Below are 56,659 nucleotides of genomic sequence, written 5' to 3' on the forward strand. Positions count from 1 at the left end.
GTCGCAGGCCAGGTGGTGACCCGCCTGATCAACGCCGGCAAGGTGAAGTCCGAGGGCGCCGAGCTGGACTTCAGCTACCAGGCCACCCGCCAGCTGAAGGTCTCCGGTGCCGTTGCCTACACCAAGGCGCGCATCGACAGCTTCGCCTGCCCGGCGGGCGCCGCGGCGGCCTGCAACGTCGACGGCAAACCGCTGCCCTTCTCACCGGACTGGAAGAGCTACGTGCGCGCCGACTACAGCATCCCGCTGGACAACGGCCTGGATGTGGAACTCGGCACGGACTACAGCTGGCAGGACAAGGTGCAGTACGACCTCAGCCAGAACCCCGACACCATCCAGGGCGCCTACGGCCTGTGGGGCGCCAGCATCGCCCTGGCCGACTACAACGACGGCTGGCGCGTCGCCCTGCTGGGCAAGAACCTCACCGACAAGTCCTATTCGCCCCTGCTGGCCACGGGCGGCAGCTACGTCTACCGCATGGTGCCGCGCGACGACGGCCGCTATTTCGGCGTCGAGTTGCGCAAGGATTTCTGATCGCTACCCAGGCTGAGCAATTCGCGGCGCCGGCTCGCCCCGGCGCCGTCGACAACAACACCCACGCCGCCTTGCGTCCCTCCCGACGGACACACAGGAAAACCTCACATGACACGCACCCTTTCCCTTGGCGCCTTTCTCATGGCCACCGGTCACCACGTTTCGGCGTGGCGCCACCCGGACGTGCCGGCCAACGGCGGCCTCGACTTCCGCCTCTACAAGCGCCTGGCGCAGGTGGCCGAAGCGGCGAAGTTCGACGCCGTCTTCGTTGCCGACAGCGTGGCCGCGCCCACCGGCGACATCGCCAGCCGCATGGCGCGTTCCGACCACTTCGAGCCACTGACGCTGCTTTCGGCGCTGGCGGTGGTGACCGAGCGCATCGGCGTGATCGGCACCGTGACCACCAGCTACAACGAGCCGTACCACGTGGCACGCAAGTTCGCCTCGCTCGACCACATTTCCGCAGGCCGCGCCGGCTGGAACCTGGTGACCTCCGATGCTGCCGCCGAGGCGCTGAACTTCAACCGCCAGGAACACTTCGGCCACGCCGAGCGCTATGCCCGCGCGCGGGAGTTCCATGAAGTAGTCACCGGCCTGTGGGACAGCTGGGAAGACGACGCTTTCACCCGCGACAAGGCCAGCGGCCAGTACTACGACCCGGCCAAGCTGCATGTGCTGAACCATGAGGGCGAACACTTCCGCGTGCAGGGGCCGCTGAACGTCGCGCGTTCGCCCCAGGGTCGCCCGGTGATCGTCCAGGCCGGCAGTTCCGAGACCGGACGCGAGCTGGCCGCGCAGACCGCCGAAGTGGTGTTCACCGCGCAGACCTCACTGGCCGCCGCCCGCGATTTCTACAACGACCTCAAGGGTCGCCTGCCACGTTTCGGTCGCAGCGCGGATGACCTGCGCATCATGCCCGGCGTGTTCGTGGTGGTCGGCCAGAGCCAGGCCGAGGCGCAGGAGAAGTTCGAGGCATTCCAGGAGCTGGTGGAGCCGCAGGTCGGCGTCGCGCTGCTGTCACGCATGCTTGGCAACTTCGACCTCTCCGCCTACCCGCTGGACGGCCCGCTGCCTGAGCTACCGCTCACCGACAGCGGCCAGCGCAGCCGCCAGCTGCTGCTCACCGAACTGGCCGGGCGCGAGAATCTAACGCTCGCCCAGCTGGGCCGGCGCATCGCCGGCGGACGCGGGCACTACAGCCTGATCGGCACGCCGGCGCAGATCGCCGACGAGCTCCAGGCCTGGTTCGAAGGTGGCGCCGCCGACGGCTTCAACGTCCTGGTGCCGCACCTGCCCGGCGGGCTGGAAGACGTGGCCAACCATGTCGTCCCGGAACTGCAGCGACGCGGGCTGTTCCGCCGCGAGTACAGCGGCAGCACCCTGCGCGAGCATCTCGGGCTCAAGCGCCCGGCCAACCGCTACACCCTCTGACGATCCACGGGCCGCACTGGCTGCGGCCCGTTCCCACAGGAGTCCCCATGACCTATCTCGCCCACCCCGACCGCTACCAGCGCGTCCCTTACCGCCGTGTCGGCCGCAGCGGCCTGGTGCTGCCCGCTCTTTCCCTGGGCCTGTGGCACAACTTCGGCGACAGCGTGCCGCTGGACCGCCAGCGCGCCCTGCTGCGCACCGCCTTCGACCTGGGCATCAACCACTTCGACCTGGCCAACAACTACGGCCCGCCCTACGGCAGCGCCGAGATCAACTTCGGCCGCCTGTTGCGCGAAGACTTCGCCGCCTACCGCGACGAACTGGTGATCTCCACCAAGGCCGGCTGGGACATGTGGCCCGGCCCCTATGGCCAGGGCGGCAGCTCGCGCAAGTACCTGCTCTCCAGCCTCGACCAGAGCCTCAAGCGCCTGGGTGTGGACTACGTGGACATCTTCTACTCGCACCGCTTCGACCCGGACACGCCGCTGGAGGAAACCGCCGGTGCCCTGGCCACTGCCGTGCAGCAAGGCAAGGCGCAGTACGTGGGCATCTCGTCCTATTCCGCCGGCAAGACCGCCGAACTCGCCGCGCTGCTGAAGGAATGGAAAGTACCGCTGCTGATCCACCAGCCGGCCTACAACCTGTTCAACCGCTGGGTGGAGAAAGACCTGCTGGCCACCACCGACGAGCTGGGTGCGGGCGTCATCGCCTTCACCCCGCTGGCCCAGGGGCTACTCACCTACCGCTACCTGAACGGCGTGCCGGGCGATGCGCGGGTCAACCAGCCGGGCGGCGCCTCGCTGCGCCCTGAGCACCTGTCCGAGGACAACCTGCGCCGCGCCCGCGCGCTGAACGAAATCGCCCGGCGCCGCGGCCAGAGCCTGGCGCAACTGGCGCTGGCGTGGGTGCTGCGCGATGCCCGCGTAACCTCTGCGCTGATTGGTGCGAGCCGGCCGGAGCAGATCGTCGAGAACGTCGCCGCGCTGGATAACCTCGTGTTCAGCCGCGAGGAGTTGGCGGAGATCGATCGTCACGCCGTGGAAGGCGGGATCAACCTCTGGGAAAAACCCTCCCACGACTGGAAGGAATAAGGCTGTGAGACTGCTCAATCGACTGCTCGCCGGATTGCTGCTGCTCGTGGCTGGCACCGCCCAGGCGCAGGACCCGGCGCAGCTGCGCATCGGCTACCAGAAGGCCTCGGTCAGCCTGGTGCTGGCGAAGGAACACGGCTTGCTGGAGAAGCGTTTCGCGCAGACTCAGGTCCAGTGGATCGAATTCCCCGCCGGGCCGCAGATGCTCGAAGCGCTGAACGTCGGCAGCCTCGATATCGGCTCCACTGGCGACATCCCGCCGATCTTCGCCCAAGCCGCCGGCGCCGACCTGCTCTACGTCGGCGTCGAGCCACCCAAGCCGCAGGCTGAAACCGTGGTGGTGCCCAGGGACAGCCCGATCCACAGCGTCGCCGAGCTGAAGGGCAAGCGCGTGGCATTCCAGAAAGGCTCCAGCTCGCACAACCTGCTGCTGCGCCTGCTGCAGAAGGAAGGCCTGAGCCTGAAAGACATCCAGCCGCTGTACCTGACGCCGGCCGATGCCCGCGCCGCGTTCGAGAGCGGCCGGGTGGATGCCTGGGCGATCTGGGACCCGTGGTATTCGGCGCTGCTGCTGGACGGCCATGCGCGCTTGCTGGCGGACGGTTCGGCGGTTGGCCTGACCGGGCCGTTCTACCTGTCCAGCCGGGAATACGCGGGCGCCAACCCGGCGTTCATTCACCAGGTACTGGAAGCCCTCAACGAGGCCGAAGCCCTGACCCGCAGCGACGAAGCCGGCAGCGTGGCGATCATGGCGCGCGTGACCGGGCTGGCGCCGGCGGTGATAGAGGAAACCTTCAGGCACCGTCCGCCCTCGCCCATTCAACCCGTGGGTGATGCGGATATTGCCGCGCAACAGCGCACCGCCGACCTGTTCCTCGCCGAGCGTATCCTGCCGCGCGCCGTGGATATCAGCGCGGCGCGCTGGAAGCCCTGACCCATGATGCCGATGCACGCTGGCACACGCGGACTTTGTCCGCGCTCGCGGGCATGGCCCGCTCCTACAGTGAGAGTCCGCCGCTGGCCGGTGTAGGAGCGAGCCATGCTCGCGACCCGTAAGCAGGGCTTACGGCGCCGATGCACACCGGAGCTGCGCGGACTCCGTCCGCGGTTCGCGGGCATGGCCAGCTCCTATAGGGAAAGTCCGCCGATACCCTCAATACTCGTCGTGCCGACGCCACCAGACGCCCTGCTCGTTACGCCCCAGCGGCGCACGGTCGAGCCACTGGAACAGGCCCCAGAGCGAGTCCAGGCCACGGGCATATGTGGAGTAACAGTGATAGATGTTGTCGCCTTCACGCACGAAGCTGCTCATCCCCGGCAGATCGCGGGTGAAGGTCGCCACGTCGGTGCCGCAGCAGGCGGCGGTTTCCACCACGGGCGCCGGCGCCGGACCCGCGGCGGGGCCTTCGCGGCGGAAGTTGTAGTCGACTTCCCCGCCTCGCTGCTGCGCTTCGGTGAACGACACGTTGAAGTCGTAGTTGAAGCCGCTGCCGTGGGATGACGCCCAGGGGAAGCTCCAGCCCATGCGCCGGCGGTACGCCAGCAACTTCTCCAGCGGCGCGCGGGAGACCGCCAGCAGGCTCACATCGTGGTTCGCCAGGTGGGTGGCGTAGCCATCGAAGCCATCGGCGATGTTCGAACAGGACGGGCAGCCGGCGCGGTAGTCCGGGCCGAACATGAAGTGGTAGACCAGCAACTGCGAGCGGCCGGCGAACAGGTCGGCAAGGCTCGCCGGGCCGTGCTCGGTGTCGAAGCGGTAGTCCTTGTCGACCAGCACCCAGGGCAGCGCCTGGCGCTTGCGCGCCAGTTCGTCACTGCGCCGGGTCAGGGCCTTCTCCTCGGCCAACAGGTCCAGGCGTGCGGCCAGCCATTCTTCGCGGGTAGCGGTGGGATGGGCAGTCATGACAGTTCTCCTCCGCCAGCGGCGGCTCGGTGGGCATGGCTTAGACTAGGCAGCGGGCCGTGCTCGACGGGAGTGACAAAGTTGGCAGGATTTCCATGGACTCGCTGATCACGGCGGCAGCCTGTGCCCTCGCGGCCGGCGATCCGCTGGGCGCGCTGAACCGCGTGGCGCTGCGCGAAGACGCGCCGGCGCTGGCCCTGCGCGGTATTGCCATGGCCCAGCTGGGTGATTTTCCTCGCGCACGTACCCTGCTGCGCCGCGCCGCCCGCACCTTCGGTGCCCATGAGCCGATGGCGCGCGCCCGCTGCTACGTGGCCGAGGCGGAAGTCGCGCTGGCCAGCCGCGAGCTGAACTGGCCGACGGTACCGCTGGAGCAGGCGGCGCGGGTGCTGCAGCTCCATGGCGACAGGATCAACGCTGCCCACGCCCATTACCTGCTGATCCGCCGCGCGCTGCTGATCGGCCAGCTTGATCAGGCCCATGCAGCACTTGCCGAACTGGAACCGGAATCACTACCGGCGCCGCTGCGCGCGGTGCATTGGCTGATTGCTTCCGGCATCGCTGTGCGCCGGCTGCAGGCCGGTCAAGCACGCACGGCGCTTCGCAGGGCCGCCGAGGCAGCCGCCGCGTCGGGTATTCCCGCGCTGCGCGCGGAGATCGACCAGGCGGCGCGCACGCTCGCAGCGCCGGCCGTCAGGCAGATCGACAAGCAGCAGACCCGCCTGCTGTCGCTGGATGAAGTGGAAAGCCTGCTGCATTCCGACGTCCTGGTGGTGGACGCCTGCCGCAACCGCATCGGCGACCTGTCGCTGAGCAGCCGCCCGGTGCTGTTTGCCCTGGCCCGTGTGCTGGCCGAAGCCTGGCCCGGCGATGTGACGCGCACCGAGCTGATCGGCCGGGTGTTCCGCACCCGCCACCCGGACGAAACCCACCGGGCACGCCTGCGCGTGGAAATCGGCCGCCTGCGGCGCCTGCTGCAGCCCGTGGCCAGCATCGAGTCGACTCCTCGCGGTTATCGGCTGGTTGCCGCCAATCCGGTGGTCCTTGCGCCTCCGCTGGAGGACGCCAACGCTGAAGTGCTGGCGCTGCTCAGTGACGGCCAGGCCTGGTCCAGCTCGGCACTTGCCCTGGCGCTGGATACCAGCCAGCGCAGCGTGCAGCGCGCCCTCGAAACCCTGGCCGAAGCCGGCCGGGTACAGGCGCTCGGGCAAGGGCGCGCCCGTCGCTGGACGCTGCCGCCAGCGCCGGGATTCGCGACGACCTTGTTACTCCCCGCGCCCTTCGGTGTCTGAATAGGCTGAAGGCTCCCACCCACAACGTGCAGGGCTACACCATGACCACCCACTACAAGCAATCTCCGGCGCAGGTACTGCAGGAGTACGGTCCCTTCCCCGGCGTCAGCACCGTCCACGGCCTGACCTTCGACGGCCAGCGCGTCTGGTTCGCTGTCGGCGAGCGCCTGCAAAGCCTCGATCCGAAAGACGGCCACCTGGAACGTGCCATCGAAGTGCCCGCCCACGCCGGCACCGCGTTCGACGGCACGCACCTCTACCAGATCGCCGAAAGCCGCATCCAGAAGATCGACCCGGCCAGCGGCAAGGTCCTCTCGACCATTCCCGCGCCGGGCAACGGCGGCGATTCCGGCATGGCCTGGGCGGAAGGTTCGCTCTGGGTCGGCGAGTACCGCGCACGGAAGATTCATCAGATCGACCCGGAAACCGGCGAAGTCCTCCGTACGATTGATTCAAATCGTTTCGTCACCGGGGTGACTTGGGTCGAGGGCCAACTCTGGCATGGCACCTGGGAACCGGAATCGACCTACAGCGAGCTACGCCGTATCGACCCGCAGTCCGGCGCTGTTCTGGAGCAGCTGGACATGCCCGAAGGCGTGCATGTTTCCGGACTGGAGGCCGATGGCGACGAGCGTTTCTACTGCGGCGGCGGCAACAGCGGCAGGGTTCGCGCAGTACGCCGGCCGCGCTAAGGGCATCGATCTGGGCTAGTGTGGGCACCTCACTGGAGATGGCCGCACCGGCCCGGAGACCGAGCATGGATTGGCTGGAACACCGTATTCCCCCACCCCTGGTGGCAATCATCACCGCCGTACTGATGTGGCTGGCGGTGCGCCCGATCGATCCGCTGGGCAACCGGCTGTGGCTGGCCCTGCTGGTGGCGCTGGCCGGGATCGCAGTCTGCCTGGCGGGCGTTGCGTCGTTTCGCCGCGCGCGCACCACGGTCAACCCGTTGAAGCCGGAGTCCGCCTCTTCGCTGGTGGTCGCCGGTATCTACCGGCATACGCGCAATCCCATGTACCTGGGCTTCGCCATCGTCCTGCTGGGCTGGTGCGTGTTCCTCGGTTCGGCGCTGGCGGTGCTCGGTGTCGCGGTCTTCGTGCTGTACATCGGGCGCTTTCAGATTCGCCCGGAAGAGCGGGCGCTGCGCGAACTGTTCGGTGCGGAGTTCGAGGCTTTCTGCAGCCGGGTGCGGCGCTGGGTCTGAGGCTGTTTCTGACAGATGCCAGGCAAATCGCCATTGCCTTCTGACAGAAAGGGGTGAGATATTTGCAAATGGTAAATATTCGCATCAAGGCCTGCTGTGTCCCCTTCGCTCTTGCTGGTGGAAGACGATTCCCGTCTTCGCCTGGACCTCGAACGTCATTTCTGTCAGCGCGGCTTTGCCGTCACTACTTGCGCGAACGGTGATCAGGGGCTGGTGGCCGTCCACCAGAACGACTTCGACCTGGTCCTGCTGGACATCATGTTGCCCGGCGTCGATGGCCTGTCCCTGCTGGATACGCTGCGCAGCGCGCGCACCACGCCGGTGATGCTGATGTCCGCCCTGGGCGCGGAACAGGATCGCATCACCGGCTTCACCCGCGGTGCCGATGACTACCTGCCCAAACCCTTCAGCCTGGCGGAACTGGATGCGCGCATCGATGCGCTGCTGCGCCGGGTCAATCTGGATCGCTCCCGCGAAGTACCACGCCCGCAGGGCTCAGTGCAGTTCGACGATGAATTGCAGGACGTTTCCCGCAACGGTGAACACGCGGGTCTTACGCATTCCGAGTACCGCCTGCTGGTGACGCTGAACGCCCATGCTGGCGAAGCGCTGAGCAAGAGCTTCCTCTACCAGAGCGTGCTGCACCGTGCCTACACGCGGCTCGACCGAGGTCTGGACGTGCATGTCTGCAACCTGCGCCGCAAGCTGGCGGTCATCGGTGCGCAAGAGGTGCAGATCCAGGCCGTGCGCGGCCAGGGGTACATCCTGGTAGACGCGGAACGTCACTGATGCGTCGTCACCCGCTGCTGTGGAAGATCGCCGCGCTGCAGGTCGGTTTCTGCCTGCTGCTGACCTGGCTTATCTGGACCTGGGGCCTGTCGCTGGAGCGCAGCACCTACTTCCTCGGCACCGAGGATCGCGACTACCTGGCACGCTATGCCGAGCAGGCCGAAAGGGTCTGGGAGCAGCAGGGCGCCGAGGGCGTGGAGCAATTCCGCCGAGAGCTTTCCGCTGCCGAGGACACCTGGGTTGCGGTGATCGGCGAGCACTTGCAGAGCCTGGGCACCACGCCGCTGACGGCGGAGGAATCCAGCCACCTGACCTTCATGCGCATGCTGCACTGGCCGATGAGCCGGCGCCTGCAGGACGAGCTGCCCTATGTCAGCATCGAATTCCCCCGGCATCCCGAGCGCGGCCGGCTGGTCATGCAGTTGCCCGAGCGCCTGCTGCCGGGCGGCCTGACACCCTGGACGCACCTGTTCAGCCACGGCGTAGTGCCGACCCTGCTGGCCGCCCTCCTCGGTCTGCTGATCTATCGCCACCTGGTGTTGCCGCTCAATCGCCTGCGCGCCCGCGCCGATGCCCTGCGCGCCGACGACCTGGACAGCGAGGGCCCCGGCACACCACTGGCCCATCGCCGCGATGAGCTGGGCGAACTGGCGCTGGCCTTCGATCACATGGCCGACCGCCTGCGGCACAGCCTGGCGCAGCAACGCTTGCTGCTGCGCACGCTATCCCACGAGCTGCGCACGCCGCTGGCGCGCCTGCGCATCGCCCATGACAGCGACCTGCCGGCGGACCAGCTGCGGCAACGCCTGGACCGCGAGATCCAGGACATGCAGCGCCTGCTGGAAGACACCCTCGACCTCGCCTGGATGGACACCGAGCGTCCGCAGCTCGAGCGCGAGCCGGTACTGGTGTTGTCGGTCTGGGAGGCGCTGCGCGAGGACGCCTGCTTCGAAAGCGGCTGGGAGCCCGAGCGACTGCCCTGCTCGCTGGGCACCGAGTGCGTGGTGCAGGTGCACCTGGACAGCTTCGCCCAGGCCATCGAAAACCTGCTGCGCAACGGCATCCGCCATTCCCCGCGCGGTGGCAGCGTGCGCCTGGACGGCTGGCGCGAGGGCGCGTTCTGGCACCTGCGCGTCAGCGACGACGGCCCCGGTGTGGCCGAAGCAGACCTCGAACGCATCTTCCAGCCCTACCAGCGGCTGCAGCCGTCGGAGTCCAGCGGATTCGGCCTCGGCCTGGCTATCGCCCGGCGCGGCGTCGAGCTGGCGGATGGGCGGCTCTGGGCGGAAAACGGCACTGCCCATGGCAAGTCGGGGCTTTGCCTGCACCTGCTGCTGCCCGCCGCACTCCCGCCAACGAGCAAACTGGGCCAACAAAGCGCCGCAAGTGTTTAGAAAGTTAATGCGCTTTACTAGCAAATAGCAGTCATTATCATTTGGCGATCTTTCAGTTGCCGGAGATCACCGATGTCGTCCCGTCCGATGCAGTTCCTTCCGCCCTTCCTGCTGCTGTCCAGCTGCCTGCTGTCCTTCGCCGTGCAGGCCGCCAGCGCCGATTCCGATGTCGTCGAGTTCGACAGCGAGACCATCGTCGCCACCGCCGCCGAGGAAGCCAAGCAGATGCCGGGCGTGTCGATCATCACCGCCGAGGACATCAAGAAGCGCCCGCCGGCGAGCGACCTGTCGCAGATCATCCGCACCATGCCGGGCGTGAACCTGACCGGTAACTCCACCAGCGGCCAGCGCGGCAACAACCGCCAGATCGACATCCGCGGCATGGGCCCGGAAAACACCATGATCCTGGTCGACGGCAAGCCGGTCTCCAGCCGCAACGCGGTGCGCTACGGCTGGCGCGGCGAGCGTGATTCGCGCGGCGACACCAACTGGGTGCCGGCCGACCAGGTGGAGCGCATCGAAGTCCTCCGTGGCCCGGCGGCGGCGCGCTACGGCAACGGCGCGGCGGGTGGCGTGGTGAACATCATCACCAAGCAGGCCGGCAAGGAAACCCACGGCGACGTCACCGTCTACAGCAACTTCCCGCAGCACAGTGACGAAGGCGCCACCCAGCGCATGACCTTCGGCCTCAACGGCCCGCTGACCGACACCCTGAGCTACCGCGTGTACGGCAACGTCGCCAAGACCGACTCGGACGACTGGGATATCAACGCCGGCCACGAATCCAACCGCACCGGCAACCAGGCCGGAACCCTCCCCGCCGGCCGCGAAGGCGTGCGCAACAAGGACGTCAACGGCCTGCTCAGCTGGCACCTGACGCCCGAGCAGACGCTGGACTTCGAGGCCGGCTTCAGCCGCCAGGGCAACATCTACACCGGCGATACGCAGAACACCAACAGCAACGCCAACGTGAAGTCCATGCTCGGCCACGAGACCAACCGCATGTACCGCGAGAACTACTCGATCACCCATCGCGGCGAGTGGGACTTCGGCAGCTCCATGGCCTACCTGCAGTACGAGAAGACCCGCAACAGCCGCATCAATGAAGGCCTGGCCGGCGGCACCGAGGGCATCTTCAGCAACACCGATTTCTACACCGCCACCCTGCGCGACCTGACCGCCCACGGCGAAGTGAACCTGCCGCTGCACGCCTGGCGCGACCAGACCCTGACCCTGGGCAGCGAATGGGTGCAGCAGAAGCTCGACGACCCCAGCGCCAACACCCAGACCACCAGCGAAGGCGGTTCGGTGCCGGGGTTGACCAGTAGCAACCGTGACACCACCTCGCAGGCGCAGATCTTCTCGCTGTTCGCCGAAGACAACATCGAGCTGATGCCCGGCACCATGCTCACTCCCGGCCTGCGCTGGGACCACCACAGCATCGTCGGTGACAACTTCAGCCCGTCGCTGAACCTGTCCCACGCGCTGACCGATACCGTCACCCTGAAGGCCGGCATCGCCCGCGCCTACAAGGCGCCGAACCTCTACCAGCTCAACCCCGACTACCTGCTCTACAGCCGTGGCCAGGGCTGCTACGGCCAGAGCACCAGCTGCTACCTGCAGGGCAACGAGGACCTCAAGGCGGAAACCAGCGTCAACAAGGAGCTGGGCATCGAGTTCCAGAAGGACGGCCTGATCGCCGGCCTGACCTACTTCCGCAATGACTACAAGAACAAGATCGAGTCGGGCCTGTCGCCCATCGATCAGGCCAGCGGCGGCACCGGCAGCTACGCCAACGCGGCGATCTACCAGTGGGAGAACGTGCCCAAGGCGCTGGTCGAGGGCCTGGAAGGCACCCTGACCATCCCGCTGATGGAGCAGCTGAAGTGGAGCAACAACTTCACCTACATGCTGCAATCGAAGAACAAGGAAACCGGCGACGTGCTCTCGGTAACGCCGAAGTACACCCTGAACTCCATGCTCGACTGGCAGGCCACCGACGCGCTGTCGCTGCAGGCCAGCGTTGCCTGGTACGGCAAGCAGACGCCGAAGAAGTACGACTACCACGGCGACCGCGTCACCGGCAGCGCCAACAACCAGCTCGCGCCGTACGCCATCGCCGGACTGAGCGGCACCTACGTGTTCACCAAGAACCTGAGCTTCACCGCCGGGGTGGACAACGTCTTCGACAAGCGCCTGTTCCGCGAGGGTAACGCCCAGGGCGTAAATGGCATCGAAGGTGCCGGTGCCGCCACCTACAACGAACCGGGCCGCACGCTGTACACCAGCCTCACCGCGTCGTTCTGATTAGAGAAAAAGCCTGATGAGCATTCGCCTCCTGGCCCTGGCACTGGCGTTCGCCGTGCCGGGGCTGGCAGCGCACGCAGCGCCTGCCCCCGACCAGAAAATGGACACCCACCTGCTGCAACGCAACGACCTGGCGTACCGCTTCAGCGAGCTGAAGCTGGACTCCGCCGACGGCCAGCGTCACTACCAGCTGTGGATCGCCCGCCCGAACCATCCCGCCCCCGCTACCGGCTACCCGGTGGTGTGGATGCTCGACGGCAACGCCGCCATCGGCGCGCTGGACGAGAAACTGCTGATCGACCTGAACAGTGGCAAGGCACCGCTGCTGGTCGCCGTCGGCTACCAGACGCCCCTGCGCATCGACCGCAGTGGCCGTACCCGCGACTACACCCCGACGCGCCCGCAGCTTGCCGAGCAGAAAGACCCGCTCACCGGTGATCCCAGCGGCGGCGCCGACGCCTTCCTCGATCTGATGCGCGACCGGATGCTCCCGGCGGTAGCCGCCCAGGCGCCCATCGACCGCTCGCAACAGACGCTCTGGGGCCATTCCTACGGCGGCCTGCTGACGCTCCACGCGCTGCTCACCCGACCGCAGCAGTTCAGCTTCTACGCTCCGGCGAGCCCTTCGCTGTGGTGGGGCGACGGTGCCATCCTCAAGGAACAGGACGGCTTCGCTCAGCGGCTGGCCGGCCACTCTGCGCAACTGCTGCTGATGCGCGGCGGTGAAGAACCCTTCCGCCCGCGCGAGGACATCACCCCCAGCGCGCCCCGCGCCGCCCAGCAACTGGTGGAAGATGTCGCCAGGGCTCCCGGCATGCAGGCGCAGTTCCATGCCTTCGACGGCCTGAGCCATGGGCAGACGCTGGCCGCTTCGCTGAAGTATCTGTTACGGCTGCGCTTCGTGGACTGATACGCCAGGACGCACTTGTCCTGCGTACTTGCTCGCGAACCCACCCAGAACGCCGAAGCCTCTTGTAGGAGCTTGTAGGAGCGCGCCATGCGCGCGATCGCGGGCATGGCCCGCTCCTACAGGTGTGTTCCGTTGTTAGACCGATGCGGCAATCCGCTCGCGCAACCACCGATGCGCCGGATCGCGGTGCGAGCGCTCATCCCAGAGCATCGACATCTCATAGCCCGGCACCGCCACCGGCGCTTCCACCACCCGCAACGCCGGGTTATCCCGCACTAGCCGCGCCGGCACCATGGCCACCAGGTCGCTGCTGGCCAGCGCCGAGATGACGAACAGGAAATGCGGCACCGACAGCGTCACTCGTCGGCTCAAGCCAACCTCCGCCAGCGTCTCGTCGGTCACGCCGCTGAAGCCGCCGCCATCAGGCGACACCATCACATGCTCCAGCTGGCAGAACTGCGCCAGGCTCGGCTTGCGCTTGAGCTTCGGGTGCCCGGCGCGGCCGGCCAGCACATAGCGCTCGCTGAACAGCGTACGGCGGCGCATGCCTGGCGGGCTGCCTTCGGTGGTATGGAAGGCCAGGTCGATATCGCCCTGCTCCGCCTGCCGGGCGATGCGCGGCGGCGACAGCTCCAGCAGGGCCAGGCGGGTGCCCGGCGCGCTGCCGCGAATGGCGCTCAAGGCCGGCAGCAGGATGGTCGATTCGCCGTAGTCCGTCGCCGCGATGCGCCAAGTGTTGTCCGCCTGGGCAGGGTCGAAAGGCGCTGAGGGCGCCACCGCCTGCTCCAGCGCTTCCAGGGCGATGCGCAAGGGTTCGCGCAGGGATTCGGCCCGCGCCGTCGGGCGCATGCCGCGCGGGCCGGGCAGCAGCAACGGGTCGTCGAAGATGTCGCGCAGCTTCGCCAGGTGCACGCTCACCGAGGGCTGCGAGAAGTTCAGTCGCTGGGCCGCGCGGGTCACGTTGTGCTCGCAGAGCAGCACGTCCAGGGTCACCAGCAGGTTGAGGTCGAGCCTGCGCAGATTATTCATTCATATACCTGGGATACCGGATATTCATTTCCACTATACCTGCGGCAATCGCATCCTGCGCACACCCCCTTCTCAACGGAAGCAGCCGCCATGAATGTACTGATCGTCTACGCCCACCCCGAACCGCGCTCGCTCAATGGTTCGCTGAAGGATTTCGCCGTGCGCCGTCTGCAGGCCGCCGGCCATGAGGTTCAGGTCTCGGACCTCTACGCGATGAACTGGAAAGCCACGCTGGACGCCTCCGACAGCCTCGATCGCGATCCCGAGGCGCGCTTCGATCCATCCCTGGATTCCAAACGTGCCTACGCCGCCGGCCGGCAGAGCAGCGACATCGCCGCCGAGCAGGAAAAACTGCGCTGGGCCGACACGGTGATCCTGCAGTTCCCGCTCTGGTGGTTCACCATGCCGGCGATCCTCAAGGGCTGGTTCGAACGGGTCTATGCCTACGGCTTCGCCTATGGCGTCGGTGAGCACTCCGATGCCCGTTGGGGCGACCGCTACGGCGAAGGCAACCTGGCTGGCAAGCGCGCCATGCTCGTGGTCACCACCGGCGGCTGGGAGTCGCACTACAGCGCGCGTGGCATCAACGGACCGATCGAGGACCTGCTGTTCCCGATCCACCACGGCGTGCTGCACTACCCCGGCTTCGACGTGCTGCCGCCTTACCTGGTGTATCGCACCAGCCGGGTGGATGCGCAGCGCTACGCGCAGATCGAGCAGGAGCTGGGCGAGCGCCTGGACAACCTGCAGACCACCGCGCCCATCCCCTTCCGCCGGCAGAACGGCGGTGATTACGACATCCCTGCGCTGACCCTGCGCGAGCAGATCGAGCCGCAGGCCAGTGGATTTTCCGCGCATCTGGAGTGAGCTGCTGTTCGCGTGCAAGAACCCGCAGTAGGGCGCATAACGCGACAGCGTTATCCGCCATAACCTGTTCCAGGTTATCCGCCCTACCTTTCTGCGTACCTTCAGGGCTTAACCCGCGGCTCCGCCTCAAAGGCGCGGCGCAGCAGTTCGACAAACTCCGGCGCCGGCGGAATCTCCGCGTCGCCGATGCGGCTCACCGGCACAGCCGGCGTCCAGGAGTTCATCACCACGGCGCCGGCCAGGCGCGGCAGGTCCTGCTGATCGATGCTCAGCGATGACTGGCGCGCGCCGAGCCTGTCCAACTGGCGCTGGAGGATGCCCATGGTGGTGCCGGTGAGCATCTTCGCCCGCGGCCAGATCACCGATTCACCGTCCCAGAAGGCCAGGTTCCAGATGGTCGCCTCGCTGAAGCGGCCGCGATGGTCGGTGAATACCGCATCATCGAAACCGGCGGCCACCGCTTCGCGCAGGTACCAGGTCTTGGCGATCTCGCCGACGTGCTTGATCTCCGGCAACACCCGCTCGTGCCCGGCAATGGCCAGCGACAGCGGTCCCTGTGGCCCATCCGACGGCGGTGCAGTGCGCACCAGCAGCTCGGGACGGTGTTCAGGACCCGCGACAGTGAACTCCCCGGCGGGCGAGTACACCGTCGCCATCAGCGAAGTATCGTCCGGCGCCTGCTCCAGCGCGGCGCGCAATGCCGCGCGGATTTCCGCGTCGGCGTGGCTCTGGCCGAACAGCCGCAGCGAGGCATTGCGCAGACGCTCCAGGTGCAGGTCCAGACCGCGGATGCCACCGCCGCGAACTTGCATGGCGGTGAAATGGGCGTAGCCGGCGAAGGCCAAGGGCGCGAGGTCGGCGGCGCTGGCGGGCTGGGCGTTGCGTTGGGTGATATAGGGATGGATGGCGGCTGACATGGCTTTGGCTTCCTCTGCTCGGTGTTTCACTACCTGGACATCTGCATATCCAGCATCAAGTGGAATCACTATCGGCCTTTGACGAAGCCAGGAGAAACGAGTATTTCTCGACAGATCATCAAGCAGGATTTGAAGATCGATGAGCCGTCCCTTCCCCGGCATCCGTTCGCTGCGCACCTTCGAGGCCGCCGGCCGCCACCTGAACTTCACCCGCGCCGCGGAAGAAGTCGGCCTCACGCCGGCGGCGGTCAGCCACCAGATCAAGGAGCTGGAAGACCAGCTCGGCCTCGGCCTGTTCGTGCGCACGAGCCGCAGTATCCAGCTGACCCCGGCAGGCGCGCTGCTGCTGGAAGCGGCGGCAGAGTCACTCGGCCTGCTGCACCGCGCCACCGTGCGGGCGCGACGCCTGGCACGCACTTCGGAGCAATTGCGGGTCTCGCTCACCGCGCGCTTCGCCACCCACTGGCTGCTGCCGCGCCTGCCCAAGTTCCGCGCGCTGCATCCGGGGCTGAAGCTCAGCTTCGACGTCAGCGACGAGCTACGTGACTTCGCCGTCGACGACATCGACCTGGCCATCCGCTTCGGCAGCGGACGCTATCCCGGTCTGCTGGCCGAGCGCCTGTTCGACACGCAGATCGTCCCGGTGTGCTGCCCGAGCCTGCTGGAAGACGGCCCGCCCTTGCGCGAGCCGCGCGACCTGCAGGCCCACACGCTGTGCCATGTGGTGTGTGAAACCGAGGGCGCGCCCTGGCCCGACTGGTCGCGCTGGATGGCGGCGGCCGGCGTGGAGGACTTCGACGCCAGCGGCTGCGTCACCTTCGAGGACACCAGCCACGTGGTGCAGGCGGTGCTCGAGGGCGGCGCGGTCGGCCTGGCCGACCACGCCATGGTCGCCCGCGAGCTGGAACAGGGCCTGCTGGTGCAACCGTTCGAATTGGGCGTGCGGGTCGCCGAGGACTACGCCTACAACCTGGTCTATCCGCCCGCCAGCGCGGACGAGCCGCGCGTCAAGGCCTTCCGCGAATGGATTCTTGGGGAAATGGCGGTGTAGGCCCGCCGCGCCATTCACCCACGGAGGTATTGCCGAAGGATCTTTCCCGTCTACGCTGTGCGACGACGGAGTCAACGGACTCGGATTGCTCAGCGTACCGATAGGGAAGATTCGCCTATGACAGAAAACATCGATACTGCTGCTGCCTTTGGCGCTCCCAAGGAAACCGCCCGCGAAGGCCGGCTCGGCTACCTGCCGGTCGCCCTGTTCGGCTCGGTGATGGGGCTCGCGGGCCTGTCGTCGGCCTGGAAGCTGGCCACGCTGATCTACGGCGCACCACCGTGGGTGTCGCAAGCCATCGGCCTGCTGGCGCTGCTGGCGTTCTTCGCCGTTGGCATCGGCTACGCAATCAAGGCCGTCACCGGCCCCCATTCAGTGAAGGCGGAATTCCTCCACCCTATCGCTGGCAACCTGTTCGGCACACTGTTCATCAGCCTGTTGCTGCTGCCCATTCCCCTGGTCGACTACAGCCTGTTCCTGGCCCGCGCCTGCTGGCTGATCGGCACGGCCGGCATGCTGCCGTTCGCCTGGCTGATCATTTCCCGCTGGCTCGGTCAACGCCAGCAAGCGGCCCACGCCACACCGGCCTGGATTGTCCCGGTGGTGGGCCTGGCGGATATCCCGCTGGCAGTGCCGCTGCTGCAGTGGCCGGGCGCCGCCGACGTCGCCTTCTTTTCCCTCGCGGTGGCGCTGTTCTTTGCCGTGCCGCTGTTCACCCTGATCCTCTCGCGGTTGCTGTTCGAAGAGCCGCTTGGCGTTGGCCTGCAGCCTTCCCTGCTGATCCTGCTGGCGCCCTTTGCGGTGGGCTTCTCCGCCTATGTCAGCATCGTCGGCGAGATCGACCGCTTCGCCAGCGCGCTGTACATGCTCACCCTGTTCATGCTGGCGGTGCTCGCCGGGCGCCTGCGCCATCTGGCGCGCAACTGCCCGTTCCGCCTGGCCTGGTGGTCGGTCGGTTTCCCGCTGGCCGCCGCAGCCGGCTGCGCGCTGCGCTACGCGGGTCATGCGCCCGGGCCTTTCACCAATGGCGTGGCGCTGTTCCTGCTCGCCGCCGCGACGGTCGTCATCCTCGGCATGGGCCTGCGCACGCTGATCGGCGTGGCGACGGGCCAGCTGCGCAACCTCGCCACCTGAGTCGCATGGCTTGCCATTGCCGACGAATCCTGCGAAAACGCACGCCCTCGCGGCGCTCGTGCCGCACCCGCAGCACCGGAGAACGCCATGAGCAGCGAACTGCAGATCGAAGATATCGTCGTCGGCGACGGCAAGGCCGTGGTCAAGGGCGCCCTGATCACCACCCAGTACAGGGGCACCCTGGAGGACGGCACCGTTTTCGATTCGTCCTGGGACAAGGGCCGCCCGTTCCAGTGCGTGATCGGCACCGGCCGGGTAATCAAGGGCTGGGACCAGGGCCTGATGGGCATGAAGGTCGGCGGCAAGCGCAAGCTCTTCGTGCCCGCGCACCTGGCCTACGGCGAGCGCCAGGTCGGCGCGCACATCCAGCCCAACTCCAACCTGCTGTTCGAGATCGAGCTGCTGGAAGTCCTCACCCGCGACGACTGATCGCCCTCTTTGGGCTCAGGCCGGCGCGGTTTCCACGTTGCGCCGCAGCGCCAGGATCGCCGTGGGCCCCTGGGCCTTGCGGGTGAACCAGAAGACCCGGCTCACGCCACGGGTGATCGCCACATAGGCCAGGCGCAGCTGCTCGTCCTGCTGGGCCTGCTCGTAGCTGCTGGCGAAGAAGCCGCAGGCCACGTACAGGGCGCCGCGCAGCGGGTGTTTCTCCGGCGGCGCGCAGTCGTCGACGATGATCGCCACTTCCGCCTGCAGCCCCTTGGCGCGGTGGATGGTCATACCCTTCACCGGCAGCTTGCGGTCCAGCTCGCCGAGGATGGTCTGCAACGTTTCATTGCGCCGGCTGAGCAGCAGCACGGCGGTTTTCTCCCGCGAGCCGCGCGCAGCGACGTGTTCGCACTGTTTGCGGATCTCCTCCAGCAGGAGTGGCAGGCTGTTGCGCGCGTCGAAGCGCTGCACCAGTTTCACCCCGTGATCGCCCGCCTCTGCTGTCTTGAACGCCCGGCAGGTCTTGGCCTGCTTGTTGGCCACGCCAACCAGCACCCGCTCGCCGTCGCGGATCACCGGGTCGATGCTGCGGTAGTTGGTCTCCAGCAGCAGCACGCGGCTCTTGCGCCGGCCCTTGCTGGGGAAGTGCCGGTCGAAGTCCATGAACAACTCCGGCGAGCTGCCACGCCAGGCGTAGATGGACTGCCAGTCATCACCGATGGCCATCAGGCTGACCGCTTCGCCGCGCTTGGCGAGGTCGCGGTGCAGCGCCTGCAGCCATTGCACGATCTGCGGCGAGACGTCCTGGAACTCATCGATCAGCAGGTGCTGGAACGGCGCAAGCGCTTCGGCCGGCAGCTTGCCGTCGCCGAGCAGGTCGGTCAGGCGCTGGAACGCCAGGTTGAAGGTCAGCAGGCCCTGCTCCTGCAAGGCCGCATCGAAGGCCGCCCAGAACAGCTGCAGGGCCTCGACGAACTGCCGCTCGCGGGGTGGACAGGCGAGTTTCTGCGGCTGTAACTGGTCAATGCGCAGGCCGATGCTCTCGATGAAGCCGGACTGGGCGTAGAACGCCTCGAACAGCGGCAGCGCGGTGAATTCGCCCGGCAGCTTGAAGGCATCCAGCGGCGCCTTGCCGATGCGTGGCGGCTTGCCGTCTTCGCCCGCTTCCGGCGGTGGCGGCAGCTCCAGCAACTGGTGCACCAGCGTGCGGAACGCCGGCTGCTCGGCGTAGCACTGCTGGTAGACCTGTTTGAGCAGGCGCTGCTGCGCCGGGCGCAGGCGGCCGGCGAGCAAGGGGTTGTCCAGTTCGCTGGCGGGGTCGCGTTCGTCCAGTTGCTCGAACCAGCGCGGGTTCTTCAGCGCGACTTTCGCCAGGGTCCCCATGGCCGAGTGGAAGGTGCGCACACACTGCCGCGCCTGCGCCGCATCGAGCGGATGTCCCCAGTAGCCAAGCACCTTCACCAGTTGCTCGCGCAGCTGTGCGCAGGAAGCGTTGGTGAAGGAAATCACCGTCACCTTCTCCGCATCTACCCCCAGGTGGCAGAGCATGTAGACCACCCGCAGCACCAGGGTGGTGGACTTGCCGGACCCGGCGCCGGCGAAGATGCGCGTCAGCGGCTCGGGCGCGAGGATCATCGCCCACTGTTCGTCCGAGGGCAGGCTGACTATCCCGTGGGCAGCCGCCTGGGCCACGCGCTGGCGCATGTCGAGGGCGCGCTGCTCATCCGCTGCGCTGGCGGTGCCGTAGATACCGGCAACGGTCGGCGTGCGCTGGCGCTTGGGCGCAGGCGCGTCGCCATCCTTCCGGGCCTTGGCGCCGCGCTTGGCGGGTGCCTTGCCCGCTGCTTTCGCCTTGCCCTTTGCCTTGCCGCGCGCGCCGGCTTTGGGCTGCGCCGCCTCGCGCTCGGCGCGCAGGTATTCGGTGGTACGGGGGAAATAACGCGCAAGGGCTTCGGCAACCAGCCGCTTGTAGCGTTCGACAGCAGACTCCATGGGTCCTACCAGATCAGTTACAGCGTTGAATCATAAGCGGTTTGCGACAGTGACAGGCAATCAATCCGACGGTTCCGCAGCGCCATGGAAAATTGATAACCATTAGCAATTGGATTAGAGTCGGGCTCCCGCTTTTTCCGGCCACGCCGCCGCTACGGATGACCCCATGTTCGAACTGGAAAATGTCAGTTTCAGCGTCCCCGGTCGCACGCTTCTGCAACCGCTGAGCCTGCAGCTGGCCGACGGCAACATGATCGGCCTGATCGGTCACAACGGTTCGGGCAAGTCCACCCTGCTCAAGCTGCTGGCTCGCCAGCAACAGGCCAGCGGCGGCAGCATCCGCCTCGATGGCAAGCCGCTGCAGGACTGGGGTAACCGCGATTTCGCGCGCCAGGTGGCGTACCTGCCGCAGCAGCTGCCGCAGACCGACGGCCTGACCGTGCGCGAACTGGTCGCCTTCGGCCGCTATCCGTGGCACGGCGCGCTGGGTCGCGTCACCGGCGAGGACCGCAAGCAGATCGACCGCGCGCTGGACCTCACCGATACCCTGGCCTTTGCCGATCGCCCGGTGGACCTGCTCTCCGGCGGCGAACGCCAGCGCGTCTGGCTGGCCATGCTGCTGGCGCAGAACAGCCGCTACCTGCTGCTGGACGAGCCGACTTCGGCGCTGGACATTGCCCACCAGGTCGAGGTGCTGTCCCGTGTCCACGAACTCAGCCGCGAGCTGGGCCTGGGCGTGCTGGTGGTGCTGCATGACATCAACATGGCGGCGCGCTACTGCGACCACCTGATCGCCCTGCACGGCGGCCGCCTGCTGGCCCAGGGCACCCCGGCGGAACTGATGCACGGGGAGACGCTGGAAGACATCTACGGGATTCCCATGGGTGTGCTGAGCAATCCGGTGGATGGGTCGCCGATCAGCTACCTGCGCTGAGCCCCTATAGGGGCAAACCGCCGCCCTCCGCGGCGAGCACATTTGCAGGATGGGTGGAGCTTGCGATACCCCATGCTGCTGCGGGTGCGCGAAACTCGATGGGTATCGCTGCGCTCCACACCATCCTACGTTCACGCTCAGCTTTGACTGGCGGATAACGCTGACGCGTTATCCGCCCTACAGGTCGCTCGCTTCCGGCGGCGGCTCGTCGATCAGCGGGCAATTATCGCAGTGCCCGATGCTGCCCAGCCGGTAGCGGATGCAGCAGGTGCGCCGCTGTCGCCACAGGCCGTTGGCCCGCTGCTCGCAGGACACCTCGACATACTGGATCGGCTTGAACAGCGGGTTGCGCGTGCCGTCCGGGCGGCGCTCGGTCTCCAGCAGTTCGCGGCCGTGGCCGAGCATCGGGGCCAGGGGCGGCAGCCTGGCCATCTCGCCGAGGAACCATTCGAGGTAGTTGCCGGCATTGCTCCAGAGCACCTTCGGCGACAGGCGCGCCTCGGCGGCGAGAACCTGGATGAAAGGCTGCAGGTGTCCTTCCAGCAGATGGGCAAAGCGCTGGAACGGATCACCCGGCGGCGCGGCGAAAGGCCCGCCCTCGCCCGGCAACTTGAACGCCTCGGGAATGCCCTGGGCATCCAGCACCACGTCCACCTCATCGAACGCCAGCGGCAGTGTGCGACCGAGCACCAACGCGGCAGCCACCACAGGTGGAATGAGGCGCACCAGGTACCACTTGGACCACTGCGAAGCCAGCGCGCGTCGGTCGCCATCGGCATGGGGCGGGTCGAAGCGACGCAGCACGCTGTCGAGCATCTCCCGTTCCAGCAAGGCACGCGCCGGGATCGATGGCCGAGGATCGTCGCGAGTCACCAGCACCTGGCGGTAGCTGGCGAACTCACCGAAATACAGGGGAGCGAGGGCTGCGATCACCAGCAGCCCTCAGGCACGCAGCGAACCGCTGTCAGCACAGGCCGCAACGCTCGAAGAAGGTTTCCCGGCTCTGCACCATCAGCGCGGCGCGCTTGTGCGGGAAGTTGAATTCCTTCTCGCGCCAGAAGCCCAGGCGCTGCATGTGGCCGATCATCTTCGCGTTGTCGGCGCGCGGCTCGGCGACGATGCGCTGGGTGCGCGGGTCGTCCAGCAGCAGGTAGTGCACCAGCGCAGTCATCCAGCTTTCCACTTTGTGCGGACCACGGTGGCTTTCCTCGCCCACCAGCATATGGATGCCGCGGTCGTAGTCGCCCACGTCGTAGAACGGCGCGATGCGGTCTTCCTTGGCCCAGTAGGCTTCGTAGTAGGCGAAAGGTTCGTCGTCGATGCAGCCGATGAGGGTGGTGGTGTGCGGGTCGGCGGCGGCTTTTTCCAGGTAGGCGCGGTGCTGCTCCAGGGTGCCGCCCTCCTGCCAGAACTCCAGCACGCGCGGGCTGTTCTGCCAGCGATTGAAGCGTTCCAGGTCCAGTTCGATGTCGAGGGTGCGCAGGGAAATCCACTGGCCCAGCTTGGCGTCGAAGCGGCGATAGACCTCACCCTGCGGCTTGGGTGCGCGCAGCGGATGGCGGCGGCCGCCGCTCATGCGATAGACCTGCGGATAGTTGGCGCTGGCCAAGCCCCTGTGCCAGGCGGCGGGCAGTTGCCAGAACGCGGAACGCTCGATCTGCAGGCGCCCGCCAACGTCGTCGAGGCTCACCAGGCCTTGCTCGAAAGCTTCGACCGGGGCATTGGCGGCAGCGAATTGCACGCGTTCGCTCTGTGCATCGCCAGCGAAGGTCCAGTAGGCCAGCATCCACAGCGCCTCCGGGGTTGGTGCTGAACTCAGCTGCCAGCACTCACCTTCGCGTTGCGCACTCAACAACGGCTGGCCGTCCAGCAGCAGGGTCAGACCATGGGTTCCGAGATCGGCGGAGAGCTTGCGGCCATCGGGCAGCGGCAGGGAAAAACTGGGCGTCATGGTGGGTTCCCTTTCGTGAATGCAACGACCCCGCTCGTATGACGAGCAGGGTCGGCAGAAATTTACTCGACCCGGACATCGATTCCGGGCCTTGCGGGTCAGGCGCTTTCCGCAGTCAGCGGGCGCGTCGGCTTGTGCGCGGTCTCGTGCGGCGGCAGGTGCTCGAACATCGACGCGGCGATTTCCTGCGCGCGCATCGGCAGCACCGACAGCAGCGTATCGCTCAGGCCGTGGCTGTCCTGGGTGAAGCCCTGCAGGTAGATGCCGGCATGCAGGCGCTTGTCAGCCAGCACGCGGTAGTCGCGGCCCACTTCGAAGTCACCCAGGTACTCCTGCAGCGGCGCAAGCAGTTCGCGGTGCGACTTGCGCTCGTAGCCGGTGGCGAGGATCACCGCATCGTAGCGATGGGTTTCCACCGCCCCGGTGGCGCTGTCGCGCAGGGTCAGCTCGATACCGTCGGCGTCAGCCTTGGCCGCCTCCACATTGCGGCGGCAGAGGAAGGCATGGCGATCCACGCCGGCCACTTTCTGCCGGTAGAAGATGCCGTAGATGCGCTCGATCAGGTCCAGGTCCACCACCGAATAGTTGGTGTTGTGGAATTCCTGGATCAGCTTCTCGCGCTCGGCCTTGGGCTCGTTGAACACCAGGTCGGTGTAGCGCGGGGCGAAGATTTCGTTGACGAAGGGGCTGTCGTCGGCCGGCTTGAGTACCGCCGCGCGCAGGACCATGTCGACCTTCACCGAGGGGAAGCTGTCGTTCAGGTCGATGAAGGCTTCGGCCGCGCTCTGGCCGCCGCCGATCACCGCGATGCGCATCGGCTCGTTCTGGTTGCAGCGCTGCCTGGCCATGCATTCCAGGTAACGGGCGTGGTGGAACACGCGCGGGTCGTCACGCAGGTGGCTGAAGGCCGACGGGAAGCGCGGCGTGCCCCCGGTGCTCACCACCACGCTGCGGGCCAGGCGGAAGCGTTCGTGGCCACGGGCGTCGGTGGACAGCACCTTGACCAGCTCGATGCCGTCCGGGCCCTGCACCGGCTCGACACGGCTGACAGTCTCGCCGCAGACGCGCTGCTCGGCGAACTGCTCGCTGACCCAGCGCAGGTAGTCGTTGTACTCCATGCGGCACGGATAGAAGGTGCCCAGGTTGGTGAAGTCGATCAGCCGGCCCATCGCATGCAGGTAGTTGACGAAGCTGTACGGGCTGGTGGGATTGCGCAGGGTCACCAGGTCCTTGAGGAAGGAGATCTGCAGCTCGCTCTGCGCCACCAGGGTGTTGCCGTGCCAGCGGTAGTCGGCCTGCTTGTCGAGGAACAGCGCGTGGTAGTGGCGACCCTCGCGTCGCGCCTGCTCCTGCAGGGCGATCGCCAGCGCCAGGTTGGAGGGGCCGAAACCGATGCCGAGCACGTCGTAGGTCGGGGTGATCATCTGGGTCATGGTGCCAATGTCCTGTATCGCGATGGCCGTGGGGCATGACCACGCAGGAGTCGGCGGCTTACTGCTCTGCCTGGAGCGCTCCGCCAGCCGGCGGTTGGCGCTCGCTCCTGCGTGTCGCCCATGATTTGCGCTGTCGATAGCGCGTTATCTGGAGAGACGAGACAGGCCTGGGGAAATTTAGAATGATTCTCACTAAGTCATGAAAATTTCAGAATGACGAGCTGCGATCGAGGGCGGAATCTTTCCCAGAAAACCCGCGCGGGCCGCGTGGGACTAAATCCAGGCGAGATCGGCACGTCTGTCCTTTGTAGGAGTGGGCCAGGCCCGCTCCGGCAGGGTGTGTGACCAGCCTCAGTCCTGACCATCCCAGGCCTTGAGGCGCAGCCGGCAATGCTTCATCGCGTTGACGATGTGTTTCTCCACCATGTCGCGGGAGATGCCCAGGGCTTGCGCGATCTCGACATGGCTGCAGCCCTCGACCTTGCGCAGCACGAAGGCGCGGCGACAAGCCTCGGGCAATTCGCCGAGGGCGCGCTGGAGCAATTGCAGTTGCTGCTGTTGGCTGGCTGCTTCCTGCGGGCAGCGCTCGTCGAGACAACCTTCGCGATCGAGGGTATCCAGCTCTTCGGTGCGGCGCACGCGGCCGCGCCGGTGCAGGTCGATGCTGAGGTTGACCGCCGTGCGATAGAGAAATGCGCGGGGTTGTTCGATATGCTCGTCACCCTTGCGGTCGAGCAGGCGCAGGAAGGCTTCCTGTGTCACATCGGCGGCCGCCTGGCGGTCGCCAAGGCTGCGATTGAGGTACAGGACCAGTTCCTTGTAATACCGGATGAACGCGCTTTCCACCCCGTCGGGCATCCTATGAAAAACAGTCGAGGCTGTAGGCGCCTGCTGACAGTCCGAGTCAGGCTTATTTATAATCACTCGCATCAACGCGAAAAGAAAGTGTGATATCGGCCGCAAACGGCCTCACCGAGATTCCCGATGACCAGCTCCCCCTCCCCGTTCGACGATGACCGCATCAGCGCCGAAGCTGCGCACTGGTGCGCGCGTCTGCACGACGAAGAGTGCAGCGATGCCGAGCGCGCCGAGTTTGCGCAATGGCTCGCGCTCGACTCGCGGCACGAGGTCGAATACCAGGCGATGCTGGACATCTGGCAGCTCTCGGAGCTGCTGCCGCCGACTCCGCAGGTCGCACCCGCCCCGATAGCACCTACCCCCTTGAACGGCCGCCGTCCCCGCAGCAGCGCTCGCCGCCCTCGCACCGGTAAGCGCATCGCCGCCGTGGCCGCTGGCGTGCTGGTGGCCATCGGCGCCGTGTGGTCGGCAGGCTGGTCAGCCGGCTGGCTGCCTTCGAAGGTCGGCTATTACGCCGCACAACCTGGCGCACGCGACGTGGAGCTGGCGGACGGCTCGAAAGTCGAGCTCAACAGCAACTCGCAGCTGTTCTTCGCCGACTTCCGCGACCGCCGCAGCGCCTGGCTGAAAAGCGGTGGCGAGGCGTATTTCCGCGTTACACACGACACCTTGCAGCCCTTCTCGGTCTATACCGACAACGGCAGCGTGCGGGTCACCGGCACGCGCTTCAACGTCTGGACCGACCCGAACCAGATGCTGGTCACCCTGCTCGAAGGCTCGGTGGTGGTCAGCCCGCCCGACAGCGTCGACGGCAACAGCGCCCAACTCACGCCGGGTATGCAGGCGCGCTACAGCCAGGGCAGCCAGCGCATCGAACTCGCCCAGGTCGCGCCGGCCGGCGCCATTGCCTGGATCGAAGGCAAGCTGGTGATCGATGACCTGACGCTGCAGTCGGCCATCCCGCTGATCAATCGCTACCTCAAGCAGCCGGTGTTCCTCGACGATGCCACCGTTGCTGCCATGCGCATCGGCGGCATCTACCGCACCGACGACCTGCAGGCGCTGGTGGATTCGCTGCCCAAGGTGCTGCCGCTGGAGCTGCGCAAGGACAACCAGGGGCGCACCGTTCTCGCCAGCCGTTACGCGCAGCTTTAGGCCCAACCATTGTAGGAGCGCGCGATGCGCGCGATCGCGGGCATGGCCCGCTCCTACAGGGTCTCCATCACGGCGCTACACGGCGGACGGTTCCGCCACGATCTCCTGCGTCTTCTTAATTGCGACAAATTCGCAAATTCTCTTCAGTTTTCTTCCGGCTCATTCGTCTTGATAGGAACGATTCGGATTTGCCGATGATTTCCTGATTCGCGCGCCGTCTCGCCCCGTTGTGCGGCCTGCCCCCTGGCAGGCCGGGTCCAGGAAAAGACGATGCAAACACCCGCTCCAAGCGCCTTTCCCGAGATGCTCAAGCTGCTGCGGCCGCACTGGCTGCCGCTGACCGCTGCGACCCTGCTGGGGATTCTCGGTGGCTCTGCTATCACCGCGCTGCTCGCCACCATCAACTACAGCCTGCATTCGCCAGGCGGCATGCCGGCCGGCCTGCTGCTGGGGTTCGCCGGCCTTTGCGCCATCGCCCTGATAGGTTCGATCATTTCCGACATGGGCACCAACTATGTCGGCCAGCATGTGATCGCGAGGCTGCGCAAGGACCTGGGCAGCAAGATCATTTCCGCGCCCATCGAGCAGATCGAGCGCTACCGCAGCCACCGCCTGATCCCGGTGCTGACCCACGACATCGACACCATCAGCGATTTCGCCTTCGCCTTCGCGCCGCTGGCGGTGGCCCTGACCACCACGCTTGGCTGCCTGGGTTACCTGGCCTGGTTGTCGCCGCCGATGTTCCTCGCTACCGCCATCGCCATCGTCGTCGGCAGCGCCGTGCAGTACGTCGCGCGGGCCAAGGGCATCAAGGGGTTCTTCGAGGCACGGGACAAGGAAGACGAACTGCAGAAGCACTACCGCGCCATCGCCGAGGGCGCGAAGGAGCTGCGCATCAGCCGTCCGCGCCGCTTCCAGCACTACAGCGAACGCCTGCAGGGTACCGCCGACGAAATCTGTGACATCCAGCTGCGCTCGATCAACCTGTTCAACGTCGCCAAGGGCTTCGGCTCGACGCTGTTCTTCATCGTCATCGGTGTGGCGCTCGCCTACCAGTCGCTGTGGCCGAGCACTGACCAGGCCACCCTGTCCGGTTTCATCCTGGTGCTGCTGTACATGAAGGGGCCGCTGGAAGGCCTGATCGGCCAGCTGCCAGTGGTTACCCGCGCCCAGGTCGCGTTCCGCCGCATTGCCGAGCTGTCGGTGCGCTTCTCCTCGCCGGAGCCGAACCTGCTGCTGGCCGATGACGGTCGCAAGCCGCTGGACTTCCAGTCCATCGAGCTGCGCGACCTGGCCTACCACTACCCCACCGACGACGGCTCCCGTGGCTTTGGCGTCGGTCCGCTGAACCTCAAGGTCAGTCGTGGCGAAATCCTTTTCATTGCTGGCGAGAACGGCTGTGGCAAGACGACCATGATCAAGCTGCTGCTCGGCCTCTATGCCCCTCGTGGCGGCGAGCTGCTGCTCAATGACGAACCGGTGACCGACACCGGCCGCGACGACTACCGCCAGCTGTTCACCACCATCTTCGCCGACTACTTCCTCTTCGAAGACCTGCTCAAGGGTAGCCAGGACATTCCGGCAGAAGCCGGCCGCTACCTGGAGCGCCTGGAAATCGCCCACAAGGTCAGCCTGCAGGGCCAGGAATTTTCGACGACCGATCTGTCCACCGGCCAGCGCAAGCGCCTGGCACTGGTGCAGGCCTGGCTGGAGAAGCGCCCGGTGCTGGTGTTCGACGAGTGGGCAGCGGACCAGGATCCGGAATTCCGCCGGATTTTCTACACCGAGCTGCTGCCCGAGCTGCGTGCCCAGGGCAAGACACTGATCGTGATCTCCCACGACGACCGCTATTTCGACGTCGCGGATCGCCTGCTGCGCATGAGCGCCGGGCAGATCGTGGAGATCGAGGAGCACCGCGCTACAGCGCCACCAGGCGGTTCCGGGATGGCCATGCACTGACGGCCCGGCGGCCTGGATGGCCGCCCTTTCCTGCCGCCGTCACTCAGCAACAAAAAAAGATCGAAAGGATTTTTCCGGTTTTTTCCAGCCGGCGCGTCACATAAAGCTGAATCATTCTTATTAGAAATTGCATTACAAGATCATGCCTTCAAGGTTAAAGGAGCTAAACAAGTGAGTCGCAACCGCTACGCGCTGCAATCCCAGCACAAGGTGAAGCCTCTGGCCCGCCTGGTCCGCGCCACCGCCCTGGGGATGGTATTGGCGGCTTCCGCCGTCGAGGCCGCCCCGGTCCGCATCGACATCCCGGCCCAGTCCCTGGCTTCCGCGCTCACCAGCCTGGGCGCGCAGTCGAACCTGCAGATCGTCTTCAACCAGAGCCAGGTGCAGAACCTGCGCGCACCCGGCGTGCGCGGCGAGATGGAGCCCGCCCAGGCGCTGGAACGCCTGCTGCAGGGCACCGGCATCAAGTACCAGGTCGAAGGCAGCCGCGTGACCCTGCTGGGCGCCGACTCCGCCAGCGGCGACACCCTGAACATGTCCGCCCAGGTCATCACCGGTACCGTCGAAGGTGAAGACAGCTACGTGCCGCGCACCTCCAACAGCGGCAGCAAGACCGACACCCCGCTGCTGGAAATCCCCCAGTCGATCTCGGTGATCACCCGCAAGCAGATGGACGCCCAGGGCGCGCAGACCGTGACCGAAGCACTGCGCTACGTGCCCGGCGTCAAGGTGGAAGCCTATGGCCTGGACCCGAAAGGCTTCGACTGGATGTACATCCGCGGCTTCAACGCCCAGGCCACCAGCGACTACCTCAACGGCCTGCGCCAGCAGAACAACAGCTACGCCTTCTTTCGCAGCGAGCCCTATGCCTTCGAGCGCATCGACGTGGTCCGTGGCCCGTCCTCCAGCCTGTTCGGCATGGGTGACGCCGGCGGTATCGTCAACCGTGTGAGCAAGAAGCCCACTGCCAACCACATCAACGAAGTCGAGCTGACTGGCGGCAACCATGACCGCAAGCAGGGCCAGTTCGACCTCGGCGGCGCGCTGGACGACCAGAACCAGTTCCTCTACCGCGTGGTGGGCCTGGCCCGCGACGCCAACACCCAGGCCGAGTACGACGACGGCCACGAGGTCGAGGACGACCGCTACTACATCGCCCCGTCCTTCACCTGGGCGCCGGACGAAGACACCAGCCTGACCGTGCTCACCGACTTCCTGCGTGACCGCAACTCCGGCTCGATCTTCGACTACAGCGTCAACGGCCACCCCACCGGCACCCTGCTCGGCGACCACAACTACAACCACTTCGACCAGGACCAGTACACCCTGGGCTACGAGTTTCGCCATCGCTTCAACGACACCTGGGAATTCCGCCAGAACGCGCGCTACGGCCAGGTCGACCTGATCTTCAACAACCTGCTGCCGCAACTGCAGGTGGGGCGGAACATCATCCGCACCGCGGATCGCTTCGATCAGCACATGGACACCTTCAACCTGGACAACCAGCTGCAGGCCAACTTCGACACCGGCTCTATCAAGCACACGCTGCTGATGGGCACGGACTACAGCTGGCAGGACGCCAATGTCGCGCGCTGGCGCACCCTCGGCCCGTCGCTGAACCTGGATAACCCGGTGTACGGCCAGAGTGTTCCGCGTCCGAACAAGGGCAACAGCATCCAGTCCATCGACTACGACCAGAACATCGAGCAGATCGGCGCCTACCTGCAGGACCAGGTCAAGTTCGACGACCACTGGATTCTCACCGCCGGCGGCCGCTACGACTACGTGCGCAATGACCTGGACAACCACGTCGGCGCCCACAGCTTGCAGAAGGACAACGCCTTCACCGGTCGTGTCGGTCTGACCTACCTGACCGACTTCGGCCTGGCACCCTACGTCAGCTACTCCGAGTCCTTCGTGCCCAACACCGGCATCAGCTCCGACGGCAGCGCCTTCAAGGCCAGCGAAGCGCACCAGTACGAAGCGGGCGTGAAGTTCCAGCCGGACGAAACCCTGCTGATCACCCTGGCCGCCTACGAGCTGACCAAGGAAAACATCCTCACCAACCAGCTGAACGCCAACGGCGTGCCGACCGGCTTCAGCGAGGCCACCGGCGAGCAGCGCTCGCGCGGCATCGAGGCCGAGCTGAAGGCCAAGCTGGACCAGAACTGGGACCTGCTGGCCTCGTACACCTACACCAAGGCCAAGATCACCAAGAGCAACGACGCCAACGAAGGCAACCGCCCGGCCAACGTGCCCGAGCACATGGCCAACGGCTGGCTGAATTACACCTTCCACGAAGGTGCGGTCGACGGTCTCTCCATCGGCGGCGGCGTGCGCTATACCGGCTCGCTCTACGGCAACAACGCCAACACCTACCACGTCGACAACTACACCCTGTTCGACGCCGGCGTGAGCTACCCGCTGAACAAGAACGTGACCCTCTCGGTGAACGCCCAGAACCTGCTGGACGAGGAGTATGCCGCGACCTGCGACAGCCCGATCTCCTGCTACCCAGGCCTGCGCCGCACCGTCATGACCAGCGTGAAGTACAGCTGGTAAGGCACTGGCGGAGGCGGCCGCGCGCTGCTTCCGCCTGCTGTTTCCGGGCTCCCTGTTCGCAGGGGGCCCTTTGTTGTTTCAAGCGTTTGTTGTTTCAAGAGCCTGTTTCACGCGAGGAGTAGTGCATGTCCCTCACCCGTCGCCACCTGCTGCAGGGCCTCGCCATCGGCGGGCTGGCCTGCGCTTCCGGCCTGCCGGTGTTCGCTGGCGAGCGCCTGACGCGGATCATCGCGCTCAACTGGGTGGCCGCCGAGACGCTGCTGACCCTGGGCGTGCCGCCCCTGGCGATCTCCGACGACCGCTACTACCGGGTGCGCATGCCGACTCAGCCGCTGCCCGAGAGCGTGCGTGACGTGGGTCCCTACTGGGAACCGAACCTCGAACTGATCCAGCAGCTGCAACCGCAACTGATCCTCAGTGACCCGATGACCCCGACGCTGGAGCGCCGCCTCAACGGCATCGCGCCGACCGAACGCGTGGCCATCTACCCGGCCGCTGACGGCGCCTGGCGCGCCACCACCGGGTTCATGAACGACCTGGCGCGGCGCCTCGGCGTCGAACAGGTCGCCGCCGATTACATCGCCGCGGGCGAGCAGCGCCTGGCCGGGCTGCGGGCGAAACTGGCGAGCCGCTCACTGCCACCGGTGTGCGTGGCCGTGCTCAACCAGGATGGTCGCCACGCGGCTGTCTATGGCAGGAGCAGCATGGTGCAGGACGTGCTCGACCGCCTGGGCGTCGAGAATGCCTGGCAAGGACCCGTCGGCCCGGTAGGGCTGGCGATGGTCAGCATCGAGCGCCTGGCCGAGCGCCCGGACGCACACCTGGTCTACGTCGACATCCCCACCACCTCGGCACGCCTGCAAAGCCTGCGGCAGCCCAACGACCTGTGGGCCAACCTCCCCGCCGTGCGCCAGGGCCACACCCTGACGCTGCAGCGCTTCTACCCCTACGCCGGCGCCGCTTCGGTGCTCGACCTCGCCGAACGCATCGCCGCCTACCTGGACAGCGCCACGGAGGTCGCCCATGTCTGAATCGACTCTCGGCCTCGCCGCCCCGCGTAGCGGTCTGCCGCTTGGCCCGGCGATCTGCACGCTGGTGCTGGCGATACTCGCGGGCCTGCTGGTGTTCCATGGCCTGCAAGGCGCCCTGCCCCGCGACCTCTGGTGGCAGGCACTGTGGTCGCCGGACCTGGACGACGTGCGCCAGGTGCTGCTGCACTTCAGCTTCTTCCCGCGCCTGGCGGTGAGCCTGATGGCCGGCGCCGCGCTGGCCCTGGCCGGCACGCTGTTCCAGCAGATCCTGCGCAACCCGCTGGCGGAACCGGTGACTCTCGGCGTCTCCGCCGGCGCCAACCTTGCCCTGTCGGCGGCCACCATCTTCGCCCCGACCCTGCTGGTGCACGGCCTGGAAGCCGTCACCCTGACCGGCGCGGCACTGGCGGCCTGCCTGCTGTTTGCCTTCGCCTGGGGCCGCACCCTGTCGCCGCTGCGCTTCATCCTCGCCGGCATGGTCATCAGCCTGTACTGCGTGTCGCTCAACGCGCTGCTGGTGCTGTTCAACCACGATTACCTGATCGACCTGCTGCTCTGGCAGGCCGGTTCGCTGAACCAGAGTGGCTGGGACGGCGCCCTCTACCTTGCCCCGCGCCTGGCCGTGGCGATGGTCATCGCGCTGCTGATGGTGCGCCCGCTGGCCGTGCTGGGGCTGGAGGATGAAGGTGCCGCCGCGGTGGGCGTGAACCTGTTGCGTACCCGCGTAATGGGCCTGGCCGTGGCTGTAGCGCTGAGTGCGTTCGTCACCAGCGCCGTGGGCATGCTGGCTTTCGTCGGCCTTGCCGCACCGGCCATTGCGCGGTTGTGCGGTGCGCGCACGCTCAAGCAACGCTTGGTCTGGGCGCCACTGCTGGGGGCCGCGCTGCTCTGCGTGGTGGACCAGATCGCCCGCGAACTGTCGCGCTTCGCCGGGGAAATTCCCGCGGGCATCCTCACCGGCATCTTCAGCGTGCCGCTGCTGCTGTGGCTGCTCAGCCGCCAGCGCAGCGGTGGTATCGTGCCGCGCCCGGCGCCGGCCAAGCCACAGCGCGAGCACCCGTGGCGGCTGATCATCGGCGCGGCGGTCCTGCTCGGCCTGCTGACCTTGCCGGCCATCTACTTCGCAGTGGATGCCAACGGCTGGCACTGGGGCGATGCCGGCCTGAGCGACGCCATCGCGCAATGGCGCCTGCCGCGCGTGCTCGGTTCACTGGCAGCCGGCGCCATGCTGGCCGTGGCCGGCCTGCTGGTGCAGCGCCTGACCGGCAATCCCATGGCCAGCCCGGAAGTGCTGGGCGCCACTTCCGGTTCGGCGATTGCCGTGCTGGTGCTGTTCCTGGTGATACCGCAGCCGCAGGCCTACATGGTCCCGGCAGCCAGCATCGGCGCACTGCTCACCCTCGGCCTGCTGCTGTGGTTCGCCTGGCGCAAGACCTTCAATGCCGAGCGCCTGCTGCTCACCGGCGTGTGCCTGACGACCCTGCTGCACTCGCTGAGCACCCTGCTGCTGGCCAGCGGCGACCCGCGCATGACGGCGATGATGAGCTGGATGACCGGCTCGACCTATCAGGTGGACGTGATGTCGGCGAGCACCGGGCTGGTGGTCGGCACACTGATGATTGGCGTCAGCCTGTTGCTGGCTCGCCCGCTGGACCTGCTGACGCTGGGCAACGGCACGGCGACTGCCCTGGGACTGAGGCTGCGCCTGAGCCACCTGATGATTCTGCTGACGGCCGCGGTGCTTACCGCCACCGCGACCATCATCGTCGGCCCGCTGAGTTTCGTCGGTCTGATCGGCCCGCACATCGCCCGCCACCTCGGCGTGCGCCGCGCGGCACCGCAAGTGCTGCTGAGCGCGGTAGCCGGAGCGCTGATCATGGTGGTGGCGGACTGGCTGGGGCGGAACATCGCCTATCCGTGGCCGGTGTCGGCAGGATTGCTGGCGGCGTTCATCGGTTGCCCGTACTTCCTCTGGCTGATGCATAGGGAGCGGCGGGGCTGAACTGAACGCTTCCTAATACAGCGGACGTTGTCCGCGGGTCGCGGGCATGGCCCGCTCCTACAGTGTTGGCACAGCGTTGATCTGTAGACAGCCCAACTGCGGAGCTACAGAGCGCTCAACGTAGGATGGTGGGGAGCGCAGCGATACCCATCAATCCGTGCGCGGACAGCCATGGGTATCGCTCCACCCTACGTCGGGGTTACCGGCAAAGTCGCAGCGTTGGCGGGAATCAGGCTTCCTGCAAGGCGCGGGGACGGTTGCTGCGATCCTCCGCGTCGGCGGAAACCGCCTGCTGCAGCTGGAAGTCGAACTCGATCTCGGCGAAGCGCCCTTCCACGCCGCGCGCCTTGGCGGCAGCCGCGTCCTCGACAAAACGCACCTCGCCGATCAGTCCGTCACGGGTGGCATAGGCGAAGTCGTCCCATAGGTACTGGTCACCGGCGAGGTTGATCTGCGTGGTCAGGTGGCGATGCCCCGGTGCGGAGATGAAGAAGTGGATGTGCGCCGGGCGCTGGCCGTGGCGGCCAAGCTGATCGAGCAGCTCCTGGGTCGGGCCGTCCGGCGGGCAGCCGTAGCCGCTGGGCACGATGCTGCGGGCCTTGTAGCGGCCTTCGGCGTCGGTGACGATGCGCCGGCGCAGGTTGAACTCGGACTGGGTGCTGTCGAAGTACGAGTAGGTGCCCTGGGTGTTCGCGTGCCAGAGGTCGACCACGGCGCCGGCCAGCGGCTTGCCCTGCGGGTCGAACACGCGGCCGGAAAGGAACATCACGGTCCCCGCGTCCTTGCCGTCGTCCATCCGCGCTTCGCCTTCAGACAGCGGCGCGCCGGCCACATACAGCGGGCCTTCGATGGTGCGCGGGGTACCGCCGCTGAGGCCGGCAGCTTCATCCTGGGCGTCCAGCAGCAGGTCGAGGTAATGCTCGACGCCGAGGCCGGCGACGACCAGGCCGGCTTCCTGGCGGGAGCCAAGACGGTTGAGGTAGTCCACCGCTTTCCAGAATTCGTCGGGGGTGACGTTCATGTCTTCGATGAGCCTGGCGGAGTCCTGCAGCACTCGAAGGATCAACTGCTTCACGCGCGGGTTGCCGGCGTCATTGAGCGCGCCGCTGGCTTCCTGGAAGAACTTCTGGATGTCGGCAGTCTGGGAAATCTTCAGGGTCACGGTGATTACCTCGTTCTTGTTGTTAGATAAGGATCAACTGGCGCAGCGCACGGCCTCGCGGTCAACGCGGTGGAACACGCGGTTGAAGTACACCAGGCTGTCCTGGCGCTCGCGCACCGCGACCTTTTCCAGCTCGACGAACATCACGGTGTGCGAGCCGACTTCCTTGCAGTCGCTGATCCGCCCTTCCAGGCTGACCAGCGCCTGGCGCAGCACCGGCAGGCCGGCATAGCCGTCGTCCCAGAGGTCCCAGGTGAAGCGCTCTTCCATGGAAACCTTGGTCATCCCCGCGAAGTGCTTGGCCAGCTCTTCCTGCTCGCCGCACAGCACGTTGACGCACAGGTGGCCGTTGCTGCGGAACACATCGTGGGTAGCGCTGCCGCGATTGACGCAGACCAGCACGGTGGGCGGCGAGTCGGTGACCGAGCAGACCGCGCTGGCGGTGATGCCGCAGCGGCCTTCCGGGCCATTGGTGGTGATGATGTTCACCGCCGCCGGCAGCTGCGCCATGGCGTTGCGGAAGTCGATCTGGGTCTGGCTGAGGGTGTTGGCCATTTATTCGCTCCTATTTGCCGGAGTGGCATGTGCTGGAGTGGCCGGCACGCCCGGCCTTTCTTGTATGGGGCCAGCGTAGGGCAGCGCGGCGGCGCGCCATATTCAGACGATCACCACGCTTGGGGGGGCGGGCCGCTAGTCATCTAGGTGGTTTCTTTATCGTCAGCACCGGCGACTATGGGTATGCTCCGGGTCATGCCATTCCGACGACCGCGGCAAAAGCCCGGCGTACGCGGCCTACGTGCAGCTTCACAACGATAAGAAAGAAAGTGGCAACGCCTGATGGAAGCTAGAAAACCCGTGGTCTACATCGTCGACGACGACAAGGACCTGCGCACCTCCCTCGCCTGGCTGCTCGAATCGGTCAGCATCGAATCGCTTTGCTTTGGCGGCGCCGAGGAGTTCCTGCGCGAATACGACCCCAGACTCCCCGCCTGCCTGGTGCTCGACGTGCGTATGCCCGAGACCAGCGGCTTCCAGCTGCAGGAGATGCTCAACGACAAGGGCATCAACCTGCCGACCATCTTCGTCACCGCCCACGGCGATATCCCGATGTCGGTGAAGGCGATGAAGAACGGCGCGCTGGATTTCGTCGAGAAGCCCTACAACCCGCAGCAGATGCTGGACCGCATCCAGGCGGCGCTGAAAAGCGCAGTGCAGGTGCACGCGGGCCAGGAGCAGAAGCAGAACCTGCAGCACAAGCTCGACCTGCTCACCGGGCGGGAGCGGGAAATCCTGATGATGGTGGTGGACGGCAAGGCCAGCAAGGTCATCGCCCGCGAGCTGAACATCAGCGTCAAGACGGTCGATGTGCACCGCACCAAGATCAAGGAAAAGATGGGCGTGAGCAGCATCGCCATGCTGGTGCGCGAGGTGCTCAACGTGCCGCTGGAAGAATCGCGCCCCTGAGCGGGGCGCGTTCCGTTTCGATCAATCAGTCGATCAGTCGACGCGCTCGCCGCACAGATCGAGGGCGAACAGCCGTTCCACTTCCGTAGCCGGCAGGCCGCAACCCAGCAGGCTGAACAGCTTGCCGAGCGCCGCTTCGCGGGTCATGCCGCCACCGGACACCAACCCGGCATCACGCAGGCGACTGCCGGCGGCATACACGTCGAATGCCACATACCCCTGCGGGCACTGGCTGATCGCCGCCAGCACCACGCCGCGGGCGTGGGCTTCGCGCAGCGCAGCCAGCAGGTCTTCGTTGTCCGAAGGGCCGGTGCCGCTGCCGAAACACTCCAGCAGCAGTGCCTGAACGCCACTGCCCAGCAGCGCACGCAGGTGCTCGGCGCGCAGGCCGGGAAACAGCGGCAACACCGCGAGATTCACCGGCTGGCGCGGCTGGCGATAGCTCAGCTCGCCGGGCAGCGACTCTGCATGCGCACCCTTGCGCTCGCGCGGCAGCACGGCGAAAGCATCGAAGGCGTCGCTGCGCAACTTGGTGACGCGGGCGCCATGCATCAGCTCGCCGTTGAAATACAGCCAAACACCCGGCTCGACGCCGGTTTCCAGCGCCTTCAGTGCGCCCAGCAGGTTGCCCGGTGCATCGCTGCCCGGCGCGCCCATGGGCTGCATGGAGCCAGTCAGGATCACCGGAACATCCAGCCCCAGCAGCAGGAACGACAATGCCGCGGCGCTGTAGGCCAGGGTGTCGGTGCCGTGCAGCACGAGAACGCCGTCATGGCCGCCCTGCTCCACCGCATTGACGATGGCGTCGCGCATCGCCAGCCAGTTGGCCTGGGTCATGTTGGCGCTATCGAGCAGCGGTTGCAGCTCCGCGAAGGACCAGTCGAGGCGAGTCTCGGTGTGGCCTTGCAGCTGTTCGCGCATGCGAGCTTCGAATCCGCCAGCCGGCGCCAGGCCTTCGGCGGTCTGCAGCATGCCGATGGTGCCGCCGGTATAGAGGACGAAGAGGTTCTTCACTCGACGCATGCCAGTGCTCTTGTAGGAAAGTTCACAGGATAAACCGCGAGGCCGGGAGAAGTCCCGGCCCCGCGTGTCAGACCTTGGTCCGAGAGGGATCAGCCCTGGGCCGGCAGGCTGCCGTGGGCCGGAGCGGTCGAGTTGATCTTGTGGGCATCGCGCCAGGCATCGTGGTCGATGTCCAGGTCGGCGAACTTGCTGGCGTCGAACACCGGGCGCTCGACGCCGGCGGCGCGCTGCTCGTCGTAGTCGCGCATCACGCGCAGGCCGGTCTTGATCAGCATCGCCAGGGCCACCAGGTTGACGAAGGCCAGGCAGGTCATGGTGATGTCGGCGAAGGCGAACACGGTGCCCAGGTTCTGCATCGAGCCCCAGAGGATCAGGCCCAGCACCAGTACACGGAAGGCGATCAGCGCCGAACGGCTGCGGCCGACGATGAACTGCAGGGCGTTTTCGCCGAGGTAGTAGTTGTAGGTGATGCAGGTGAACACGAACAGCGACAGCGCGACGCTGACGAAGATACGGCCCCAGTCACCGACCACGGCGGCCAGCGAGTTCTGGGTCAGGGTGATGCCGTCGCCTTCGAAGCCCGGGGTGTAGAAGCCTGAGAGGAGGATCAGCAGCGCGGTACAGGTGCAGATGACGAAGGTGTCGAGGAACACGCTGAACGCCTGGACCACGCCCTGAGAGGCCGGGTGACGCACGGCGGCGACGGCGGCCACGTTCGGCGCACTGCCCAGGCCCGCTTCGTTGGCGAACACGCCACGCTTGACGCCCATCACGATGGCCGCACCCAGCAGGCCGGCGAACGCCGGCTCCAGGCCGAAGGCACTCTTGACGATGGTGGTCAGCATGCCCGGCACCAGTTCGATCTGGGTGACGATCACGTACAGGGTCACGGCGATGTAGGCCAGGGTCTTGACCGGCACCAGCAGGTCGGAGACCGCAGCGATGCGCTGGATGCCGCCGAAGAACACCACGGCCAGCAGCACGGCCAGGGCGATGCCCGAGTACAGCACCGGGATGTCGAAGGCGTTCTGCAGCGAGTGGGTCACGGTGAAGGCCTGCAGGCCGTTGAAGGCGAAGCCGTAGGTAACCAGCAGCAGGACCGCGAAGGTCATGGCCATCCAGCGCAGCTTCAGGCCGTGCTGGATGTAGTAGGCCGGGCCGCCGCGGTACAGGCCGTTGCCGTCGCTGCGCTTGTAGACCTGGGCCAGGGTGCACTCGAAGAAGCTGCTGGACATGCCCACCAGCGCGGTGACCCACATCCAGAACACGGCGCCGGGGCCACCCAGGGTCACGGCGATACCGACACCGGCGATGTTACCGGCGCCGACGCGACCGGCGAGGCTCAGCATCAGGGCCTGGAACGAGCTCAGTTGCCCGGACTGGCCGCGGATCGACTCCTTGAACACGCCGAACATATGGCCGAAGTGGCGGAACTGGACGAAGCGGGAGCGGATGGTGAAGTACGCACCGAGTCCTACGATGAGGACGATGAGGACTTTCCCGGAGAGGAAATCGTTGATCGCGTCGAGCATGTGCTGGGGCCTCGATTGTTATTGTGGGAGCGCGGGCCTGGGGCTGGCCCGCTCACTGGGGGCGCATGGTTGCGCCCGAAGCCTCCCGAAACAATTTCGCGGCTTGCTACGAATTGATGCTACCTGACGCTATAATTGCGCCAGTCGCATCACTTGGACCTGGCACGAATGTCCGAAAACCTCGGCCCCAACCTCAAGCTACTTTGCGCTCACTACCGCTCTATCTCGGAGGTTTGCCGCAAGCTCGCAATCAACCGCGCGCAGTTCAACAAGTACCTCGGCGGGCAGAGCCAGCCCACTCCTTTCAACCTCAAGAGGATTGGAGATTTCTTCGGCGTCGAGGATTACGAGCTGCAATTGCCGCCGGAGCAGTTCGCCCGCCTGATCGGTGCGCGCGGCACTTCGCCGGCCAATGTGCAGCGCGACGACCCGCTGCTGGAGATGCTCCGTCCGCTGCGCGACCACGCGGGCAACCTGTCGCGCTACTGCGGCTATTACTTCGAGTATTCCAACTGCATGTCGGTGCCCGGCTCGATCCTGCTGTCACTGGTGCACCTGTACGAGCAGGACGGCAACTTCCTCTTCGAGCGCCAGGAGCGCCAAGAGCGTTCCAGCAGCACCGACGTGCAGGCCGAGGACTGGGTGCGCTGCCGCTACCTGGGCGCGGCCTTCCAGCTACAGGACCGGCTGTTCCTGATGGACTACGAGTCGCTCACCGTCAACGAGATGAGCCAGACCATCCTCATTCCCAGCTTCAAGAGCCGCATCACTCGCCTGAATGGCCTGAAGACCGGCGTCTCCAGCGGCGACCGCCGAACTCCGGCGTGCACCCGCGTGGTCTGGGAATACCTGGGCCCGGAGATCAACCGCATCAGCGCCTATCGCCAGGTAAAGCTGTACCAGCCGGACGATCCGCGCATCGACGATGACGTACGCCAGCGCCTGCAGGTCGGGCCGATTCGCCACGGCCTGTTCGAAATCGAATGATGAGGCCCGTGTAGGAGCGGTCCATGCCCGCGATCGCGGAAAAAGTCCGCGTCTACCGCTTGCGACTCTGCAACCACGCCGCCGCCAGCCCGCTGCCGCAGATCACCGCGATACCCAGCAACGCCGACGGCTCCGGCGTATGGCCGAAGATCACCAAGCCCAGCAGCCCGGCGAAGACAATCTGGCAATAGCTGAACGGTGCCAGCAGCGCCGGCGCGGCATGCTTGAAGGCCTGGGTCAGGAACAGGTGCGCAGTCATCCCGCAGGTGCCCAGGGCCAGCATCATCAGGCCATGCACCAGCCCGGGCCATTGCCAGAAGAACGGCACCAGCGCGCTGACGATCAGGGTGTTGCACAGCCCGGCGAAGAAGTTGCTGGTGGTCGGGCTGTCCACCTGGCTGAGCTTGCGCGTCAGCAACTGGTAGAAGCTGAAGCACAGCGCCGAGCCGAACGGCAGCAGCACCGCCGGGGTGAACAGGTCGCCGCCGGGGTGGACGATGATCAGCACGCCGATGAAGCCGACTATCACCGCCGACCATTGCCCGAAAGTCACCCGCTCGCCCAGCAGCGGCACCGACAACGCCGTCACCAGCAACGGCGCGAGGAAGTTCACCGAGGTCGCCTCGGCCAGCGGGATGTACTGCAAGCCGGTGGTGAACAGGAAGCTGGTACCCAGCAGGCACAGCGCGCGGGCCGTCTGCAGGAACGGGTGGCGGGTGCGCAGCACGGCGAGGCCGGCGCGCGGCAGGAAGATGCCCGCCATCAGCAGCGTGTGCACCACATAGCGCGCCCACACCACCATGACGATGGGATAGATGCTCGCCAGGTACTTGGACAGCGCGTCGTGGCTGGAGAACAGGAAGGTCGCCAGGACGATGAGCAGGATGCCCTTGAAGGGCTGGTGGACGCCGGACAACGGCGATTGGCTGGTACTCATCGACTCACGGAATCACTGGGCAGAAAGGTTGGCGTACGCGACTCGACAGCCTAGCAAGTTGCACCGGGGAAAGAACCCACCCCACGCCGGCGCGCGGACCTCGCGGGTCCGCTGCAAGGCCGGGCGATGACAGTCCCGCGCGGCGTTATTCCGGCCATGCTACGCGGAATCTCCCTACACAAATGTTCCATTTGGTTAATTCGTGTTCGAACAGCGAACAGATACGCCTCGGGCGAATTGCGGCGAGCCGCCGCGGACCACCACTATGGCCCCAGCCGCCGCCCCGATGCGGCGCCAACAACTATAAGAAAGGTCCGTTCACATGCTCACGCTCTCCCTGGCACGCCTGCGCGCGTGTATCGACTCCGCTCATTGTCTGCACCCTCACCCTCGCATTTCCGTCGCGCCTGGCTGATCGCCTGATCCGCGCTCGCTGACCGCCTTGAACCTCCATCCGCCGCTCCCGACAGAGCCGCGCGGAGGACTCCGTTCGCCCTGAACAAAGACAAGAATGCCGAGGGAACACCCATGCTCCGCCACCTGCCCCACCTCACCATCAGCGCCTGCCTGCTACCCGCCCTGCCCGTCCTGGCCCATGCCGAGGACGGCGGTTTTCTCGAGGACGCCAAGACCAGCCTGCTGCTGCGCAACTTCTACATGAACCGCAACTACGTCGGTGATGCCCGGCAGGACAAGGCAGAGGAATGGACCCAGAGCTTCATCCTCGACGCCCGCTCCGGCTACACCCAGGGCACCGTCGGATTCGGCCTGGACGTGCTCGGGCTGTACAGCCTGAAGCTCGACGGCGGCAAGGGCACGGCCGGCACCCAGCTTTTGCCGACCCACGACGACGGCCGCCCCGCCGACGACTTCGGGCGCCTGGCGGTCGCCGGCAAGGCCAAGGTATCGAAGACCGAATTCAAGGCCGGTGAATGGATGGTGGTGCTGCCGATCCTGCGCTCGGACGACGGGCGATCGCTGCCGCAGACCTTCCAGGGCGCGCAGGTCACCTCGAAGGAAATCGACGGCCTGACCCTCTATGGCGGCCAGTTCCGCCAGAACAGCCCGCGCAATGACGCAAGCATGGAAGACCTGTCGCTGTTCAACCGCCCCGCCTTCACCTCCGACCGCTTCAACTTTGCCGGCGGCGAATACCGCTTCAACGGCGACCGCACTCTGATCGGCCTGTGGAATGCCCAGCTGAAGGACATCTACCAGCAGCAGTACCTGCAACTGCAGCACAGCCAGCCACTGGGCGACTGGGTGCTCGGTGCGAATATCGGCTACTTCTGGGGCAAGGAGGACGGCAGCGCCCGTGCCGGCGACCTGGACAACCGCACCTTCTCCGGGCTGTTCTCGGCCAGGTACGGTGCGAGCACTTTCTATCTCGGCCTGCAGAAGGTCATGGGCGAGGACGAGTGGTTCCGCGTCAACGGCACCAGCGGCGGCACCCTGGCCAACGACAGCTTCAACGCCAGCTACGAGAGCGCGAAGGAGCGTTCCTGGCAGTTGCGCCATGACTATGACTTTGCCGCTTTCGGCGTTCCCGGCCTGACCCTGATGAACCGCTACATCCAGGGCCGCAACGTACACAACGCCAGCACCGACGACGGCAGTGAATGGGGTCGCGAGAGCGAGCTGGCGTACACCGTGCAGAGCGGCACCTTCAGGACGCTGAACATCAAGTGGCGCAACTCCACCATGCGCCGCGACTGGGGCAGCACCAACAGCTTTGACGAGAACCGGCTGATCATCAGTTATCCGCTGTCGCTGCTGTAGCTACCCATCAATCACCAACCGTAGGGCGCATAACCTGGAACAGGTCATCCGCCGAGCCATTCGCGGCGGATAACGCTGACGCGTTATTCGCCCTACGAAACGGTGAGCCCCGCCGATACTCCCGGCGCCAAAGTTGAATCGGGCACTCGCGAACAGACGTCGGCCCTGCAGGAGCATCCATCGCCCATGAAAAAGCCCCGGCATACCGGGGCTTTTTCCGTTCGGTTGGCGGCTTATTGGCCTGCCGGCTTCTCCGCGTCTTCCGCCTCGATCTCCTCCAGGGCCAGCTCCAGCCCCCAGCTGGAAGCCTCTACCGGCTGCGCCGCTGCCGGAGCGGCAACCGGTGCCGGTGCTGGCGCAACGGGTTTGGCCGCCGCAGGCGTGGCAGCGCTGCCGACGCTGCCCGGGTTGTCCTTGTAGAGCTTGAGCTTCAGACGCAGGTTGTTCGCCGAGTCGGCGTTCTTCACCGCTTCCTCCTCGGTAATCGCCCCTTCCACCGCGAGGTCGAACAACGCCTGGTCGAAGGTCTGCATGCCGAGGGCACGGGATTTGTCCATGATTTCCTTGATCGAGCTGAAATCACCGCGCTTGATGATGTCGCTGATGGTCGCCGTACCCAGCAGCACCTCCACCGCCGCGCGACGCTTGCCGTCCTGGGTGCGCACCAGGCGCTGGGAGACGAAGGCCTTGAGGTTGTTGCCCAGGTCGTTGAGCAGCTGCGGCCGGCGCTCTTCGGGGAAGAAGTTGATGATGCGGTCCAGCGCCTGGTTGGCGTTGTTCGCGTGCAGGGTGGAGATTGCCAGGTGGCCGGTGTCGGCGAAGGCCAGGGCGTGCTCCATGGTCTCGCGGTCGCGGATCTCGCCGATCAGGATCACGTCCGGCGCCTGGCGCAGGGTGTTCTTCAGCGCGGCATGGAAGCTGCGGGTGTCCACGCCCACCTCACGCTGGTTGATGATCGACTTGCGGTGCCGGTGCACGTACTCGATGGGGTCTTCGATGGTGATGATGTGGCCGCCGCTGTTACGGTTGCGGTGGTCGATCAACGCCGCCAGGGAGGTGGACTTGCCCGAGCCGGTGCCGCCGACGAAGAGCACCAGGCCACGCTTCTCCATCACCACCTTGAGCAGCACTTCGGGCAGGTTCAGGTCGGCGAACAGCGGGATATCCAGCTTGATGTTCCGCGCCACGATGGACACTTCGTTGCGCTGCTTGAACAGGTTGATACGGAAGCGTCCGACGCCGGCGACGGAAATCGCCAGGTTCATCTCCAGCTCACGGTCGAACTCCGCGCGCTGCTCCTCGTCCATCAGCCCGTAGCCGATGCGGGCGACGTCGCCGGCCTTCATCGGTTCGTTGGTCAGGGGCTTGAGCACCCCATTGAACTTGGCGCAAGGCGGAGCACCGGTGGAGAGGTAAAGATCCGAACCATCCTGGGTGGCCAGGATCTTGAGCATCGCTTGGATATCCATTGAACTGCATCCGTACGCAAGGTGGCGGCGGACGCCGTCTGTAAGCAGCGTCCTATAAATAAGAATTGGCTTATTGACTCTATGGAGCGCTCCTGCGCCAGACAATGCAACCCATCGCGAAATGCGACCTGTGTCACTGCTGCCGTACAATGCCGCCCAGACGCTTTCATTCAAGGACCCAACCAATGCCCGTCGCCATGGCCCGCCACATCCTGGTCAAGACCTCCGCCGAAGCCGAGCAGATCAAGCAGCGCCTGGCCAAGGGCGAGGACTTTGCCGCCCTGGCGCGCAAGCATTCCACCTGCGCTTCCGGCAAGCGCGGTGGCGACCTGGGCGAGGTTCGCCCCGGACAGATGGTCCGCAGCATCGACCAGGTGATCTTCAGGAAGCCGGTCGGCGTGGTTCATGGGCCGGTCAAAAGCCAGTTCGGCTACCATCTGGTCGAAGTCTATTTCCGTGACTGAGCAAGGCCGCGCCTGACCGAAGGAACGCACGCCCATGACGCCGCAACAGATCGCCCGCTTCTGCCTGGAACTTCCCGGCGCCCGCGAAGACATCAAGTGGGGCAGCAACCGCGTGTTCTCGGTGGCCGGCAACAAGATGTTCGCCATCCTCGACTTTCTCGACAGCGGCCACGGCGCTCTGGCCTTCAAGGTCGGCCCGGAGCTGTTCCTGGGCTACGTCGACCGTCCCGGCATCCGCCCGGCGCCCTATCTGGCGCGAGCCTTCTGGATTTCCATGCAACGCCCCTACCCCATGGGCGACGCCGAATTGCGCGAAGCGCTGATCCGCTCGCACCAGCTGGTGGTCGCCCGCCTGCCCAAGCGCCAACGCCTGGGCCTCGTGCTGGAGACTTCCTGATGCGCACGCTCGACTGGGAAGGCATCTGGCACGCGCCGACGGCCAGCTGGGAATCGCTGCAACTGGGCGAGCTGCGCGCCGAGAGCCAGTTGCGTGCCATCGATGAAGCGGGCGGGCCGTCCTATCAGCTCGATTACCAGCTGGATTGGGACGACCAATGGCGTCTGCGGGAAGCGCTTTTCAGCGTGGAAAGCGCACACGGCACGCATCAGTTGCACCTGCTGACCGATGGCGAAGGCCACTGGCAGAACGCTGAGGGCGTGTCACTGAAAGACCTGGAGGGCTGCGTGGACATCGACATCTGGCCGTCGCCCTTCACCAATACCTTCCCCATCCGCCGCCTGCACCTGGCCGACGGCGAGCGCCGCGAGCTGGCGGTGGTCTACCTGGAGGCTCCGAAGCTCAAGCCGGCACGGATGCGCCAGGGCTATACACGGGTCGATTCCCATCACTATCTGTACGAGAACCTCGAAGGCACCGATTTCAGGGCGCTGTTGAGCGTGGATGACGATGGCCTGGTGATCGATTACCCCACCCTGTTCCGCCGAGTCTGACCCCATTGTTTCCTGTAGGAGAGCGCCATGCGCGCGATCGCGGGCATGACCCGCTCCTACAATAAGTCGGCAACTGAAGGTGCCTGCGTAGGGCGGATAACCTGGAACAGGTTATCCGCCGCCCCAAACAACGGCGGATAACGCGGACGCACCATTCGCCCTACGGACGGAGGATATTTCAGGTAGTTCGTTAGCTAGCTTTCCTACACGCCACACGCGGTCCATCATGTAGGACCACTCGCCGTACCGAACCGCAGCAGATGTCCGCCGATTCCCGCCCGTCCTCGTCCACCACCCTGCAAGTGGTGTCCGTCGTCCTTTTCACCTTCATCGCCTACCTGACCATCGGCATCCCGCTGGCCGTGCTGCCCGGCTACGTGCACAGCGACCTGGGCTTCGGCTCGGTGATGGCCGGCCTGGTCATCAGCATCCAGTACCTGGCCACCCTCCTCACCCGCCCGTACGCCGGCAAAGTCATCGACACCCTCGGCCCCAAGCGCGCCGTGCTCTACGGCATGGTCGGCTGCGCCGGCAGCGGTGCGCTGATGCTCGGCTCCTGGGCGATGCAGGGCCTGCCATTGCTCAGTCTCGGCCTGCTGATGGTCGCGCGCCTGGTGCTGGGCACCTCGGAAAGTCTGGTCGGCAGCGCCTCGATCGCCTGGGGCATCGACCGCGTGGGCGCGGCGAACACGGCAAAAGTCATTTCCTGGAACGGCATCGCCAGCTATGGCGCCCTGGCCATCGGCGCGCCGCTGGGCGTGCTGATGGTCGGCCAGCTCGGGCTGGCCAGCCTGGGCGGCAGTGTGGTCCTGCTGGCTGCGCTCGGCTTCGCCCTGGCCTGGCCCAAGCGTGCCGCCGCTCTGGTGCATGGCGAGCGGATGCCTTTCCACCACGTGCTCGGCCGGGTATTGCCCCACGGCATGGGCCTGGCACTGGGCGGCATCGGCTTCGGCACCATCGCCACCTTCATCACGCTCTATTACGCCAGCCTCGGCTGGAAAGATGCGGTCTACTGCCTGACCGCCTTCGGCGGCTGCTTCATCGGCGCACGACTGCTGTTCGCCAATGCCATCAATCGTCACGGTGGCTTCCGTGTCGCTATCGCCTGCCTGTCGGTGGAAAGCCTCGGCCTGCTCCTGCTGTGGAGCGCCCCGACGCCCTGGATCGCACTCGCCGGCGCAGCGCTGACAGGCTTCGGTTTCTCCCTGGTGTTCCCCGCGCTGGGCGTGGAAGCCGTGGGCCTGGTGCCCGCTTCAAGCCGGGGTGCCGCACTGGGCGCCTATTCGCTGTTCATCGATGTATCCCTGGGTATTACCGGGCCACTGATGGGTGCCGTCGCCAACGGCTTCGGCTTCGGTTCGATCTTCCTCTGCGCCGCACTCGCAGCATTCAGCGGACTGATCCTCAGCCTCTGGCTGTTCCAGCGCTCGTTTGCTCGCTGAGCCAGTCACGCGGCAATCTGCCGCGACTTCGCCCATCCCCCGCGAGCCGCCGCGATCCGGCGGCCAAAACCGCTGATCAGGTAATCATGACGAGAGCATGACAGAGGCTGGACGAAAAAGTTCGAACCTCTGCTATCATCCCGCGGCGCCGGGGCGACCACGCCCCGAATACAACCAAAAGAATATGCCAGCACAGGACTCCACCTACCCCGATCACGCACTTCGGGGCGGAGAGCTTTTTTCTTTCTGTTCGCTGGCGCTGCACCATTAAGGAAATCATGATGCTGAACCACCGGATCAGTCTGCTCGCACTGGGGATCCTCGCGTCGACCGCCGCCATGGCCGAAGACCAGTCCACCGCCAAGGGCTTCACCGAAGACAGCCACCTGGACCTGTTCTTCCGCAACGCCTACATGAACCGCGACTACAAGCACGGTCGTGACGACAAGGCCGAGTGGGGCCAGGCCGCCACCGCGACCTTCACCTCCGGCTTCACCCAGGGCACCGTAGGCTTCGGCGTTGACGCGTTCGGCATGTACGCCCTGCGTCTGGACGGTGGCCAGGGCAAGAGCGGCGCTGCCGGCATCGACTTCTTCAAGCAGGGCGACAGCGGCGAAGCTGCCAACGACCTGGCCCGCGCCGGTGGTGCAGTGAAGGCTCGCTTCTCCAACACCGTGATCAAGTACGGTGACCAGATGCCGGCCCTGCCGATCCTCAGCTACGACAACTCCCGCCTGCTGCCGGAAAGCTTCACCGGCACCCTGATCACCTCCAAGGAGATCGAAGGCCTGGAGCTGAACGTCGGCCGCTTCACCTCGGAAACCCGCAAGAGCGCCGAAGGGCGTGACAGCGGCGGCCTGAAGCGCATCGACGTGTTCGGCGGCAGCTACAAGTTCACCGACAACTTCAGCGGCTCGCTGTACGGCTACGAGAGCGAAGACGTCGCTCGCAAGCAGTACATGAACCTGAACTACGTCATCCCGGTGGCCGACAAGCAGTCCCTGACCCTGGACTTCAACGGCTACCGCACCCGTGTGAACGAAGACTTCGCTTCCGACAACGGCATCGACGGCACCAAGAACACCATCTGGAGCCTGTCGGCCGCCTACAACATCGGCGTCCACACCTTCATGATCGCGCACCAGCGCAACAACGGTGATTCCGGCTACAACTACGGCTGGTACCAGAACCAGGGCGGCCTGGGCGACGGCGGCACCACCATCTGGCTGGCCAACTCCTACTGGTCGGACTTCAACGGTGAAGACGAGCGTTCCTGGCAGGGCAGCTACAGCCTGGACTTCTCCGAGTACGGCGTACCGGGCCTGAGCTACACCGTGGCCTACGTCTACGGCGACAACATCAAGACCGCCGAGACCAGCAACGGCAAAGAGCGCGAAATCTTCAACCAGCTGAAGTACGTCGTGCCGAGCGGCCCGGCCAAGGACCTGTCGGTCAAGCTGCGCGGTTCCTGGCTGCGTGTGTCCAACGACGCCCGCTCCTACAACGACGACGGCAACGAAGTGCGCGTCTTCGTCGAGTACCCGGTCAACATCTTCTGATGATCTGATCAGGCTCGAAGGAAAACGCCCCGTGGCATCGCTGCCACGGGGCGTTTTTCATTCCGGCGCCTTTCTTTCCAGGCAGGCGGTTCACTCCAGAGAGCGGCGTCTGTGCAGCCAGGGCATCGGCGGCAGCGCCATGCGCAGGATGTGGAAGCACAGCAGCAGGATCAGCGCGCCGGCCACGAAGGAGCCCAGGCGCTGGGCCGGTTCGAGCGTGTCATTGAGCACGTTGAGGAACAGCATCGCACTGCCGCCCAGCATGCAGGCCAGCAGGAACACCGAGAGGATGTAGATCTTCAGCGTCAGCAGTCGCCAATGCCAGCGCATGCGGCGGCGGACGGGGACTTCATCGGGGGGAAGTTGCGGCATGATCCATTGCCTCCTGACAGGTTTCTGACGGACTCACGCAACTGCAGCATGCGACGTCGAGATATTGGCAGGATGCTAGCCATCATCGTGCAGAATGCCAAGTCGCACAGCGCGCGACCGTCGGGTCGCAGGCTGTGCGCCGATGAATGGCTGCTTAGCGCACCACACTATTGATGTCGTGGCGATTGAGCGAAGTCCGCATTTCTTCGTACCACTCCGGGATCACGTCCTTCAGGCGCTCCTTGGCGTCCTCCAGCTTGAACGGCTGGGTGTAGCGCTTCTTGCGGTAGGAGTAGATGTAGTAGGTGCCGTCGCGGTAGAGGATGCGGTCGAAGGTGTAGAAGCCGATGTGCGTGCCGTTGCAGCGTGCGGTCAGCACCATGTCGCCCTCTTCGTAGGGCAGCACGCCTTCGGCGCACTCATAGGTGAAGAACTCGCGCACGTCGTCCCAGTCCACGCCATCGCTGCTGGCATGCAGGAAGGCTTCGGCCTTCTCCTCGGAGTCGTCGGAATGGTCGCTGTACCAGATGAACAGCGGGATGCTCTGGTTGGTCTCGTCGCCCAGCCAGCTCTCGCCGTCCAGGTATTGCGCACTGCGCGCGAGGCTGGCCTGCACGCGGCGGTGACTCTGGCGGTATTCCTCCAGCTGCTCGTCGAAAGCCGGCGAATCCTCACCCAGCACCACGCCTTCCATGCCCTTGATCTCGGCCACGCGCGCCAGGTACTCGGCGTAGAGCGCCGCGTCCTGGATCACGGTGCAGGTGTCACGGGTGAGGCTCAGGCCGATTTCGGTGAAGTTGGCGCTACCCAGCACGACCACGTCCGGCTCGATCAGGATCAGCTTCCAGTGCACGCTGTTCTGCGCGCGGAAGTCGACGTGCAGGGTGACGCTGGCGCCGGCATCGCGGACGCAGTAGTCGATGAAGTCCGGCGAGCTGAACGAGTTGATGGTGCCCACCAGCAGATCGAGGCTATTGCCCTTCTCCACCAGGGTTTCGATCAGTGACTCGGTTTCACTGGCGGAGGCCGAGACCACGGTAATCAGCTTGCCGCTGACCTGCTCCAGGTAATGCCTGAGCGAATGTTGAGCGTTTAGGATTTTCATACAGCCCCCACCAGAATTCTGAACACCGAATTCTGATGCAGGACCATGGAGGGTTTCAACTGTCTGATCTCGCCATACGCCCGCATCACGGGCGCTGCAGCGGCAAAGCATGCAGCGCAGGCCCGGCTGTGGCATAATGAGCGGCTTTGCCAGGCGCCTGTCGGCCTTCTTCGACAGCGCATGCCTTCCCTGCCCGCCCGCGCCGTCCGCGCCCGGCGCGCACCATGTCCAGCCAAGGGTCAGTCAGTTGATTTCCACCGCCAATATCACCATGCAGTTTGGCGCCAAGCCGCTGTTCGAAAACGTTTCCGTCAAGTTCGGCAACGGCAACCGCTACGGCCTGATCGGCGCCAACGGTTGTGGCAAGTCCACCTTCATGAAGATCCTCGGCGGTGAGCTGGAGCCTTCCGGCGGCCAGGTAATGCTGGAAAACGGCGTACGCCTGGGCAAGCTGCGCCAGGACCAGTTCGCCTATGAAGACTTCAGCGTGATCGACACCGTGATCATGGGCCACGAGGAACTGTGGAAGGTCAAGGCCGAGCGCGATCGCATCTACTCCCTGCCGGAGATGAGCGAAGAAGACGGCATGGCCGTGGCCGAACTGGAAGTCCAGTTCGCCGAGTTCGACGGCTACACCGCCGAATCCCGCGCCGGCGAGCTGCTGCTGGGCCTGGGCATTCCGCTGGACCAGCACTTCGGCCCGATGAGCGCCGTCGCTCCGGGCTGGAAGCTGCGCGTGCTGCTGGCACAGGCGCTGTTCTCCGATCCGGACCTGCTGCTGCTCGACGAACCGACCAACCACCTGGACATCAACACCATCCGCTGGCTGGAAAACATCATCACGGCGCGTAACAGCACCATGATCATCATTTCCCACGACCGTCACTTCCTCAACAGCGTCTGCACCCACATGGCGGACCTGGACTACGGCGAGCTGCGCCTGTTCCCGGGCAACTACGACGAGTACATGACCGCGGCCGAACAGGCCCGCGAGCGCCTGCTGTCGGACAACGCCAAGAAGAAAGCCCAGATCGCCGAGCTGCAGACCTTCGTCAGCCGCTTCTCGGCCAACGCCTCCAAGGCCAAGCAGGCCACCAGCCGTGCGCGCCAGATCGACAAGATCCAGCTGGAAGAGGTCAAGCCGTCCAGCCGCGTCAGCCCGTTCATCCGCTTCGAGCAGCACAAGAAGCTGCACCGCCAGGCGGTGACCCTGGAAAAGGTCAGCCAGGGCTTCGACGGCGGCTCGCTGTTCAAGAACCTGAGCATGCAGGTGGAAGCTGGCGAGCGCATCGCGATCATCGGCCCGAACGGCATCGGCAAGACCACCCTGCTGCGCACCCTGGTCGGCGAGATGGCGCCCACCGCCGGTGAAGTGAAGTGGACCGACAGCGCGGACGTGGGCTACTTCGCCCAGGACCACGCCGAGGACTTCGAGGACGACTACAACCTGTTCGACTGGATGGCCCAGTGGACCCAGGGCGGCGAGCAACTGGTGCGCGGCACCCTCGGCCGCATGCTGTTCTCCAACGACGACATCAAGAAGTCGGTGAAGGTGATTTCCGGTGGTGAACAGGGCCGCATGCTATTCGGCAAGCTGATCCTCAAGCGCCCCAACGTGCTGGTGATGGACGAGCCGACCAACCACCTGGACATGGAGTCCATCGAGTCGCTCAACCTGGCGCTGGAAAACTATCCGGGCACCCTGATCTTCGTCAGCCATGACCGCGAGTTCGTGTCCTCCCTGGCCACCCGCATCATCGAGCTGTCGGAAAACGGCGTGACCGACTTCAGCGGCACCTACGATGACTACCTGCGCAGCCAGGGCGTGATCGTCTGATCACTGCCTTGATGCAATGAAAAAGCCCCGCCAAGCGCGGGGCTTTTTCTTGGGTGTTTCTCGGCAGGCGCGGACGTGGCCGCTCCTGCAGGAGGGGGCGCATCGCGGGGGATCAGCGCCCCGACGTCTGCATCGTCGCACTGCCCAGGCTGACGTCGAAGAACTCCGCCGCCGAGGCCGCGAGGTCACGGTGGATGGCCTTGCGATCCAGGTGCTGGGTGTCGGTGCACAGGTCCGGGGTAGCTTCCACCTCCTCCTCCGAACAGGGCGACATGAAGACGAAGTGCCCTGCCCCATCCAGCACCCGCAGATCCGCCTGCTGCGGCAGTTTGCGAGCCAGCGCGCCGGCATTCTTCTTCCAGTCGAGGATCTGGTCATCGTTGCCGGTGTAGAGCAGCACCGGCACCTGCACATCTTCCAGCTCATGGACGCCATACATCAGGCTCAGCGGCGCGAGCAGGAGCAAGGCGCCGATGCGCGGATCGGCCATGGGCACCAGGTCGTTGCGATCGGCACGCACCTCGCCCTTCTCGCTGCAGGCGTCGGCGTCGTCCGGGCGCTCCTGGCAATACTTGATCAGCCGCTCCAGGCGCGGCTGGGCGCCGGCCAGGATCAGCGCCGTTTCACCGCCCGCGGAATAGCCGATCACCCCGACCTTGCGCGGATCGGCAATGGCCGCGACCTTGGGGTCGAGCAGCGCGGCACTGAGGGTTTCCGACACCTGCAGCGGCCGCCCGTAGAGGTTGCTCTTGGCGCCCAGGCGGCTGTGGTCATGCAGGTTGTCGCCGGGGTGCAGCAAGGTCACCACCACGAAGCCCTTGCGCACCAGCGCCGCGATCAGGTCGCGGTGGGCCAGCGGCGTGCCGTAGTTGCCGTGGGACATCACCAGCAGCGGGAAGCGGCCGTTGGCGGTCTGCCCCTCGTAGGCGACGTCGAGGATGAAATTACCCAGGTGCAGGGGCTGTTCGGGCGCGCGCGTGGGGTAGAAGGCGATGGCCTTCATCGGCTGCTGGTCCAGCGGGTCGCTCACCTGCAGGCGGTGAAAACCCACGTTCCAGCCCTGTGCCGCCCAACTCGCGGTACTGAAGGTAACGAGCAGCAGGAACCAGAACACGCGCCTCGCCATGGTGCAGTTCGCTCCGATTTGTCTCCGGATCAGGCGCCACGAGGCTTGCTGGTGAGTACAGAGGCCGTCGGACGCCGCCTGGAGGGAACCTCTGCATAGTACGCGCCAGTGGGACTCGCTCCGTGCCCGCAGACAGGCGGTACCGACCGGGCACAAAAAAGCCCCGCATCGGCGGGGCTTTTTCTTCTGATGGCAGCGATCAGGCGGCGGCGAACTGGCTGGCGATGCTCGCCTGGGCGCCTGCGATGGCGTTGCGGCGCGGCTCGTCACCGTAGGCAAGGCCCTCAGCACGAACGACCTCGATGTCGGTAATGCCGAGGAAGTTCAGCACCAGCTCCAGGTAGCTCTCGTGGGCGATGCCAGTCGGCTGGCCGGCGTGGATGCCGCCCGCAGTGGAGACGATGATCACTTTCTTGCCGCCTGCCAGGCCTTCCGGGCCGTTCTCGGTGTAGCGGAAGGTCTTGCCGGCGACGGCGATACGGTCGATCCAGGCCTTCAGCTGGCTGGGGATGGAGAAGTTGTACATCGGTGCACCGATGACGATGGCGTCTGCGCCGAGGAACTCCTCGATGCTCTGCTCGCCCAGCGCGGCTTCATGCTTCTGGGCAGCGTCGCGCAGTTCGGCCGGGGTGCCGGCGGCAACCAGGCTGGCGGAGGACAGGTGGCTGATGGCGTCGGCGGCCAGGTCACGGTAGGTGACTTCGACGCCCGGCTCAGCGGCGGCCCAGGCAGCAACCAGTTCGGCGCTCAGTTGGCGGGAAGTGGAGTTGTCGCCGAGGATGCTCGAGTCGATGTGCAGCAGTTTCATGTGTGTTCTCCAGGAAAGGTGCCAAGTGGGTTGGCGGAGGAATTCGTCGTTGAAGGCAAGACTACGCATGTAGCCAATCTTCGATAAGTCGGCAAAAATGCAATGATTCGTCTCACCAGCAGGACAATACAATGCAGGACCTCAATGACCTCTTCTACTTCGCCAAGGTGGTGGAAGCCGGCGGCTTCGCGGCCGCCGGGCGCCTGCTGGGTCTGCCGAAGTCGCGCCTGTCGCGGCGTGTAGCCGAACTGGAAGCGCGCCTGGATGTGCGTCTGCTGCAGCGCACGACCCGCAAACTCGCGCTCACCGACCTGGGCGAACGCTATTACCGGCACTGTCAGGCGATGCTGGTGGAAGCCGAGATGGCGGATGAAGTCGCGGCGCAATTGAGCGCGGAGCCGCGCGGGCGAGTGCGCCTGTCGTGCCCGGTGGCGCTGGCGGAAACCTCTTTGAACGAGATGCTGCCCGGCTTCCTCGCGGCCTATCCGCAGGTGAACCTCGAGCTGATGCTGACCAACCGCCGCGTCGACCTGCTCAATGAAAGCATCGACGTCGCACTGCGCGTGCGGGCACCGGGGGATGAGGACCTGTCGCTGATCTCGCGGCGCCTGCGCCTGGCGAAGACTGCGCTGGTGGCCGCGCCGTCACTGCTCAAGGGCGTCAAGCTGCGTGCGCCGGAGGACCTGGCCGCCCTGCCCGTCCTTGGCGCCATCGACAACGATCGCCGCGTGCACATGAAGCTGACCGGCCCACAGGGCGAGGTGAAGGAAGTGGCCCTGGAGGCGCGTCTGGCGGTGGAAGACTTCAACCTGCGCAAGAATGTGGCGCTGGCGGGACTGGGCGTGACGCTCCTGCCGCTGCACTACTGCACCGAGGAGCTGGAGGATGGCCGGCTGGTGCGCGTGCTCCCCGCCTGGAGCGAGCCGGAGGCCTACCTGCAGGCGGTATACCCGCACCGGCGCGGCATCCTTCCGGCGGTGCGGGCGCTGCTCGACTATCTGCAGGAAGGCTTCTCGAAGGACGACTGGCCGGTCTGACGCCGGGCTAGTCCCTGAATGGGATCGCCGATTACGCGAGGTTGACGCCCAGACCCATGAGTGCGCCGATCCAGTTCAGCAGCCGGCCGCCACTGAGCCAGTCGATCCAGAACAGCTGGTGCAGCACGACGATGGCCCAGAACACCAGCTGGAAGGACAGCTTGCGGGTCTTGTGGCGAAACACCTGCTGGGCAAGGAAAGCACCCGGCCAGCCGCCGAGCAGCTCCAGCAGGTGCAGGCTCTGTTCGGGAGTACGCCAGTCGTTGCGCTCGGCGCTGCGCTTGTCACGCCAGTAAGCGAAAAAGGCCAGGACGCTGAAGACCGGATAGAGCAGCAGGAACCAGACGAAGTAGGCCTCCTTCAGCCAGAGCACCGAGCCGATGACGGGCAACGCGAGCAGCACGCCGAGGACTGCCAGCGCCTTGCCCAGAGAGCGCTTTGGCGCACTGGGGAAGGCGACTTCACGGCCACTGCGAGCGCGCTCGCGGGTGGCTGTCGCGGCGGGCTTGCGGCGAATCGCCGGGGTATCGATGGCCAGCCCGGCAAGGCGGGCATGATCGGCGCGGGGACGGCCGTCCTTGCCGGTGCCTTCGACGTAACGGACCTGATCACCCGCTTCCGGGCGGCGGTCGCCACGGAAGTCGGAGATGTGCAGGAAGACTTCCTTGCCGCCGGCCTGGGGGCGGATGAAGCCGAAGCCCTTGTCATCGTCCCAGCGGCTGATGGTGCCGTTCTTTTCCACGTTCACTCACTATCGGATCAGGGTTTGACGCTGCTCCAGTCGATCAGGGCGAACTGCCAGGTCGCCAGGATCAGCAGGCCGAACACGATACGGTACCAGGCGAAGGCCGCATAGCTGTGGTTGGCGATGAACTTGAGCAGGCCGCGCACGGCGATCATCGCGAAAATGAAGGAGGTGACGAAGCCGATGGCGAAGACCGGCAGGTCCGAGGGCTGGAAGATGTCACGGTACTTGTAGCCGGAGTAGACCGCGGCCCCCACCATGGTCGGCATGGCCAGGAAGAAGGAGAACTCGGTAGCTGCCTTGCGCGACAGGCCGAACAGCAGGCCGCCGATGATGGTGGCGCCGGAGCGCGAGGTGCCCGGAATCAGCGCCAGGCACTGGCAGCAGCCGACCTTCAGCGCTTCCTTCCAGGTCATGTCGTCGACGGTCTCGGCGTGGACCACGTGCTGGCGTTTCTCCGCCCAGAGCATGATCACGCCGCCCACCACCAGGGCCACGGCCACGGTGATCGGGTTGAACAGGTAGTGGTGGATGTAGTCGGCGAAGGCCACGCCCAGGATCACCGCCGGGAAGAAGGCGATCAGCAGGTTGATGGTGAAGCGCTGCGCCTTGCGCTGGGTGGGCAGGCCGCAGACGATCTCGAGGATCTTGCGGCGGAACTCCCAGACCACCGCCAGGATGGCGGCCAGCTGGATGAT

Annotated in this window: 51 protein-coding genes (2 of these 51 cut by a window edge); 31 read left to right on the forward strand and 20 right to left on the reverse strand. The window is 65.9% G+C overall.

The window, feature by feature from the left end:
- From IB255_RS18500 to IB255_RS18515, 4 genes are all read left to right on the forward strand, one after another.
- Nucleotides 1–534, forward strand: partial view of a TonB-dependent receptor gene (locus IB255_RS18500; RefSeq protein ID WP_192210654.1) — the end only. It extends 1,725 nt beyond the left edge of the window; only the last 534 of its 2,259 coding nucleotides appear in the window; its start codon lies off the left edge, out of view; it ends in the stop codon at nt 532–534.
- Between the two features lie 108 nt (nt 535–642).
- On the forward strand, nt 643–1,965 hold the full coding sequence (locus tag IB255_RS18505; RefSeq protein WP_192210655.1) for an LLM class flavin-dependent oxidoreductase: 1,323 nt from the start codon (nt 643–645) through the stop codon (nt 1,963–1,965).
- 47 nt (nt 1,966–2,012) lie between these two features.
- The gene (mgrA, locus tag IB255_RS18510) at nt 2,013–3,056 is read left to right on the forward strand and encodes an L-glyceraldehyde 3-phosphate reductase (protein ID WP_081519878.1); all 1,044 of its coding nucleotides are present in this window, start codon (nt 2,013–2,015) and stop codon (nt 3,054–3,056) included.
- 4 nt (nt 3,057–3,060) lie between these two features.
- Nucleotides 3,061–3,990: a sulfonate ABC transporter substrate-binding protein gene (locus tag IB255_RS18515; RefSeq protein WP_081519877.1), complete on the forward strand. Its 930-nt coding sequence runs from the start codon at nt 3,061–3,063 to the stop codon at nt 3,988–3,990.
- Between the two features lie 219 nt (nt 3,991–4,209).
- On the opposite strand, the gene IB255_RS18520 is transcribed toward IB255_RS18515, so the two are convergent.
- Nucleotides 4,210–4,959, reverse strand: coding sequence for a DUF899 domain-containing protein (locus IB255_RS18520; protein ID WP_081519876.1), 750 nt, complete (start codon nt 4,957–4,959; stop codon nt 4,210–4,212).
- Nucleotides 4,960–5,054: 95 nt separating this feature from the next.
- Here IB255_RS18520 and IB255_RS18525 point away from each other — a divergent pair, with 95 nt between their 5' ends.
- The 7 genes from IB255_RS18525 to IB255_RS18555 all read left to right on the forward strand — a co-directional run bounded on the left by IB255_RS18525 (nt 5,055) and on the right by IB255_RS18555 (nt 12,858).
- Nucleotides 5,055–6,251, forward strand: coding sequence for a helix-turn-helix domain-containing protein (locus IB255_RS18525; protein ID WP_081519875.1), 1,197 nt, complete (start codon nt 5,055–5,057; stop codon nt 6,249–6,251).
- Nucleotides 6,252–6,292: 41 nt separating this feature from the next.
- Complete coding sequence (locus tag IB255_RS18530; RefSeq protein WP_081520029.1) at nt 6,293–6,943, forward strand: DUF5074 domain-containing protein; 651 nt, start codon at nt 6,293–6,295, stop codon at nt 6,941–6,943.
- Nucleotides 6,944–7,008: 65 nt separating this feature from the next.
- Nucleotides 7,009–7,458: a methyltransferase family protein gene (locus IB255_RS18535; protein WP_192210656.1), complete on the forward strand. Its 450-nt coding sequence runs from the start codon at nt 7,009–7,011 to the stop codon at nt 7,456–7,458.
- Between the two features lie 96 nt (nt 7,459–7,554).
- Nucleotides 7,555–8,247, forward strand: a complete 693-nt coding sequence (locus IB255_RS18540) for a response regulator transcription factor (protein ID WP_081519873.1) — start codon at nt 7,555–7,557, stop codon at nt 8,245–8,247.
- Entirely contained in the window at nt 8,247–9,641 is a 1,395-nt protein-coding gene (locus IB255_RS18545) for a sensor histidine kinase (protein WP_081519872.1), read from the forward strand. The genes IB255_RS18540 and IB255_RS18545 overlap by 1 nt, the downstream gene beginning before the upstream one ends.
- Nucleotides 9,642–9,728: 87 nt before the next feature.
- On the forward strand, nt 9,729–11,948 hold the full coding sequence (locus IB255_RS18550) for a TonB-dependent siderophore receptor (RefSeq protein ID WP_412548126.1): 2,220 nt from the start codon (nt 9,729–9,731) through the stop codon (nt 11,946–11,948).
- Between the two features lie 16 nt (nt 11,949–11,964).
- On the forward strand, nt 11,965–12,858 hold the full coding sequence (locus tag IB255_RS18555; RefSeq protein WP_081519870.1) for an alpha/beta hydrolase: 894 nt from the start codon (nt 11,965–11,967) through the stop codon (nt 12,856–12,858).
- A 135-nt stretch (nt 12,859–12,993) separates the two neighbouring features.
- Here IB255_RS18555 and IB255_RS18560 read toward each other — a convergent pair whose 3' ends face one another.
- Nucleotides 12,994–13,887: a LysR family transcriptional regulator gene (locus IB255_RS18560; protein WP_081519869.1), complete on the reverse strand. Its 894-nt coding sequence runs from the start codon at nt 13,885–13,887 to the stop codon at nt 12,994–12,996.
- Between the two features lie 90 nt (nt 13,888–13,977).
- On the opposite strand from IB255_RS18560, the gene IB255_RS18565 reads away from it, so the two are divergent.
- The gene (locus IB255_RS18565) at nt 13,978–14,754 is read left to right on the forward strand and encodes an NAD(P)H-dependent oxidoreductase (RefSeq protein WP_081519868.1); all 777 of its coding nucleotides are present in this window, start codon (nt 13,978–13,980) and stop codon (nt 14,752–14,754) included.
- A gap of 101 nt (nt 14,755–14,855) precedes the next feature.
- On the opposite strand, the gene IB255_RS18570 is transcribed toward IB255_RS18565, so the two are convergent.
- Nucleotides 14,856–15,671, reverse strand: coding sequence for an aminotransferase class IV family protein (locus tag IB255_RS18570; protein WP_081519867.1), 816 nt, complete (start codon nt 15,669–15,671; stop codon nt 14,856–14,858).
- Between the two features lie 139 nt (nt 15,672–15,810).
- Between IB255_RS18570 and IB255_RS18575 the strand changes: the two genes are divergently transcribed.
- From IB255_RS18575 to IB255_RS18585, 3 genes are all read left to right on the forward strand, one after another.
- Nucleotides 15,811–16,722, forward strand: coding sequence for a LysR substrate-binding domain-containing protein (locus tag IB255_RS18575; protein ID WP_081519866.1), 912 nt, complete (start codon nt 15,811–15,813; stop codon nt 16,720–16,722).
- A 117-nt stretch (nt 16,723–16,839) separates the two neighbouring features.
- Nucleotides 16,840–17,856, forward strand: a complete 1,017-nt coding sequence (locus IB255_RS18580; protein WP_081519865.1) for an SLAC1 anion channel family protein — start codon at nt 16,840–16,842, stop codon at nt 17,854–17,856.
- 87 nt (nt 17,857–17,943) lie between these two features.
- The gene (locus IB255_RS18585; RefSeq protein ID WP_081519864.1) at nt 17,944–18,285 is read left to right on the forward strand and encodes an FKBP-type peptidyl-prolyl cis-trans isomerase; all 342 of its coding nucleotides are present in this window, start codon (nt 17,944–17,946) and stop codon (nt 18,283–18,285) included.
- Between the two features lie 15 nt (nt 18,286–18,300).
- Here the strand turns inward: IB255_RS18585 and IB255_RS18590 are convergent, their stop codons facing one another.
- On the reverse strand, nt 18,301–20,277 hold the full coding sequence (locus tag IB255_RS18590) for a DEAD/DEAH box helicase (RefSeq protein ID WP_081519863.1): 1,977 nt from the start codon (nt 20,275–20,277) through the stop codon (nt 18,301–18,303).
- 166 nt (nt 20,278–20,443) lie between these two features.
- Here IB255_RS18590 and IB255_RS18595 point away from each other — a divergent pair, with 166 nt between their 5' ends.
- Nucleotides 20,444–21,211 carry an ATP-binding cassette domain-containing protein gene (locus IB255_RS18595; RefSeq protein ID WP_081519862.1) on the forward strand — a complete coding sequence of 256 codons (768 nt, stop codon included), beginning with the start codon at nt 20,444–20,446 and terminating at the stop codon, nt 21,209–21,211.
- 177 nt (nt 21,212–21,388) lie between these two features.
- Here IB255_RS18595 and fhuF read toward each other — a convergent pair whose 3' ends face one another.
- From fhuF to IB255_RS18615, 4 genes are all read right to left on the reverse strand, one after another.
- Entirely contained in the window at nt 21,389–22,144 is a 756-nt protein-coding gene (gene fhuF, locus IB255_RS18600) for a siderophore-iron reductase FhuF (protein ID WP_192210658.1), read from the reverse strand.
- 31 nt (nt 22,145–22,175) lie between these two features.
- Nucleotides 22,176–23,162 (reverse strand): GNAT family N-acetyltransferase, encoded by a 987-nt coding sequence (locus tag IB255_RS18605; protein ID WP_081519860.1) that lies wholly within the window; start codon nt 23,160–23,162, stop codon nt 22,176–22,178.
- Between the two features lie 98 nt (nt 23,163–23,260).
- Nucleotides 23,261–24,595: a lysine N(6)-hydroxylase/L-ornithine N(5)-oxygenase family protein gene (locus IB255_RS18610; protein ID WP_081519859.1), complete on the reverse strand. Its 1,335-nt coding sequence runs from the start codon at nt 24,593–24,595 to the stop codon at nt 23,261–23,263.
- A gap of 351 nt (nt 24,596–24,946) precedes the next feature.
- Complete coding sequence (locus IB255_RS18615; RefSeq protein ID WP_081519858.1) at nt 24,947–25,453, reverse strand: sigma-70 family RNA polymerase sigma factor; 507 nt, start codon at nt 25,451–25,453, stop codon at nt 24,947–24,949.
- Between the two features lie 126 nt (nt 25,454–25,579).
- Here IB255_RS18615 and IB255_RS18620 point away from each other — a divergent pair, with 126 nt between their 5' ends.
- The 5 genes from IB255_RS18620 to fhuB all read left to right on the forward strand — a co-directional run bounded on the left by IB255_RS18620 (nt 25,580) and on the right by fhuB (nt 34,162).
- On the forward strand, nt 25,580–26,608 hold the full coding sequence (locus tag IB255_RS18620) for a FecR family protein (RefSeq protein ID WP_081519857.1): 1,029 nt from the start codon (nt 25,580–25,582) through the stop codon (nt 26,606–26,608).
- A 270-nt stretch (nt 26,609–26,878) separates the two neighbouring features.
- Nucleotides 26,879–28,567, forward strand: coding sequence for a cyclic peptide export ABC transporter (locus tag IB255_RS18625; RefSeq protein ID WP_081519856.1), 1,689 nt, complete (start codon nt 26,879–26,881; stop codon nt 28,565–28,567).
- A gap of 171 nt (nt 28,568–28,738) precedes the next feature.
- The gene (locus IB255_RS18630; protein WP_192210659.1) at nt 28,739–31,129 is read left to right on the forward strand and encodes a TonB-dependent siderophore receptor; all 2,391 of its coding nucleotides are present in this window, start codon (nt 28,739–28,741) and stop codon (nt 31,127–31,129) included.
- Nucleotides 31,130–31,254: 125 nt separating this feature from the next.
- Nucleotides 31,255–32,160, forward strand: a complete 906-nt coding sequence (locus IB255_RS18635) for an ABC transporter substrate-binding protein (protein WP_192210660.1) — start codon at nt 31,255–31,257, stop codon at nt 32,158–32,160.
- Entirely contained in the window at nt 32,153–34,162 is a 2,010-nt protein-coding gene (gene fhuB, locus IB255_RS18640; RefSeq protein ID WP_192210661.1) for a Fe(3+)-hydroxamate ABC transporter permease FhuB, read from the forward strand. The genes IB255_RS18635 and fhuB overlap by 8 nt, the downstream gene beginning before the upstream one ends.
- Nucleotides 34,163–34,391: 229 nt before the next feature.
- On the opposite strand, the gene catA is transcribed toward fhuB, so the two are convergent.
- Nucleotides 34,392–35,324 carry a catechol 1,2-dioxygenase gene (gene catA, locus IB255_RS18645; protein WP_192210662.1) on the reverse strand — a complete coding sequence of 311 codons (933 nt, stop codon included), beginning with the start codon at nt 35,322–35,324 and terminating at the stop codon, nt 34,392–34,394.
- Between the two features lie 33 nt (nt 35,325–35,357).
- On the reverse strand, nt 35,358–35,879 hold the full coding sequence (gene hpaC, locus IB255_RS18650; RefSeq protein ID WP_081519852.1) for a 4-hydroxyphenylacetate 3-monooxygenase, reductase component: 522 nt from the start codon (nt 35,877–35,879) through the stop codon (nt 35,358–35,360).
- 282 nt (nt 35,880–36,161) lie between these two features.
- Between hpaC and IB255_RS18655 the strand changes: the two genes are divergently transcribed.
- A complete protein-coding gene (locus tag IB255_RS18655) occupies nt 36,162–36,788 on the forward strand; it encodes a response regulator transcription factor (RefSeq protein ID WP_081519851.1) in 627 nt (208 codons plus the stop codon).
- Between the two features lie 33 nt (nt 36,789–36,821).
- Here the strand turns inward: IB255_RS18655 and IB255_RS18660 are convergent, their stop codons facing one another.
- Nucleotides 36,822–37,811, reverse strand: coding sequence for an asparaginase (locus tag IB255_RS18660; RefSeq protein WP_192210663.1), 990 nt, complete (start codon nt 37,809–37,811; stop codon nt 36,822–36,824).
- Nucleotides 37,812–37,900: 89 nt separating this feature from the next.
- Nucleotides 37,901–39,343, reverse strand: a complete 1,443-nt coding sequence (locus tag IB255_RS18665; RefSeq protein ID WP_081519849.1) for an alanine/glycine:cation symporter family protein — start codon at nt 39,341–39,343, stop codon at nt 37,901–37,903.
- Nucleotides 39,344–39,511: 168 nt separating this feature from the next.
- On the opposite strand from IB255_RS18665, the gene IB255_RS18670 reads away from it, so the two are divergent.
- Nucleotides 39,512–40,330, forward strand: coding sequence for a helix-turn-helix domain-containing protein (locus IB255_RS18670; protein WP_192210664.1), 819 nt, complete (start codon nt 39,512–39,514; stop codon nt 40,328–40,330).
- Between the two features lie 52 nt (nt 40,331–40,382).
- Here the strand turns inward: IB255_RS18670 and IB255_RS18675 are convergent, their stop codons facing one another.
- The gene (locus IB255_RS18675; protein ID WP_081519847.1) at nt 40,383–41,267 is read right to left on the reverse strand and encodes a DMT family transporter; all 885 of its coding nucleotides are present in this window, start codon (nt 41,265–41,267) and stop codon (nt 40,383–40,385) included.
- A gap of 528 nt (nt 41,268–41,795) precedes the next feature.
- Here IB255_RS18675 and IB255_RS18680 point away from each other — a divergent pair.
- Nucleotides 41,796–43,046, forward strand: coding sequence for an OprD family porin (locus tag IB255_RS18680; protein WP_192210665.1), 1,251 nt, complete (start codon nt 41,796–41,798; stop codon nt 43,044–43,046).
- A gap of 233 nt (nt 43,047–43,279) precedes the next feature.
- Here the strand turns inward: IB255_RS18680 and IB255_RS18685 are convergent, their stop codons facing one another.
- Nucleotides 43,280–44,515, reverse strand: coding sequence for a PilT/PilU family type 4a pilus ATPase (locus tag IB255_RS18685; protein WP_192210666.1), 1,236 nt, complete (start codon nt 44,513–44,515; stop codon nt 43,280–43,282).
- Nucleotides 44,516–44,700: 185 nt separating this feature from the next.
- On the opposite strand from IB255_RS18685, the gene IB255_RS18690 reads away from it, so the two are divergent.
- The 5 genes from IB255_RS18690 to IB255_RS18710 all read left to right on the forward strand — a co-directional run bounded on the left by IB255_RS18690 (nt 44,701) and on the right by IB255_RS18710 (nt 48,931).
- Nucleotides 44,701–44,979, forward strand: a complete 279-nt coding sequence (locus IB255_RS18690; protein WP_081519844.1) for a peptidylprolyl isomerase — start codon at nt 44,701–44,703, stop codon at nt 44,977–44,979.
- Between the two features lie 34 nt (nt 44,980–45,013).
- Nucleotides 45,014–45,376 (forward strand): MmcQ/YjbR family DNA-binding protein, encoded by a 363-nt coding sequence (locus IB255_RS18695; RefSeq protein ID WP_151187045.1) that lies wholly within the window; start codon nt 45,014–45,016, stop codon nt 45,374–45,376.
- The gene (locus IB255_RS18700; protein ID WP_151187044.1) at nt 45,376–45,930 is read left to right on the forward strand and encodes a putative glycolipid-binding domain-containing protein; all 555 of its coding nucleotides are present in this window, start codon (nt 45,376–45,378) and stop codon (nt 45,928–45,930) included. Before IB255_RS18695 ends, IB255_RS18700 begins: the two co-directional genes overlap by 1 nt.
- A 260-nt stretch (nt 45,931–46,190) precedes the next feature.
- On the forward strand, nt 46,191–47,372 hold the full coding sequence (locus IB255_RS18705) for an MFS transporter (RefSeq protein WP_192210667.1): 1,182 nt from the start codon (nt 46,191–46,193) through the stop codon (nt 47,370–47,372).
- Between the two features lie 281 nt (nt 47,373–47,653).
- The gene (locus IB255_RS18710; RefSeq protein ID WP_081519840.1) at nt 47,654–48,931 is read left to right on the forward strand and encodes an OprD family porin; all 1,278 of its coding nucleotides are present in this window, start codon (nt 47,654–47,656) and stop codon (nt 48,929–48,931) included.
- 90 nt (nt 48,932–49,021) lie between these two features.
- Here IB255_RS18710 and IB255_RS18715 read toward each other — a convergent pair whose 3' ends face one another.
- Nucleotides 49,022–49,303: a hypothetical protein gene (locus tag IB255_RS18715; protein ID WP_081519839.1), complete on the reverse strand. Its 282-nt coding sequence runs from the start codon at nt 49,301–49,303 to the stop codon at nt 49,022–49,024.
- A 154-nt stretch (nt 49,304–49,457) separates the two neighbouring features.
- Entirely contained in the window at nt 49,458–50,408 is a 951-nt protein-coding gene (locus IB255_RS18720; RefSeq protein ID WP_081519838.1) for a phospholipase D-like domain-containing protein, read from the reverse strand.
- A gap of 247 nt (nt 50,409–50,655) precedes the next feature.
- Here IB255_RS18720 and IB255_RS18725 point away from each other — a divergent pair, with 247 nt between their 5' ends.
- Nucleotides 50,656–52,245 carry an ABC-F family ATPase gene (locus IB255_RS18725; protein WP_081519837.1) on the forward strand — a complete coding sequence of 530 codons (1,590 nt, stop codon included), beginning with the start codon at nt 50,656–50,658 and terminating at the stop codon, nt 52,243–52,245.
- 112 nt (nt 52,246–52,357) lie between these two features.
- On the opposite strand, the gene IB255_RS18730 is transcribed toward IB255_RS18725, so the two are convergent.
- Together IB255_RS18730 and IB255_RS18735 are read right to left on the reverse strand one after the other, a co-directional pair.
- Entirely contained in the window at nt 52,358–53,371 is a 1,014-nt protein-coding gene (locus IB255_RS18730) for an alpha/beta hydrolase family protein (protein WP_081519836.1), read from the reverse strand.
- A 199-nt stretch (nt 53,372–53,570) separates the two neighbouring features.
- Complete coding sequence (locus tag IB255_RS18735; protein ID WP_081519835.1) at nt 53,571–54,179, reverse strand: FMN-dependent NADH-azoreductase; 609 nt, start codon at nt 54,177–54,179, stop codon at nt 53,571–53,573.
- A gap of 131 nt (nt 54,180–54,310) precedes the next feature.
- On the opposite strand from IB255_RS18735, the gene IB255_RS18740 reads away from it, so the two are divergent.
- Entirely contained in the window at nt 54,311–55,216 is a 906-nt protein-coding gene (locus IB255_RS18740; protein ID WP_045217489.1) for a LysR substrate-binding domain-containing protein, read from the forward strand.
- 31 nt (nt 55,217–55,247) lie between these two features.
- Here IB255_RS18740 and IB255_RS18745 read toward each other — a convergent pair whose 3' ends face one another.
- Complete coding sequence (locus IB255_RS18745) at nt 55,248–55,958, reverse strand: DUF1294 domain-containing protein (RefSeq protein WP_192210668.1); 711 nt, start codon at nt 55,956–55,958, stop codon at nt 55,248–55,250.
- Nucleotides 55,959–55,975: 17 nt separating this feature from the next.
- Nucleotides 55,976–56,659 carry the 3' portion of an undecaprenyl-diphosphate phosphatase gene (locus IB255_RS18750; RefSeq protein WP_081519833.1) on the reverse strand. The gene runs 147 nt beyond the window's last position, so only the last 684 of its 831 coding nucleotides appear in the window; its start codon lies off the right edge, out of view; its stop codon occupies nt 55,976–55,978.

The sequence above is a fragment of the Pseudomonas sp. PDM22 genome (genome assembly GCF_014851965.1).
Lineage (GTDB): Bacteria > Pseudomonadota > Gammaproteobacteria > Pseudomonadales > Pseudomonadaceae > Pseudomonas.

What these genes read in the sequence shown, in the direction of transcription:
- IB255_RS18505 (WP_192210655.1), top strand. Translation starts at nt 643, where the DNA reads ATGACACGCACCCTTTCCCTTGGCGCCTTTCTCATGGCCACCGGTCAC.
- mgrA (WP_081519878.1), top strand. Translation starts at nt 2,013, where the DNA reads ATGACCTATCTCGCCCACCCCGACCGCTACCAGCGCGTCCCTTACCGC.
- IB255_RS18520 (WP_081519876.1), bottom strand. Translation starts at nt 4,959, where the DNA reads ATGACTGCCCATCCCACCGCTACCCGCGAAGAATGGCTGGCCGCACGC.
- IB255_RS18525 (WP_081519875.1), top strand. Translation starts at nt 5,055, where the DNA reads ATGGACTCGCTGATCACGGCGGCAGCCTGTGCCCTCGCGGCCGGCGAT.
- IB255_RS18530 (WP_081520029.1), top strand. Translation starts at nt 6,293, where the DNA reads ATGACCACCCACTACAAGCAATCTCCGGCGCAGGTACTGCAGGAGTAC.
- IB255_RS18535 (WP_192210656.1), top strand. Translation starts at nt 7,009, where the DNA reads ATGGATTGGCTGGAACACCGTATTCCCCCACCCCTGGTGGCAATCATC.
- IB255_RS18545 (WP_081519872.1), top strand. Translation starts at nt 8,247, where the DNA reads ATGCGTCGTCACCCGCTGCTGTGGAAGATCGCCGCGCTGCAGGTCGGT.
- IB255_RS18550 (WP_412548126.1), top strand. Translation starts at nt 9,729, where the DNA reads ATGCAGTTCCTTCCGCCCTTCCTGCTGCTGTCCAGCTGCCTGCTGTCC.
- IB255_RS18555 (WP_081519870.1), top strand. Translation starts at nt 11,965, where the DNA reads ATGAGCATTCGCCTCCTGGCCCTGGCACTGGCGTTCGCCGTGCCGGGG.
- IB255_RS18560 (WP_081519869.1), bottom strand. Translation starts at nt 13,887, where the DNA reads ATGAATAATCTGCGCAGGCTCGACCTCAACCTGCTGGTGACCCTGGAC.
- IB255_RS18565 (WP_081519868.1), top strand. Translation starts at nt 13,978, where the DNA reads ATGAATGTACTGATCGTCTACGCCCACCCCGAACCGCGCTCGCTCAAT.
- IB255_RS18570 (WP_081519867.1), bottom strand. Translation starts at nt 15,671, where the DNA reads ATGTCAGCCGCCATCCATCCCTATATCACCCAACGCAACGCCCAGCCC.
- IB255_RS18575 (WP_081519866.1), top strand. Translation starts at nt 15,811, where the DNA reads ATGAGCCGTCCCTTCCCCGGCATCCGTTCGCTGCGCACCTTCGAGGCC.
- IB255_RS18580 (WP_081519865.1), top strand. Translation starts at nt 16,840, where the DNA reads ATGACAGAAAACATCGATACTGCTGCTGCCTTTGGCGCTCCCAAGGAA.
- IB255_RS18585 (WP_081519864.1), top strand. Translation starts at nt 17,944, where the DNA reads ATGAGCAGCGAACTGCAGATCGAAGATATCGTCGTCGGCGACGGCAAG.
- IB255_RS18590 (WP_081519863.1), bottom strand. Translation starts at nt 20,277, where the DNA reads ATGGAGTCTGCTGTCGAACGCTACAAGCGGCTGGTTGCCGAAGCCCTT.
- IB255_RS18595 (WP_081519862.1), top strand. Translation starts at nt 20,444, where the DNA reads ATGTTCGAACTGGAAAATGTCAGTTTCAGCGTCCCCGGTCGCACGCTT.
- IB255_RS18605 (WP_081519860.1), bottom strand. Translation starts at nt 23,162, where the DNA reads ATGACGCCCAGTTTTTCCCTGCCGCTGCCCGATGGCCGCAAGCTCTCC.
- IB255_RS18610 (WP_081519859.1), bottom strand. Translation starts at nt 24,595, where the DNA reads ATGACCCAGATGATCACCCCGACCTACGACGTGCTCGGCATCGGTTTC.
- IB255_RS18615 (WP_081519858.1), bottom strand. Translation starts at nt 25,453, where the DNA reads ATGCCCGACGGGGTGGAAAGCGCGTTCATCCGGTATTACAAGGAACTG.
- IB255_RS18620 (WP_081519857.1), top strand. Translation starts at nt 25,580, where the DNA reads ATGACCAGCTCCCCCTCCCCGTTCGACGATGACCGCATCAGCGCCGAA.
- IB255_RS18625 (WP_081519856.1), top strand. Translation starts at nt 26,879, where the DNA reads ATGCAAACACCCGCTCCAAGCGCCTTTCCCGAGATGCTCAAGCTGCTG.
- IB255_RS18635 (WP_192210660.1), top strand. Translation starts at nt 31,255, where the DNA reads ATGTCCCTCACCCGTCGCCACCTGCTGCAGGGCCTCGCCATCGGCGGG.
- fhuB (WP_192210661.1), top strand. Translation starts at nt 32,153, where the DNA reads ATGTCTGAATCGACTCTCGGCCTCGCCGCCCCGCGTAGCGGTCTGCCG.
- hpaC (WP_081519852.1), bottom strand. Translation starts at nt 35,879, where the DNA reads ATGGCCAACACCCTCAGCCAGACCCAGATCGACTTCCGCAACGCCATG.
- IB255_RS18655 (WP_081519851.1), top strand. Translation starts at nt 36,162, where the DNA reads ATGGAAGCTAGAAAACCCGTGGTCTACATCGTCGACGACGACAAGGAC.
- IB255_RS18660 (WP_192210663.1), bottom strand. Translation starts at nt 37,811, where the DNA reads ATGCGTCGAGTGAAGAACCTCTTCGTCCTCTATACCGGCGGCACCATC.
- IB255_RS18665 (WP_081519849.1), bottom strand. Translation starts at nt 39,343, where the DNA reads ATGCTCGACGCGATCAACGATTTCCTCTCCGGGAAAGTCCTCATCGTC.
- IB255_RS18670 (WP_192210664.1), top strand. Translation starts at nt 39,512, where the DNA reads ATGTCCGAAAACCTCGGCCCCAACCTCAAGCTACTTTGCGCTCACTAC.
- IB255_RS18675 (WP_081519847.1), bottom strand. Translation starts at nt 41,267, where the DNA reads ATGAGTACCAGCCAATCGCCGTTGTCCGGCGTCCACCAGCCCTTCAAG.
- IB255_RS18680 (WP_192210665.1), top strand. Translation starts at nt 41,796, where the DNA reads ATGCTCCGCCACCTGCCCCACCTCACCATCAGCGCCTGCCTGCTACCC.
- IB255_RS18685 (WP_192210666.1), bottom strand. Translation starts at nt 44,515, where the DNA reads ATGGATATCCAAGCGATGCTCAAGATCCTGGCCACCCAGGATGGTTCG.
- IB255_RS18690 (WP_081519844.1), top strand. Translation starts at nt 44,701, where the DNA reads ATGCCCGTCGCCATGGCCCGCCACATCCTGGTCAAGACCTCCGCCGAA.
- IB255_RS18695 (WP_151187045.1), top strand. Translation starts at nt 45,014, where the DNA reads ATGACGCCGCAACAGATCGCCCGCTTCTGCCTGGAACTTCCCGGCGCC.
- IB255_RS18700 (WP_151187044.1), top strand. Translation starts at nt 45,376, where the DNA reads ATGCGCACGCTCGACTGGGAAGGCATCTGGCACGCGCCGACGGCCAGC.
- IB255_RS18705 (WP_192210667.1), top strand. Translation starts at nt 46,191, where the DNA reads ATGTCCGCCGATTCCCGCCCGTCCTCGTCCACCACCCTGCAAGTGGTG.
- IB255_RS18710 (WP_081519840.1), top strand. Translation starts at nt 47,654, where the DNA reads ATGCTGAACCACCGGATCAGTCTGCTCGCACTGGGGATCCTCGCGTCG.
- IB255_RS18715 (WP_081519839.1), bottom strand. Translation starts at nt 49,303, where the DNA reads ATGCCGCAACTTCCCCCCGATGAAGTCCCCGTCCGCCGCCGCATGCGC.
- IB255_RS18720 (WP_081519838.1), bottom strand. Translation starts at nt 50,408, where the DNA reads ATGAAAATCCTAAACGCTCAACATTCGCTCAGGCATTACCTGGAGCAG.
- IB255_RS18730 (WP_081519836.1), bottom strand. Translation starts at nt 53,371, where the DNA reads ATGGCGAGGCGCGTGTTCTGGTTCCTGCTGCTCGTTACCTTCAGTACC.
- IB255_RS18735 (WP_081519835.1), bottom strand. Translation starts at nt 54,179, where the DNA reads ATGAAACTGCTGCACATCGACTCGAGCATCCTCGGCGACAACTCCACT.
- IB255_RS18740 (WP_045217489.1), top strand. Translation starts at nt 54,311, where the DNA reads ATGCAGGACCTCAATGACCTCTTCTACTTCGCCAAGGTGGTGGAAGCC.